Here is a 57,671-nt window from a genome sequence, read left to right as displayed (position 1 = left end):
CATGGTCGTCCCGGTGATCTCGAATCGGTCGCAGTACTCCAGGTGCACACCGTCGTGCGGGATGTCCCGGAAGTGCCCGCGTCGCACGGCGATCCCGTGCAGCGGAGCACCGTGAAGCCCCATCACCGCGATCCCGTGGCCGAGGGCCCCGCTGTCGGCACCGGCGCCCGTGATCACGGCGTCCACGATCTCGACGTCGGACACCTGCACCAGGAGGGCACTCGACCCCGTCGTCATGTGGAGGGCACCGGTGCCGGTGAACCGCAACCGCAGTGGACGCCGGACGACGAGGCTCCGCGAACGCGTCCAGGCCCGGTCGATCACGTACTCCCCTCCGGAGGGCACCGCGTCCAGTGCCGTCTGCAGGTCGTCGTCAGCGTCGCCCACCGCTTCGGTGGATCCGGGGCGTTGCCCCAGGACCACGGCCGCCGCCAGCCCGAGTCCGCCGACCACGGCAGCGACCAGCACACGACGCCGACTCCGTTCCTCTGGCCGCACCCGATCGTCCATCCTTGCCCCTGTCGTCGAGCCGATCACCCGGCCTTGCGCCGCAACACTACGGCGCGCCAGGCGCCGTGTCGAGACGTCGGAATTTCAGAATACGGAAGGCATTCTGTATCTCGCGTTGCCGCATAGTCGATGGGTTTTCAGCTCTGATATGTTGCGTTCCGATCAGGTCACACGGACCCGATCGGTACCGCCCATCCACCCTCAGAGACGAGAGAGACATCGATGACGAGACACCCCCGCAGGACCACCGCTCGCACGGCAATCGGCCTGACGGTCCTGACGATCGCCGCGACCGCCGGGCTGTCCCCGGCCGCCGCCGCTGAGCTCGACGAGTCGGAGCTGACCATGGTCGGCCCGCTCGTCACCGAGACCTCGGCGTTCGCCGGCGACCCGTCCACCCCGCGGTACAGCGCCCCCTCGGCGGCGGCGGCGGCCGGCGCAGAGATCCCGGCGAACCGAGCGAGCACCCTGGCTGCCGCTCGGGCTGCAGCCGTGCGGTGGTCCGTCCCGGCCCCGGGAGCGGTCACCACCGTGCGGCCCCTCTCCGCCCCTGATCTCTGCCTGACGGCCGGGACCGCGTCGATCACGAGCTACTCGCCCGTCACCCTCGAGACGTGCGTCGACGGTGACGCCAAGCAGCGGTTCCGCACCGCGGCGAACACCGGCTCGAACAACCCGATCGGCACCGGCCTGCAGTCGACCTACAACCGCGGGTTCCTCGGGCTGTTCAACACCGACCGGGTGATGCGCCTGCAGTCCCAGAACGTCGCCGACCGACTGCCGAACACCGAGGACTTCACGCCCTCGTTCACCGCACGGGTCGACTCCACGGACGTCACGACGCGGAGCGCCCAGGTCTCCGGCACGGGGACCCCCGACGCGACGGTCCTCATCGACGGTCGGAACCCGCAGGTCGTCGGGCCCGACGGTCGCTGGACGGCCCGCGTCACGAACCTGCCCCTCGGCACCAGCACCCTCGAGCTCGAGCAGTACGAGGGAACCGAACGCACCGGCGCCGCAGAGCTCGAGATCACGCTGACGGTGGCACCGCTCACGTTCGAGACGACCTTCGCCGACGCCCTGTCCGATCCGGTGACGGCCAGTGGGAGCGCGCAGCCCGAGGCCGCGGTCCGCCTCTACGACTCCGCGGGGAACCAGCTCGGCGACACGGTCACGGCAGGTCCGGACGGAGCGTGGGAGACGACGATCCCCGCACCCGATGCCGGCGGTGTCCTGCGGGTCACTGCCGCACAGTTCGTCGACGGCGTCCGCGACACCGCGAACGAGGTGACCCGCAACGTCGACTACGGGGCCGCGGTGAGCATCGCCACCCCGGCCGAGGGCGCCGCCCACGCTGGCGGTTCGGTCTCGATGTCGGGTAGTGGCGAACCGGGGTCCACCATCGAGGTGGTCGAGGTGACCGCCGACGGCGAGCGCACGGTCGGACGCAGCACCGAGGGGGTCCTGCCCAGCGGCCGCTGGTTCGTCGACACCGACTCGCTGGACCGAGCCGAGCACGTCCTCCGCGTGGTCCAGGGCTCGAAGGGCGACAACACGACCACCGCACAGGTCACGATCAACCCCGGCGAGACCGGCCGCCTGACCGAGGTCCGACTCTCGGGGCCGGCGACCGTCACCCCCGGGGTGTCGAACCGGATCTCCGGGACCGGCGAACCCGGCGCGAGCTACCGCGTCCTGAACGTCTCGGGCACGCAGATCGTGCCCAGCACGCACCAGGTCGACGACGAGGGCAAGTGGTCCTTCGACCGGGTGGTGACGAGCGGTTCCGCGAGCTTCCAGTTCGTCATCGAGCAGACGAAGGGCGAACAGGGACCAGAGCCGTCCGAGCTCTTCACGATCGCTGCCAACGAAGGCTTCGCGCCGGTCGAGATCACCACACGCGCCGTCGACCCCGGCGTCCTGAACACCTTCGAGGGCACCGGACCGGCCGGGGCGACGATGGTCGTGCTCAACGCATCGGGCACACAGATCGTGCGCGGCACCGTCACGGTCGACCCCGAGGGCAACTGGAGCTTCGAGCGGGTCGTCTCCCGCGGCGCCACGAAGTTCCAGTTCATGTTCCGGGTGTCGATCTCGGGGACCACCTACGAGACGGCGCTGACTGAAATCTTCGCGAACACCCGGTGACCGCCTGTTGAGAGAGGGGCGCGCGGCTCTGCCCGGGCGCCCCTTTTGTATTTCACATTGATACACATATGCTGGAGAGATGAACAAGCTCAAGCATGCTCGGCCCCTCCGCGGCCTGTCCATCATCCTCGCCGCCATCGCAGCGATCACCCTCGTCCCCACGGCGGCACACGCCGCCACCGGCGACGCGCCCGACACCACGGAACGCATCCCTCTTGTGGTGGAACGGCAGGCCGACGTCTACATGCCGTTCGACCTCCGATCGGACGGCGCGGTGGTCGCGTCGGCAGGCATCCTCACCTCGTTCGAGGGCGCCGCATCGCGCGCGGCGACGGTCACCGCTCCCGCCGTCGGCAAGACAGGTCAGGTGACGTTCGAGAACGGGAAGTGCCTACAGGCCTTCGGTCCGAACGGCAACGGGTGGACCATCGTCTCGAACTCGTGCGACTCCGCGCGCACACTATGGACTCGAACCGATTCGGGGGCCCTGCGGATCACGGGGACTCCCGCTCGAGCACTCGAGTACTTCGGCAACGCGAACACGATCACGGCTCGGGCCGTCACCGGCTTCGAGTACCCGGTCGGCGTCGCTCCCACTCGCTGAGAACTCCCACGAACGGACAGCGGACGCCTCCGAGCAGGAGGCGTCCGCGCTGTCCGCCGTCGGCACGAACACCCGTGTCAGCGCGGTCCGCGGTACAGCACGATCTGAGTGTTCCGCTGCGGCCGCGACCCCGCCTTGAGCGAGATCGCCGCACCGCTGGCGGTGGCGGCGAAGACCCGCGCGCCTGGCCGGTTGATGAGCTGGTCGGCCAGCGCCGACTCGAGTTCGCGCACCCGGTCGCGCAGCGCCTTGTTCTCGTTCTCCAGGTCGAGCACCCGCCGGATCCCCTCCAGCGACACTCCCTCGGAGCCGAGCCGCGCGATCTCGCGCAGCTGCGCGACGTCACGCATCGAGTACCGCCGCGATCCACCCCGGGTGCGGCCCGGTACGACCAGGCCGAGCCGGTCGTACTGCCGCAGCGTCTGCGGGTGCATCTCGGCGAGCTCCGCAGCGACCGCGATCGCGAAGACGGGCGAGTTCTCGTCCATGTCGGTCATGGCGCGTTCCTTTCCGTAGTCCGCGTGGGGTGGAAACCAGCCTGGAGGCTCGGTGCGGCTTCCTGACGGAGCCGCGCCGGGCCTCCAGACCGGTCTACTGCTGTGGTTGCGCGACGCTAGTCACGCGCCTTGGCGAGGAGGTCCTCGCGGGGGTTCTCGTCGGGCAGCGCAGCCGCGAGTGCCTCGACGGCCTCGCGCTGCTTGTCCGACAGGTGTGACGGCACCGCGACCTGGACGGTCGCGAGCAGGTCGCCCGTGCCGTTCTTCGTCGTGACGCCGCGGCCCTTGACGCGCAGGACACGACCCGACGGTGTGCCGGGGGCGACCTTGAGCTTCACGGGCGAACCGCCGAGCGTCGGGACCTCGATCGTCGCGCCGAGCGCTGCCTCGGTGAACGTCACGGGGACGTCCACGCGCAGGTTGAGCCCGTCGCGCTCGAACACCGGGTGCTTCCGCACCGACACGGCGACCACGAGGTCACCTGCCTCACCACCGTCGGGCGAGGGCTCGCCGCGGCCGCGCAGACGGATCTTCTGACCGTCGGCGACACCCGCGGGGATGCGGACGTTCACCGGTCGACCGTTGCCCTGCGACAGCTTGACGGTGTCACCGGCGATGGCCGTCGTGAAGTCGAGGGTCGTCGACGCCGTGACGTCGCGGCCCTTCGTCGGCCCACCGAAGCCGCGGTAGCCGCCGGAGGTCTGGCCGAAGCCGCCACCCCCGCCGAACATCCCGCCGAGGATGTCCTCGAAACCGCCGGCACCGCCGGGGCCGCCCTGGCCGAAGCGGACGCGCTGTCCGCCACCGCCCTGCTGCCCGAACATCCCGCCGAAGACGTCCTCGAACCCGCCCTGGCCCCCGCCGCCCGCCGTGAAGCGAGCGCCGGAGCCCATGGCGCGCACCTGGTCGTACTCCTGGCGCTGCTCCTTGTCGGAGAGCACCGAGTACGCCTCGCTGATCTCCTTGAAGCGGTTCTCGGCGGCGGCGTCACCCGGGTTGGAGTCCGGGTGGAACTGCCGCGCGAGCTTCCGGTACGTCTTCTTCAGCTCGGCGTCGGAGGCGTCCTTGGACACGCCGAGGACCTTGTAGAAGTCCTTGTCGAACCAATCCTGACTGGCCATGGATCACCTGCCTTCTTCTGTCGTCACCGTGGGGACCCGGCTCAGGCCGGGACCGCCACCGCGACCTTGGCCGCGCGGAGGACCCGCTCACCGAGCTTGTAGCCCGGCTCGACGACGTCCGCGACGGTCTGTCCGGTGGCACCCGGGGTGGGGAGCTGGACGATCGCCTCGTGGATGTTCGGGTCGAACGCCTCGCCCTTCTCGCCGATCTGCACGAGCTTGAACTTCTCGAAGCCCCCGCGGATCTTCTGGCCGATGACCTGCATCGGGCCCTCGGCGAGGTCACCGTGGGCCTCGGCCCGGGTGAGGTCGTCGAGCGCCGGCAGCAGGGCCCGCACCACTTCGGCGATGGCGACCTCGCGGTTGGCCTCACGGTCACGCTCGACGCGCTTCCGGAAGTTCACCAGCTCGGCCTGCGCTCGGAGCATGTCCGCACGCATCTCGGCGACGAGGTCGCGGTCCTCGGTGCTCAGCTTGTCCTCGGCGATGCCTCGGGCGGCGTCGGCGAGCAGCGCTTCGTCCTCCGGGGAGAGGTCGTTCGCTGCATCGGCCGCCGGGCCCCCGGCGGCGGGGCCGTCCGTCGGTACTTCGACGTCGGGCCCCTCCGCCTCGATGAGGTCCTCGGGCTCGGCAGCGTTCGTGGCGTCGCCCTCGACCTGGGGCTCGTCCTCGTGGGGCGCGTTGTCCTTGGGATCCGTCATCGTTACTTCTTGTCCTTGTCGTCCTCGTCGTCCACGACCTCGGCGTCGACGATGTCCTCGTCGTCGGCCGGCTGCTCACCCGCGGGCTGCTCGCCACCGGCGGTGCCGGCTGCTGCGTCCTGCTGGCTGTAGATGGCCTGGCCGAGCTTGCCCTGCGACTCGTTGAGCTTGTCGAAGGCGGACTTCACGGCGTCGTCGTCCTCGCCCGCGAGTGCGGACTTGAGCGCGTCGACGTCGGCCTGCACCTCGGACTTGACGTCCGCGGGGAGCTTCTCGTCGTTCTCCTTGATCAGCTTCTCGATCGAGTAGACGAGCTGCTCGGCCTGGTTGCGACGCTCGTTGGCCTCGCGACGGGCCTTGTCCTCGGCGGCGTGCTCCTCGGCCTCGCGGACCATGCGCTCGATGTCCTCCTTCGGCAGCGACGAACCGCCGGAGATGACCATCGACTGCTCCTTGCCGGTGCCCTTGTCCTTCGCGGACACGTGCACGATGCCGTTGGCGTCGATGTCGAAGGTGACCTCGACCTGCGGGACGCCACGGGGAGCCGGTGCGATGCCGGTGAGCTCGAAGGTACCGAGCGGCTTGTTGTCGCGGGTGAACTCGCGCTCGCCCTGGAAGACCTGGATGGCGACCGACGGCTGGTTGTCGTCAGCGGTCGTGAAGGTCTCGCTCCGCTTGGTCGGGATCGCGGTGTTGCGGTCGATGAGCTTCGTCATCAGGCCGCCCTTGGTCTCGATGCCGAGCGACAGCGGCGTGACGTCGATGAGCAGGACGTCCTTGCGCTCGCCCTTCAGGACACCGGCCTGCAGTGCGGCGCCGACGGCGACGACCTCGTCCGGGTTGACGCCCTGGTTCGGGGACTTGCCACCGGTCAGCGACTTGACGACCTCGGCCACGGCGGGCATGCGGGTCGAGCCGCCGACGAGCACCACGTGGGCGATGTCGTTGACCGAGACACCGGCTTCCTTGATGACGTCGTTGAACGGCTTCTTGGTGCGGTCGAGCAGGTCGGAGGTCATCTGCTCGAACTGTGCGCGCGAGATGGTCTCGTCCAGGTTCAGCGGGCCCTCGGCGGTGAGCGTCAGGTACGGGAGCTGGATGTTCGCCGACATCTGCGACGACAGCTCCTTCTTGGCCTGCTCAGCCGCTTCCTTCAGACGCTGCTTGGCGATCTTGTCCGTGGACAGGTCGACGCCGTGCTCGTCCTTGAACTTCTTGACCAGGTAGTCGACGATGCGCTGGTCCCAGTCGTCGCCACCGAGGCGGTTGTCACCGGAGGTCGCGCGGACCTGGATCGTCGAGAAGTCGTCGTCCTTGCCCACCTCGAGCAGGGAGACGTCGAACGTGCCACCGCCGAGGTCGAAGACCAGGATGAGCTCGTCTTCCTTGCCCTTGTCGAGGCCGTAGGCCAGTGCGGCCGCGGTCGGCTCGTTGATGATGCGGAGGACGTTGAGGCCGGCGATCTCACCGGCGTCCTTCGTGGCCTGACGCTCGGCGTCGTTGAAGTACGCCGGAACGGTGATGACCGCGTCCGTGACGTCCTCGCCGAGGTACTGCTCGGCGTCACGCTTGAGCTTGCCGAGGGTGCGGGCCGAGATCTCCTGCGGCGTGTACTTCTTGCCGTCGATCTCGGTGGTCCAGTCAGTGCCGACGTGACGCTTGACCGACGCGATGGTGCGGTCGACGTTCGTCACGGCCTGGCGCTTGGCGGTCTCGCCGACCAGGACCTCGCCGTCCTTGGTGAACGCCACGATCGAGGGCGTCGTGCGCATGCCCTCGGCGTTGGCGATGACGGTGGGCTCGCCACCTTCGAGAACTGCGACGACGGAGTTGGTGGTTCCGAGGTCGATGCCTACTGCACGTCCCATGTGTTGCTCCTCTTGCTTGGGGTAAGTCGTTGGACTTGCGTCCGATGGGCTCAATTCTACTCCTGAGTCGACTGGAGTCAACTTCAGGGAGAGCGAACCTGCGTCAGTCCCACTCAACTCCCAGCCCGGCTTGACGCTCGAGCGAGGCCGTATGTTGGTATTTCACATGATATTCTGGATGTACATGCGCCGTTGGAGTACCTCGACGGGCGTGTCCCTTCCCGCACAGCCGCCGTCGCGCGGCCTGTCCTGAAAGATGCACATGTCTCACAAGAAGAGGGCTTCCTTCGCTCTCAAGTCCATGGGTGCCGCCGGCCTGGTCGCAGCCACCATCGTCAGCGGCCTTTCCTTCGGCGCCACCGCATCCTCCGCTACCACGTCCTCCCCCATGGAGACGCCGGTGAACATCGGAACTGTCGCCAACTACTACAAGAGCGGATCGGGCTTCGCAGCTCTCGTATCTTCCACATATGGCGGCTTCTACGGGACACCCCAGACCTACAGCACCGAGGCGCAGGCGATCGCTTCCGCTTCGAAGGTCACGATCTACCGGTGGGCCGACGGTACGCTGAACTTCAAGAGCGCCTCGAGCAACTGTGTATTCATTGCTCAGTGGGACGACTCTTACTCGTTCGGTGCCGGGTACGGCTTCTCTCGATCCAACCCGACGTCCGGAACCTGCACACACGAGTCAGGGCGCTTCCGCCTCGACTCGAGCGGGCGCTTGATCCAGGTGCAACGGAACACCGTGCTCGGGTCCACGCGTGGATCGAATGCCGGTGGCACGGGACGCCTCATGTTTCTCGGAGGGTCAGGCTTCCAGTTCGCCGGAATCGCGGAACAGGTCAGGAAGTCTGAGCAGCACGACCTCGTCGCGGCAGTGAAGGCCGTGAACAACATCGCGAAGAGTGCGGTCGTCTCCGGGACAGCGACGCCGGGCGCGAAGGTGTCGATTGGCGGCCAAGAGGTCGAGGCCGACAAGACCACCGGCGCATGGTCGATGACGGTTACTGAACTTGCCGCGGGCATGAACGACCTGGTCGTGATCCAGAAGATCGACGGCACGGAGTTCGACCGGAAGCCCGTCTCAGTCACGATCGTCGAGGGCGGCGGCCTCTTCGCCGTCGACCAGGGCCCGGTCGAACTCGAGCGCGGCGAGACCACGAAGGTCCCGTTCGTCGTCGAGAACCGCGTCTCGCGCACGGACACCAAGGGCACCGTGGTGCTGACCGCTCCGGATGGTGCGACCTTCTCCGAGCAGGACACCGTCCAGGGCTCGTGGCGTCGCGTCGGCAACACCGCGTGGAACGCCTCCACGTCGATCCCGCTCACCAACGGCCGCCTGTCGAACGACAACACCACCCTGACGTTCGACGCGGACTGGGCCAGCGAGCGTCCGGCCGACCAGCAGTACCGCTTCATGGTCGACGTCACCGCTGCGGCAGATGCGCCCGAGGCGCCGAGCGCGATGGAATTCGACTTCAGCGGAACGAGCAGCACGAACGACTTCCGTGCACAGGGCTCGACGTCCACCACGATCGGGACCTCCGTCGTGGACCTGACCGCCGAGGTCGCGTCGGTCGACAACGAGGCCCGCTCGGCCGTGGTGACCGGTACCGCCACCCCCGGTGCCGACATCTCGATCGGCGACGAGACCGCCAAGGCCGACGCCACCACCGGCGCCTGGTCCATCACGGTCGACGACCTCGAGGTCGGCGACAACGCCCTCGTCGTGGTCCAGAAGATCAACGACCGCGAGATCGACCGCAAGACCGTCACCGCGACGGTCGAGGGTCGCACGGAGCTGGCCCCGATCACGCTGTCCGGTCCGGCCTCGGTCACCCCGGGTCGCTCGAACACCTTCACCGGTACGGCCGAGCCCGGCGCCACCTTCCGCGTGCTCAACGTCTCCGGCACCCAGATCGTCCCTGGGACCTTCGAGGTCGGCGCCGATGGCCGCTGGAGCTTCGACCGCGTCGTCTCCAACGGCGCGTCGAACTTCCGCTTCGTGATCGAGCAGACCAAGAACGGCCAGGTCGCCAAGTCCGAGCTGTTCACGGTGAACGCGTCGGCCCTCGCACCGGTGACCGTCACCACGCCGGCCGCCGTCCGTCCGGGGCTCTCGAACACCTTCACCGGCACGGCGGAGCCCGGCGCCACGTTCCGCGTCCTCAACGTTTCCGGCACCCAGATCGTCCCCGGCACGTTCGAGGTCGACGCGCAGGGCAACTGGACGTTCGACCGGGTCGTCTCCGCTGGTGCGTCGAACTTCCGCTTCGTGATCGAGCAGACCAAGAACGGCCAGGTCGAGAAGTCCGAGCTGTTCACGATCAACGCCGCGGCACTCGCCCCGGTGACCGTCACCACGCCGGAGCGCGTCACCCCGGGCCGCTCGAACACCTTCACCGGGACCGGTGAGCCCGGCGCGACGTTCCGCGTCCTGAACATCTCGGGCACGCAGATCGTCCCCGGCACCCACGACGTCGACGCCCAGGGCAACTGGACGTTCGACCGCGTCGTCTCCAACGGTGCGTCGAACTTCCGCTTCGTGATCGAGCAGACCAAGAACGGCCAGGTCGAGAAGTCCGAGCTGTTCACGATCAACGCCGCAGACTTCGCTCCGGTCACCGTCGCCAACCGTTCCGTCACTCCCGGTGCCGTGAACACCTTCACCGGTACCGGTGAGCCCGGCGCGAGCTACCGCGTGCTGAACATCACCGGCACGCAGATCGTCCCCGGCACCTTCGAGGTCGACGCCGAGGGCAACTGGACCTTCGACCGTGCGGTCTCGCGCGGCGCGACCGAGTTCCGGTTCGCCCTCGAGCAGACCAAGAACGGCAAGGTCGAGCTCAGCGAGCTCTTCACCCTGCCGGCCGACACCAAGTAGCACCCTGGCCCCTCCCGTCCACGCGACGGGAGGGGCCTCCCCTTCTTCCGCACGGCGCCACCGCCGAACGAACTCCTCGGAGAGGAAACCCGATGAACACCACGATCCGCCGCGGTCTCGCCGCCGCATCCATCGCCCTCGTCGCCGCACTCGGCGTCACGGCGTGCAGCTCGTCCGACGCGAAGGACCCCGCCCCGACCGCCTCGAGCACCACGAAGGCGGCCCAGACCACCTACAACGAGTGCATCGACGGGGCCGTGCAGCTCTGGGATGACGACGAGGACTCCGACAAGACGATCACGACCGAGGACTGCGCAGCGGCGAACCTCATCAGTTCCGACCGCACCTACGACCTCGGCACGATCGACACCATCACCGTCGAGGCGAGCAACGCCACGATCTCGGTCTCCTCGACGAAGAAGGTCTACTTCAGCGGGTCGAACAACACGCTCACCTACAAGGGGGAAGCGCCCAAGGTCGACGACCAGGGCAGGGGGAACACCATCACGGCAGCCGGCTGAGTCCGACCGCCGACGGAGTCAGGAGGGGACGGGAGCATCACTTCCGTCCCCTTCTGCGCGCCGTATTGTTCTTTCAGATGTGATGTTTTACACTGGTCCAGCAACCCGACCGGAGGCTCCTCTTGAACTACCTCGCCGTCATCCGCGCCCTCCTCTCAGGCTGGTGGATCATCGCCGGTGCAACGCTCCTCGGAGCCGGTGCATCCCTCGTCATCACGAGCGTCACCCCACCCACCTACGAGGCGTCGACCTCGTACTACGTCTCGGTCGCCGGCGACACCTCGGCGACCGCGGGCGAGATCGCACAGGGGTCGACCGCCGCGCAGCAGAAGATCAAGTCGTACATGCAACTCGCGACCTCTCCCCGCGTGCTGCAGGGCGTGATCGACGAGCTCGACCTCGACACCACCCCCGCGGCACTCGCCTCCCAGGTCACCACCTCGGTCGACGCCGGCACCGTGATCATCAAGATCGCCGTGCAGGACGGGTCCGCCAAGGCAGCGGCCACGATCGCCGAGCAGATCGGCAAGAGCCTCGCCACGGTCGTGCAGGAGATCGAGCCCGCCGGCGCCGACCAAGCGCCGTCCGTCAGGCTCGAAGAGGTCACACCCGCGTCCCGACCGCTGAGTCCCATCGCCCCGCGCAAGGCCGCCGACCTCGCACTCGGTCTGCTCGGCGGTCTCGCAGCGGGCGCGGCACTCGCGCTGCTCCGCGCTGCGGTCGACACGCGCGTCCGCTCCAGTGAGGACCTGGACGGCGACGTCCCCGTGGTCGGCGACATCGCGTTCGACGCCGACGCTGCCCGGCACCCGCTGATCATCCGCGACGAGGTGAACTCGGCGCGGTCCGAGGCCTTCCGCAGCCTCCGCACGAACATCCAGTTCCTCCGGACCAGCGGCGCACCGACCATCGCCGTGACCAGCGCCAGGCCGTCCGAGGGCAAGACGACCACCACCGCCAACCTCGGGATCGCCCTGAGCAAGAGCGGCATGCGGACCGTCATCATCGACGCCGACCTCCGTCGCCCGAACGTCGCCGCCGTGATGAGCCTCGAAGGCGCCGGCGGGCTCACCGATCTGCTCGTCGGCCGCGTCGAACTCGACGACGTCCTGCAGGACTGGGGCCTGGACGGCCTCTCGGTCCTGCCCGCCGGCACGATCCCCCCGAACCCCAGCGAGCTGATCGGGTCCGAGGCGATGGCACGGGTCCTCGCCGAGCTGGCCGCCAACTACGACGTCGTCCTGGTCGACACACCGCCGGTCCTCGCGGTCACCGACTCGGCGCTCGTCAGCACGCTCGTGTCGACGACCCTGCTGGTCACCGCCGCCAACCAGACGAAGCGTTCCGACGTCCGACTCGCGATCGAGGCACTGGCCCGCGTCGGCCAGCAGGTCGCCGGCATCGTCCTGACCAAGACCAAGCACAAGGCCTCCCGGAGCGCGTACTACCGCTCTGAGTACAAGAGCGCTCGCCCTTCTGACCGATGACAAGGACACGTCCCATGCAGTCCCCCCGCCGCACGCGCACGCTCCGCGCCAAGCGCTGCTCCGACATCGTCGGCGCCTCCCTCGCGCTCGTCGCACTCGCTCCGGTGCTCGCCGTCGTCGCCGTCCTGGTCGCGGCTCGGCTCGGTCGTCCCGTGCTGTTCCGGCAGCCCCGCCCCGGGCTCCACGGCAAGACGTTCACCATCCTGAAGTTCCGCACGATGCTCGAGCCGGACCCCGCGGCCGGACTGGTGAGCGACAGCGACCGCCTCACGCCGTTCGGTTCGTTCCTGCGGTCGACGAGCCTGGACGAACTCCCCAGCCTGTGGAACATCCTGCGGGGCGACATGAGCTTCGTCGGGCCCCGCCCGACCCTCTGCCGGTACCTCGACCTCTACACCGCCGAGGAGTCCCGCCGACACGACGTCCTGCCCGGTCTGACCGGTCTCGCTCAGGTCCGTGGCCGCAACGCGCTCCCGTGGCCCGAGCGGCTCCGGTCGGACGTCGAGTACGTCGACACCGTTTCGCTCGGTCTCGACCTCCGCATCCTGCTCCGCACGGTCGTCGTCGTGCTCCGACGCGAGGGCATCGCCGCGCCGGGCCACGTCAGTTCCGACGTCTTCGAGGGGACCGCGGCGATGACGGGTGGATCACGGTGAGGACCGTCTGGATCGTCAACCACTACGCGCACCACCGCGAGCGGGACGGCCGCGCGACCCGGCACCAGCACCTCGCCGCGGGTCTGACCGAGCACGGGTGGCGCACGGTGGTCATCGCTGCCGGCACGGACCACCCGTCCGGCCGCTCCCACCTGCACGGGAGGACCCTGCGCGAGCGCTGGACGGGCGACGGGTACGAGTTCTGCTGGCTCCGCGGAGTCGACCACCGTGGTGCGGGCGCCCGCCGGGCGATCCGTCGCATCGCCGACATCGGCCTGTTCACCGCGCTGCTGCTCCGACCGGGCTCGCTCCGAGGGCTCCCCCGACCGGACGTCGTGATCGGCGGGTCCTTCCATCCCCTGGCCGCGTGGGGCGCCTCGGTGCTCGCTCGACGGATGGGCGTGCCGTTCGTCTTCGAGCCGCGCGACCTCTGGCCGGAGTCAGCCCTCGGGCTGGCGGGCATGACCGAACGGCACCCGGTGGTCCGGCTGCTCCGACGGCTGGAACGGACCGTCGTCCGTCGGGCAGCGCACATCGTCTCCCCGCTCGAGGGTGTCGGCCGGTACTATGCCGTCCGCGGCCAACCCACGCCCTTCACCTGGGTCCCGAACGGTGTCGCGCTCGACGAGCAAGCCGGCGAGCCCGATGAGCCCTCGGACGAGCCCGACGCACCCGACGCTGGCAAGAACGAGCCCGCTGACGACCGCTTCACGGTCACCTACATCGGCTCGATGGGGCCGGCGAACGCGCTCGAAGCCGTCCTCGACGGCTTCGACCTCGCCGCCCGCCGGGCAGCCGCGAGCGGCGGCCGGCGTCTGGTGCTCCGCATGGTCGGGGACGGATCGGACGTCAGCGCGCTCCGGGAACGCGCGTCGCGCCTCCAGGCCGGCGTGGACGTGATCTGGGACGGACGGGTGCCGCAGGACGACGCCCGCCGCATCGGACGCCGAGCGGACTGCCTGGTCGTCAACATGCACGACCTGCCGCTCTACCGACACGGCGTCTCGATGAACAAGCAGTACGAGTACATGCTGCTCGGCCGCCCGCTGCTCGTCGGAGCACCCGTCACGCTCGAACCGGTGGTCGCTTCGGCCAGCGGCCTGCACGTCCGGCCGGACGACCCCGAGGCGATCGCCGAGGGCATCCTCGCGCTCGCGGCGATGCCCGCCGCCGAACGCGAGGCCATGGGTGCCCGCGGCCGCGACCACGTCGTCCGCGAGCACGACTACCGCCGGCTGGCCGGCGTCCTGGCCGGCGTCCTCGACGACACCGTCGCCGCCTGACCCTCCCCTGTCCCGTCCCGTCCCGTCCCGTCCCGTCCCGTCCGAGGAAACCCGAGCATGCTCCCCGACATCGTCCACGTCTCCAGCGCCCACCCCTGGGTCGACAACCGCGTCCACCTGCGGGAAGCCGCGGCAGCCGCCGACGCCGGCTACCGCGTCCGCCTCATCGCGGTCGAGTCCGACCTCGGCGCCCCACCCACGGCCGTCGAGGTGGTGCGGATCCCACGGCGAGCGCGTGTCCGACGCATGGTCGTGTCGACGACGCAGGCACTCGCCCTCGCGCTGCGGTCGCGTGCCCGGGTGGTGCACCTGCACGATCCCGAGCTCATCTGGACCATCCCGGTGCTCCGGCTTGCCGGTCGCACCGTCGTCTACGACGCGCACGAGGACCTGCCCGACCAGGTCTGGGGCAAGGACTACCTGACCCACCGGCAGCGTGCCGTGTTCGCGTGGCTCTCGCACGGGCTGCTCCGCGTGGCCGGGACCGCGAACCGGGTGGTCACCGCGACCGAGTGGACCGGACGCCGGTTCCCGGCACCGCGCCGGATCGCGATCCACAACTTCCCCTTCGCGCGTCCGGAAGACGACGCCCAGGTCGGCCTGGAGGCGCGGCCCGCCCTGGTCGCGCACGTCGGCGTCCTGAGTCACGACCGTGGCATCGACGTGCTCGCGTCCGTCGTCGAGGAACCGTCGTTCCCGGCCGGATGGCGGGTCGAGATGGTCGGCTCGATCGACCGGGCGACGTCGACGGAGCGGTTGCGTGCCGCCGAGGCCACCGGCCGTGCTTTGCACGGCGGCGTCGTCGGTCCGATGGAGGCGCGCGACCTGCTCCTCCGCGCCCGGATCGGCGTGGTCCCCTTCCGTCGGACGCCCGTCACCGACCAGATCTTCCCGACGAAGCTGTTCGAGTACCTCGCGGCCGGACTCGCCGTCATCGCCACCGACATCCCCCTGTGGCGGCACCTGTTGCGCGGGGTCGAGTGCGTGACCTTCGTCCCCGCTGACGACCCCACGGCCATCGCCGAGGCGATCCGCCGGTACGCGGACGACCCCGCGCTCCTCGAGCGGCACGGTGCCGAGGCCCGGCGGGCGGCCGCGCGGTTCACCTGGGCTCCGGAGGCCGAGCGGTTGGTCGAGATGTACGACGAACTCCTGCCCGGCGTCCGCGCAGCGCGACCGACGCCGACGGCCACCCGGTGACGCGGGCGACGATCGACCGGGCCGAGCTCGCACGTCCGGTCGGACGGGTGACGGGCGTGTTCGTCGCGGTCGGGCTCCTCGGCCTCACGATGAACTGGATCTCGGCGAACCTCGTCGCACCGATCTTCTCGTACCTGGGGTACGGCTACGTCCCCGCACCCTGGCAGGCACTGCTCGTCGTCATCGTGCTGACGACCGGGGTGGCACTGACGCTCCCCCGGGTGCTCGTCCGGCCGTCGCACGTCGTGCTCTGGACGATCTTCGTGGTGTGCGTGAGCCCGACGATGATCATGAGCATCTCGACCGGGTACGTGTCCACCGCCACGGCGATCGCGCTGAGTGCCGCGGTCGGGACGGCGTTCGCACTGGTCAGCCTGGCCACGCCGAGCGTCGCGACTGCTCCGGCAGCCCGGGTCGAGCCGGCGGACGACGTGCTGGCCATCGGCGCGCGGCGGATCGACCGTGGCACGCTCACCTGGCTGGTGTGCGGCCTCTACTCCCTCGTCACCTACGGCCTGATGGCGGCCACGGTCGGCATCCACATCCGGTTCCTAGCGCTCGACGACATCTACGAGGTGCGTGCCGACTACTCGGCCGACGTCGGGACCGGCGGGGCCCTCGGGTACCTGTTGACCGGTCAGGCGTACGTGATCAACCCGCTGGTCCTTGCGCGCGGCATCTTCCGTCGCCGCCCGTCCCTGGTGGTCCTCGCCCTGGCCGGGCAGTTCCTGCTGTACTCGAGCACCGGGTTCAAGGCGGTCCTGTTCTCGTTCATCGCCGTCCTCGGGATGGCGGTGCTGTTCCGGGGCGCGAAGCCGGCGCGGTCGCTCGCATTCCTCGGCGCGCCCCTCGCGATCATGATCGTTTCCGCGGTCGCCGACGAGGTGCAGGGCGGCATCACCTGGACGTCGGTGTTCACCCGTCGCTTCATGCTGACGCCGGGGCTGCTGTCATCGGTCTACGTCGACTACTTCTCCGACAATCCCGTCGCCCGGTACGGGTACTCGTTCCTCAGCCCCTGGATCGAGTACCCGTACGATCTGCCGCCGCCGAAACGGATCTCCGACTACCTGGTGCCCGGGTCGGTGGGCTACGCGAACGCCAACCTGTTCGCCGACGGCTTCGCGAACCTGGGGTGGATCGGGATCTTCGTCGCGGCGGCCGCGCTGTTCGTCTGGCTGCGGTTCCTCGACGGCGCGAGCCGGGGACTCCCGATGCGGGTCGCGGCGATGGCAGTGGTGATGCCGAGCATCATGCTGTCCAACACCTCCATCTTCACGGCGATGCTCTCGCACGGGCTGCTGATGGGGACGCTGATCCTGCTGATCGCTCCGCGCAGCGGCTGGGAGCGGGCCTCGCCCAGACGGCGGCCCACCGCTCCGGGCGACGATCGGCTGCGAGCACGGTCCCGGGGCGGACGCCGTTCGGCACTCGTGGGCGGAGCACCCGCGCCCGCGCTGACACAGGCAGCGGCACCGGCACCGGCACCGGCACCGGCACCGATGCTGCTCCGCGCGGCGCCGGTGCAGGGTGCTGGGCGCCGCGATGCTGCAGCACGTGCGCGGACCGCTGGCCGGACCGACCGGCGGAAGGTGCCCGGCCGTCGGGCAGCTCAGCCCTCGCGGACCCGGAGCACCGCGCCGGCACCGGCCACGACCGCGGTCGTCGCCGCGGCCCAGTCGTTGTCCACGAGCACCAGGTCGTTGGCCGTCTGGCGGCACAGCACCCCGTAGACGGCACCGCTCTCGACGCTGCCCTCGTACCGGTTGCCCACCAGGTGCCCGCGGTTCTCGGTGGCGCGGACGTCGATCGCGACCGACGTCGCCGTGCCCTGTCGCCGCAGCCCCGCGATCCGGTTGCCGACGAGCGTGATGCCGTCGTTCGAGTGGTACAGGGAGAGCCCGCGACGGACTCCGCCCGGGCAGTGGTTGTGCGCGACGATCAGGTGCCGCGTCAGGTAGACGAGGACGGCCCCGTCGCGGTCGCCGTCCCCGTACCCCGTCACGGTGTTGCGGAGGACGATGCCGTTCGCCCGTTCGGCGGGGTCACCGACGGTCTCGCCCGCGCCGCGGATGACGATGCCGGACCCGGGGCCGGACGTCGTGCGGCGGACGACGTTGTCGATGACCGAGCAGTCGAGGGGCGCGTACTTCGTGGCGCCGGCGTTCGCCTCGTCCTTCGAGGGGACGATGGCGATCCCGACCCGGCAGTTCTCGACGAGGTTGCGGAGGATCGCGATGGACTGCCCGCCGTGGGTGTCGATGCCTTCCCACGCGGGGACGTCGGAGACGTGGTTGTCCGCGATGACGATCCGGGCCGAACGTGGTGCGCCGAGGAGCCCGGTGGTGGTCACGCGGACCGCCTCGATGCCGTACGAGTTCAGGTACGGCGCAGGCTGGGTCACCCGGGCGATGCGGTTGCCGCGCACCGTGCCGTCGATGCAAGAGAACATGAGCACCCCGGCGTAGCCGACGTCGGCGATGACGCAGTCCGCGACGGTGAACGCCGCGCAGTGGTCGAGCAGGACACCGTCGTGGGAGAAGTCGCGGATGTCGGCGCCGAGGATCCGGACGTCGCGGAACGGCCGGGTGACGGTGCCGACGACGTGGACACCCCGACCGAGCCCGGAGTGGTCCGCCCCGGAACCCCGGAGGACCGCGTCGATGATGGTGACGTCCGACGCGGCGACGACGACCAGGTCGATGTCGCGCGTGGTGGAGAGCGATCCGCCGACGAACCGGATCGTCATCGCGCGGTCGATCCGCAGCGGCTCGGACAGCGCCCAGTGCCGGGTCACGACGAGCACGGCACCGGCGTCGGTGGCCGCGACGGCGTCCTGCAACCGGGCGACCCCGGCGTCGGTCACCGTCCGGGCCGTGTCCGCCGGCGCGGGACTCGAGCGCCCGGACGCGGCGGCCGGCCGGGTCCCGGTGGCGAGCAGCGCTGCGGGGATCGCTCCGGCCGCGCCGAACAGCGCACCCCGTCGGCTCACGACCGACCGGGGTGTCCGGAGCGGCGTCACCGCCCGACGGCTTCCGGCATCGGCGAGGCGCCGGACAGCGAGCGGTACAGGTCGAGCAGGACGTGCTCTTCGTGGTCCCACCGGAAGCGTTCGAGCACCAGGGCGCGGCCGGCTTCGGCGTGCCGTCGCAGCAGCTCAGGATCGCCGTCGTACCGGCGGAGTGCGGCCACGACGGCTTCGGGGTCGCCCGGTGGCACCCACGTCGCGCAGTCGGCGCCGTCGAGCAGCTCCCGCCAGAGCGGGACGTCGGTGGCGACGACCGCCAGTCCGGCCGCCAGGTACTCGAAGAGCTTCGTGGGGATCGACGCCGCGTAGGCCGGCGTCGGCAGGAGTGGGAGGAGCCCGACGCGAGCCGTCACCAACAGGTCGCGGGCAGCGTGCGGTGCCAGGACGCCCCGGTGGTCGATGCGCCCGGTGTCGACCAGTGCGTCGAACGCACCGCGGTCGACCGCCGAGTCGATCGGACCGGCGGTGACCACACGCCAGCCGTCCGGGAGCCCGGGTGAGGCCGCGACGCCGGTCAGGACGTCGATCCCCCGGTCGCGGCTCATCGACCCGAGGTAGACGGCCACCTGACCACGAGCAGCGGCCGGCGGGGCGTCGGTGTCCTGGGCACGGAGCCGTGGGACGTTCCGGACCAGGACGGTCCGGTCGGCGCGGAAGCGGCGCGCGATGGTGGGCGTCGCGGCCACCACGGTGCGTGACCGGCGTGCGAGGGCCACTGCCGCGTGCGCCGCCACCGTGCTGCCACGGCGGGCGACGGGGCCGAGGTACTCCTTGCCCCGCACCTGCTCCGGCAGGTCTTCGTGGGCGTCGTACACCACCGTCCGGTGCAGCACGCGCAGGAGCGGGAGCGCCCACAACAGTTCGGGGTCGTGCAGGTGCACGATCGGCGCCCGGGACGACAGTGCCGCCCCGATGACCTGGACCGAGGACACCAGGACCCGTCGCCCGCGACGCCGAGCCGGGATGCGTCGGACGTACACCCCCGTCTCGGGATCGGGCAGGTGCCAGTCCGGATCGGCACCGACGCCTGCGGCAGCGACGGCGACCAACGCCGTGCGGTACCCGGCACGCGCTGCGCTCGCCGCAGCACGGAGGTGCACTCGGTTGTCGGTCCATGGGTGCGCACTCGAGACGTGGACGATGTCGAACGGACGCGGTCGAGAAGCCATGCACCGAAACTATGGGCCCGTTCACCCTCGACGCGAGTTATCTACATGTCATATTTTCGTCGGCGTCTGGTAGTCCGTCGACCGCTTGCGCCACGGTCGTGGATCCGGGCGGCCCGGAGGACCATGAGGAGCACCGCCGCGTACGAGATCGCCATCGCCGAGGCGAGCGACAGGAGCACGACGGGCATCGGCGCACCGAGCAGCGACGGCACGAGCACTGCCGAAGCGGACAGCGCGAGCCGTGCTCCGTCCCAGGCCAGTTGTGCTCCCTGCCGCTGCAGCATCGACAGCACCTGCGTGACCGGCGACACCGCGACCTGGATCGCGAAGGCCGGGACGAGCACCTGTGCGTACGTCCCCGAGACGGCCCACTCCGGGCCGAACACCGTCGAGAACACCGCCGGGCCGAGGAGCACCACCACCACCGCGGCCACCGCCCCGGCGAGCGCCAACCGCACGACGAGGCGGACCAGCAGCCCGCGGACCGGATCGGCCGAGCGGATGCGGAGTCCGAACGCCCCGGCGGCGTACTGCGCGGTCGCGTCGGCGACCATGCCGACGGGCGCACCGAGCACCCGCATCGTGAGGGCGACGAAGCCCGCGGCGACGCTGCCGTGCAGCGCCGCGATGAGCAGACCCGGAGCCTGCTGGCCGACGACGTTCAGCATCGAGGACCACGGCGTGATGACGAGGAACCGCCGGTGGTGACGGGCGGCGGCCGAGAGCGACCGAGGGGTGATCCGCCCGCCGTCACCCCGCCGGAACCGAACCATCCCGAGCACGGCCGCGATCCGGCCGACCGCCAGGCCACCCACCAGCCCGACCGGACCGGCCGCGGCCATCGCCAGGTTCCAGACGGACTGGCCGATGCCCTGGCAGGCGTTGCGCACGGCGATGGACCGGTGCTGCTGCCGCCGCGCGAGCACGGCGGAGGCGATTCGTTGCGCCCCCACCGCGACGACCGTCACGGGGACGGTCCACCACAGGTCTTCGAGGGCCGGTGCGGTGAACCACCGTGCCGCGTGTCCGCGGAGGACCCAAGCGACCCCGGCGGTGCCGACGCCGACGACCAGCGTCGAGAGCAGACCGAGTGCGACCAGCGCGCTGCTCGTCGCCCGGTCGTGTGCGACGACCAGCGCACGGTCGGTGCCGAGCGTCGCACCGGCTCCGAGGATGCTCGCGACCGCCGTGACGACCGCGAGCGTACCGAAGTCCGCCGGGGTGTACAGCCGCGTCAGCAGCGGCGAGATCGCCACGACGAGCCCCTGCCCGAGGACCGTGCCGACGAGGATCGTCGCGATCGCCGGGAGGCGCCGTCGGGGCGAGGACCGCACGGTGTCAGGCCACGGGGACCACGGGCGGAGCACCGATCGCGGTCACCGTGGTGGACGCCCACCGTTCGACGTCGAGGACCCGTCGGCCGTCGACGACCGTGCGGACGCCGGGGACCCGGGACTCGTCCCACGTCGCGTACTCGGCGTGGTCGGCCTGCACGACCGCGGCGTCGACGGGCTCGCCGTCGGTGTGGGGCTCGAAGCCGAGACGGCGGAGTTCGTCGTCGGAGTAGAGCGGGTCGGAGACCGTCACGAGCGCGCCGTGCGCCAGGAGTGCGTCGACCGTGCCGAACACTCCGGAGAAGGCGGTCTCCTTCACGCCGCCACGGTAGGCGGCACCGAGGACCACGACCCGCTGCCCCCGCAGGTCCCCGTGCAGGCGCTCGAGGAGGTCGACCGCGTGGGCCGGCATCGCGGCGTTCCTGGCACGTGCGGCACGGACGACCGTGGCCTCCGGGTCGTTCCAGAGGTACAGCCTCGGGTACACCGGGATGCAGTGACCGCCGACCGCGATCCCGGGGCGGTGGATGTGGCTGTACGGCTGGGAGTTGCAGGCGTCGATGACCGCGGCGATGTCGATGGACTGCCGTTCGGCGAACCGGGCGAACTCGTTCGCCAGCGCGATGTTGACGTCGCGGTAGGTGGTCTCGGCGAGCTTCGCGAGCTCGGCGGCCTCGGCGGTACGGAGGTCCCAGACGCCGTTCGGACGACCGAGGTCGTCGCGCTCGTCGAACTGCAGCACCGCTTCGTAGAAGGCCCGGCCGCGCGCCGAGCCCTGGTCGGAGAGACCACCGACGAGCTTCGGGTAGCGCCGGAGGTCGGCGAACACCCGGCCGGTCAGGACCCGCTCCGGCGAGAAGACGACATGGAAGTCCTGCCCCTCGACGAGTCCGGAGCGGGCCTCGAGCCGGGGCGCCCAGCGGCCACGGGTCGTCCCGACCGGCAGCGTCGTCTCGTACGCGACCAGGGTGCCGGGTCGCAGGTGGTCGCCGATCGTGTCGGTGGCGGCGTCCATCCAGCCGAAGTCGGGGATGCCGTCAGCATCGACGAAGAGCGGCACGACGACCACGACGACGTCGGCGTCGGGGATCGCTGCCGCGGCGTCCGTGGTCGCGCGGAGCAGCCCCGCGGGGACGACCTCACGCAGGCCGTCGGCGAGCCCGTGCTCGCCGGGGAATGGCTCGGTCGCAGCGTTCACGGCGTCGACCACCCCGCTCGCGACGTCGAGGCCGGTGACGTGTGCACCGGATCGTGCGTACTGGACGGCCAGCGGGAGCCCGATCTTGCCGAGACCGACGACGACGACGTTCATGCTGCTGCTCCTTCGGCGTCCGTGCCGAGCTGCACGGTCTGCTGGATCCGCGAGGACTCGAGGACGGCCTCGGCGACGAGCACCGTCCGGAGGCCGTCGCGGAGGGTGACGATGTCCGACGGCCGCCCGAGCACGGCGTCGCGGAACGCCTCGTGCTCGACCAGGAGCGGCTCGCGCTTGGTGATGGCGAACCGGGTGCTGGCCCCCTCGGACACACCCCGGAACGCGGCGACCTGGTCCCACTCGGTCTGGACGGTGCCGTTCTCGTGGAAGGTCAGGTCGGCGGTCAGGGTGTCGGCGACGAACGTGCCGCGGTCACCGGTGACGACCAACAGGCGCTCCTTGTACGGGGTGAGCCAGTTCACGAGGTGCGAGGTCAGGGTGCCGTCGGCCAGGCGTCCGGTGACGGTGACGAGGTCCTCGTGGGGACGCCCGCTCTTGGTGCCCGCGAGCGCTCCGACGTGGACGAACGGTGACCGGGCGATCCACGAAGTCGAATCGATGTCATGCGTGGCGAGGTCCTTCACCACACCGACGTCGGCGATCCGTGCGGGGAAGGGCCCCTGGCGACGCGTGACGATCTGGTACACGTCGCCAAGCTCACCGGCGTCGAGCCGCTGTCGCAGCGCCTGCAACGCCGGGTTGTAGCGCTCGATGTGGCCCACCGCGCCGACGAGTCCGGCGCGGTCGAAGGCGGCCACGAGGCGCGCGGCAGCCGGACCGTCGACCGCGACGGGCTTCTCGATCAGGGCGTGCACCCCCGCCGCGGCGAGTTCCAGACCGACGGTTTCGTGGTGCGCCGTGGGGACCGCGACGACCGCGGTGTCGAGGCCGAGTGCGACGAGCTCACCGACGGACCGGACGACCGGCACGCCCTGGGCGACGTCGTGCGGGTCACCGAGGGCATCGGCGACGCCGATGAGCTCGACCCCCTCGAGCGACCGGAGGACCCGGGCGTGGTGCCGCCCCATCATCCCGAGGCCGATGACCCCGGCCCGCAGCACGCCGCTCATCGTCCGGCCCCGGCGAGGGTGTTGACGGCCTCGACGACGCGGTCGAGCTGCGAGAGCGTCAGGGTCGGGTAGACGGGGAGCGCGAGGACCTCGGACGCGGCACGCTCGGTCTCGGGCAGGTCGAGGTCGTGTGCGAACGACGGGAGGCGGTGGACGGGCGTCGGGTAGTAGACCCCGGTCCCGATGCCGAACTCGGAGCGCAGTGCGGCCGCGAAGCCGTCGCGGTCGGACGGCACCCGCACGACGTACTGGTGGAAGACGTGCTCGGCTCGGGGGTCGGTCGTCGGTGTCACCACCCCGTCGAGTTCACGGCTGAAGTAGGCCGCGTTCGCCTGCCGCTGTGCGGTCCACCCGAGCACCTTGCGGAGCTGCACACGCCCGATCGCGGCGTGGATGTCGGTCATCCGCGCGTTGAAGCCGATGACCTCGTTCGCGTAGCGCTGCTCCATGCCCTGGTTCCGCAGCAGCCGGAGCATGCGGTCCACCGCGGCGTCGCGGGTCGAGACCATGCCCCCTTCGCCCGCGGTCATGTTCTTGGTGGGGTAGAGGCTGAACGCCGCGGCGTCGGACGAGCTGCCGACGCGCGTGCCGGCCCACCGGGCACCGTGCGCCTGCGCAGCGTCCTCGACGACGAGCAGGTCGTGCTCCTCGGCGATCCGGGCGATCGCGGTCATGTCGGCCGGGTGCCCGTAGAGGTGCACCGGCATGACCGCGCGGGTCGCCGGGGTGACGGCGGCCCGGACAGCCGCCGGGTCCACGCAGTAGGTCAGGGGATCGATGTCGACGAACACCGGCTCGGCGCCGACGAGTCGGACCGCGTTCGCCGTGGCCGCGAAGGTGAACGAGGGGACGATGACCTCGTCACCAGGACCGATGCCGAGCGCGACGAGCGCCAGGTGCAGTGCAGCGGTGCCGCTGTTGACCGCGGTGACCGAGGCTCCGGCGACGAGGACGTCGCCGAACTCGCGCTCGAAGGCGGCGACCTCGGGGCCCTGCGCAAGACCACCCCCCTCGAGGACGGCATCGACGGCGCGGCGTTCCTCGAGGCCGATGAGGGGCTTCGCCGCGGGGATGAGTTCGAGTGTGGTGGTCAACGGATCGCCTCGATCGTGTCGGTGGTCTCGGAGTGGAGGAAGCGGTCGCCGGTCTCGGTGCAGACCAGCGTTCGGTCGTCGACCTGCGCCAGCCGTCGGCCGGTCCGGCTCACCCAGCCGATGCGGCGGGCGGGGACCCGGCGACGAGCGCGTGGTCCGGGACGTCGTGGACGACGACGGCGCCGGCCGCGACCATCGCCCACCGGCCGATGCGGATGGGGGCGACGCAGAGCGCCCCGGCGCCGATCGACGCGCCGTGCTCGACGACGACGGCCGTGGGCCTCCAGTCGTCGGCGTCCTGCACGGAGCCGTCCGGGTTGATCGCCCGCGGCGTGTTGTCGTTGGTGAGGACGGCACCGGGGCCGATGAAGACTCCGTCGCCGACGACCGCCGGTCCGTAGACGAGGGCGCCGTTCTGGATCTTGCAGCGTGCACCGATCTGGACGCCGGCGCCGATCGTGACGCCGCGGCCGACGAGGGTCTCGCTGCCGACGGACGCGTGCGCCTCGACGTGGGAGTCGTCCCAGATGCGGACCCCGGGAGCGACGGCCGCCGAGGGCGACACGACGGCTGCCGGGGCGATGAACGCCGTCGGGAGGGTGGGACTGGGGGTCATGGGTGCGCTTCCGGATCAGGCGCGGCGGGACCTCCGCTGCCGCATCACCATACGATATACCGGTACGACATATCAAGTGTGATGATCGCGAGTGCGATGGGTTCTCACCGCAGCCCCGCCGCCGGACGCCGGTAGTGTCGTCCCGTGCGATGGAGTCGAGTGAACTGGCCCTCCGTTGGCTACGTCTCCCTCGAGGACTTCGACGGCCAGCGCGAACACGTGACCCGGTTGCTCGAGGACGCCCCACCCACGGTCGCCGCGCTCCTGACCGTCAAGTGGACCGACTCGAGGATCGAACGCTGGGTCGTGGAGTCCGCCGACGCCGTCGTCGACCCGGACGCCGACGAGGACGACGTGACGACCCCCGTCGACCTGCCGGGACACGGTGTGCCCGACCCGGTCGTCGTGCACGCCGACATCGTGGTGCGCAACGACGAGGTCCTCGACACCCCGAGCGGCCTGTGGCGCCGCTGGAACCACGCCAGGGTGTCGCTCCGGCTCCGGGACGCCGTCATCGACCCGCCGGGTGTCGATCCCGCAGCACTGCTCGCCGGTGACGCCCACGTCGCCCGGGGCGAACTCGAGTACCTGAACGAGCACGACGCCTGGGAACTCCGCCTGCTGATCTCCCCCGTCGGCGAGGTCGCGATCCGGTTCCGGGGCGTCCGGGTGGCGATCCGGAGCGTCGCCGAGAGCGTGTACGCCGACCTCGAGGCGCGCCCGGCACGCGGCTGGCACGGCCCGGTGCCGGACGGCTGGGTCGAGTGGACGACCGAGGTGGTGCGGGCAGCGGCCTACGGCGACCTCGGCGGACTGCACCTGGCCGACGACGCGAGCGACGTCGACGACGTCGACCCCCGCTGGGGCTTCGCCCCGCTGCACGCCGCCGCGTGGTTCGACCACCCCGAGATGCTCGAGGAACTCCTGCGCCGCGGCGCGACCCTGCAGCTGGAGGACACCGAGGGGCGGACGCCGCTGACGCTGGCGATCGACCGCGACGCGCGACGGGCGGTCGACGTGCTGGTCGGAGCGGGTGCCGACCTGGAGGCCCGTGACGGCGACGGCAACACCCCGATCGTCCGCGCTGCGTGGGGTGGGCACGCCGCGATCGTGCGTGCGCTCGCCACCGCGGGTGCGGACACCAGGGCGCGCGGGTCACGGGGCGCGACGCTGCTGATCGCGGCCGTCGACTCCGGCGACCTCGACACGGTCCGGGTCGTGCTGTCGCTCGACGTCGACCGGGACGCCGTCGACGACGAGGGCTCGAGCGCCGCGGACAGGGCGGAACTGCTCCGCGAGACGGCCGTCGCCGACCTGCTCGCCGCCGCCTGAGCGCTGTCCGCACCACGGCCCGTGGGCCGACCCGTGCCGGACGTGACGAAGCGCGGCGGACGGGAGCAGGGCCTCCCGTCCGCCGCGCGCCTGCGGGGTCGACCGTCCTAGACGGTGACCGACTCGAGGGCGTTCGCCTGCGCGACCCGCCCGTACCAGCGGGCGGAGTCCTTCGGCGTGCGCTCGAAGGTCTCGCGGTCCCACGCGACCAACCCGAACGTCGGGCGGAAGCCGGAGGCCCACTCGTAGTTGTCCAGGAGCGACCAGTGCTGGTAGCCCAGGACCTCGATGCCGTCCTCGATGCAGCGGTGGATGCCCTCGAGGGCGCCCTGCGTGTACGCCTGCCGGCGGGAGTCGTCGGCGGTGGCGATGCCGTTCTCGGTGATCATCAGCGGGACGCCGCCGGAGAGCTCCCACGCGCTGCGGAGCCCGTCGGCCGAGGCCTCGGGGTAGAACTCCCAGCCGGTGAGGGTCGTCTCGACGTCGTCCGTCACTGGCAGGGGCCCGTCCGGACCGATGAACGTGCGGGTGTAGGCCTGCACGCCCAGGAAGTCGTCGCCGGCGGCCTGCTCGAGGTACCAGTCGTCGCGCGGGTACCCGTACTCGCGGAGCATGGCGTCCGCCCCGGGCTCGCCGGACGACTTGAAGGCCTGGGTCGCGATGGTCCACCCCGATTGGAGGCCCGACACCTGTGACAGGACCTCGCGCGACCGCTTGTGGCTGGCCAGCAGGGCGTCGGCGACCCCCAGGTCCGGGTTCGGCAGACCGAAGGCCACCAGGTTGGCCGCGTCCTCGCCGCCGGCGAGCATCGCCGCGATGTTCGGCTCGTTGATCGTGCAGACGTAGCGGACGCCGTCCTGCACCACGGGGAGCGCGGCCTCGGTGTAGCGGGCGAACAGGTCGGCGGCGTCGGGTGCCCGCCAGAAGCCGTCGCGTTCGAACCAGCGCGGCACCGTGAAGTGCATGAGGGTGACGATCGGCTCGATGCCGAACTCGTGGCAGGCGTCGACCATGCGGCGGTAGTGGTCGACCTCGGCACGGCTGACGAACCCGCGCTCGGGCTCGATGCGGGCCCACTCGATGCTGAACCGGTAGGAGTTCAGCCCGAGCTCGGCCGCGATGCGGATGTCCTCGCGGTACCGGTGGTAGCTGTCCGCCGCGTCGCCCGAGGGCTCGACGATGGTGGTGTCCGGCTCGTGCTCGTGCACCCACCAGTTGCTGTTGACGTTGTTGCCCTCGATCTGGTGGGCGGCGGTGGCGGCACCCCAGAGGAAGCCGTCGGGGAACTGCAGCGTGGAGATGATGGTGCCTTTCAGTGCTTGTTCGAGTCAGTGCTGGCTCAGGAATGCGTCGAAGACGGCGACCGTCCCGAGCGGGTTCTCGACCTGGGGGCCGTGGTAGCTCGCGGGAATGACGACGTACTCGGCGCCGGTCTGCTCGGCCATCGCCCGCTGCCACGGGATCGGCCAGGCGTTGTCCCACTCGCCGTGGGCGACGAGGACCGGCAGGCCGGTGGCGCGCAGGGCGTCGGAGGCGTCGGTGTGGTCCTCGAGGATGTGACCACCGGCGACGACGCTGAGCGGGCTCGTCGCGTCGAAGCGGTCGCGCACCATCCGGACGTCGTCGGGCAGCTCCTCGTCGGGCCGGTACGCCCAGAGCGGGTTCGTCGAGTCGAACAGCTGCCGGAGGTTCCCGCCGGTGTCGTGCAGGATCGTCAGCTCGGCGACCTTGCGGTACGGCCACCCGTGCGGCCCGGAGCAGAACTGCACGACGTCGCGGAACGCCGTCGGGTCCTGGAGCGCGGCGGCCCGGACGATCACCCCGCCGAGCGAGTGCCCGACCAGGTGCACGGGGGCACCGTCGTCGAGCAGGCGCGCGACCCGGACGACGTCGGCGGCTTCTTCGTCGAGGGAGTAGTCACGGGGTTCGGTCGGTGCTGCCGAGTCGGCCTGACCACGCCGGCTGATCGCGACCGCGGTCCACCCGGCGTCGCGGAGGACGGGCAGGAAGGTCCGCCAGTCCTCCTTCGAGCCGGTGTACCCGGGGACGATCAGCACGGTGCCCTTCGACACGCCCTCGGGCACGATCCGGTAGGCCGTGAGCCGCCCGACCGGGACGTCGATCCCGACGACGTCGACGCCGTCCGGGGTGGGCAGGTGTCCGAAGGGCGGGACCGTCGGGAAGTCGTGCAGGTTCGTCATGCGCGCAGGGTCCTCCGCGGGTTGGGAACAGCGTCGAGGAGGGCGATCGTGTACGGGTCCTGCGGGTCCTGCAGCACCTGGGCCGTGTGACCCCGCTCGACCACGGCGCCCTCGTGGAGCACCATGATGTCGTCCGTGATGAGCCGCGCACTCAGCAGGTCGTGCGTGATGTAGAGGAGCGAGACGCCCCACTGCTCGCGGAGGTCCTCGAGCAGTGCGAGCACACCGGCGCGCAGCGTCACGTCGAGCATCGAGACCGGCTCGTCGGCGATGATCACCTGCGGGTCGCTCGCGAGCGCCCGGGCGATCACCACGCGCTGCCGCTGCCCGCCGGAGAGCTGGTGCGGGAGCTTCTGCGCGAACTGCTCGACGGGGGTGAGCCCGACCGTCTCGAGCAGCTCGAGCACCCGGCGCCGGGCATCGCGGCCGGTGAGCCCGGTGTAGTTCGCGATCGGCCGGGACAGCGTGTACTCGACCGTGTGCAGCGGGTTGAGCGCCGAGTACGGGTCCTGGAACACCATCTGGACCTCGGAGCGGAGGTCCCGCAGGCCGCGCTTGCCGAGGCGGGCGACGTCGAGGTCCCCGAACCGGACCGTGCCGGTGGTCGGCTTCTCGACGCCGGTGAGCAGCTTCGCGATGGTCGACTTGCCCGAACCGGACTGGCCGACCAGGGCGAGCGACTGCCCGGGCTCGAGGGTGAACGACACGTCGCGCACGGCCTGCACCGGCTGCTCACCGCGTCGGGGAGCCGGGTAGGTCTTCACGATGTGGTCGACGACGATCGGGTTGCGGGCGGCACTGCGCTCGCGGGACCCGACGGTGCTGAACGACGAGGTCGTCTCCTGCCGCTTCTCGCCGGCCTCGGCACGGAGCGAGCGGTCCGGGAAGCCCGGCAGCGACACCACCTCGGCGCGGGGGTCGGCGTAGTGCGACAGGAGCATCTGCGTGTACTCGTCCTGCGGGTCGCGGAGGATCTCGCGGGAGCCGCCGTCCTCGACGATCCGGCCCTCGTGCATGACGAGGACGCGCTCGGTGGCCTCGAGGACGATGCCGAGGTCGTGGCTGATCAGGATCGCGGTGAAGCCCTCGGTGCGCTGCAGCTCGATGATGGTGTCCATCACGGCGTGCTGCACGAGGACGTCGAGCGCCGTCGTCGGCTCGTCGAACACCATGAGCTGCGGCTCGAGCGAGAGTGCCAGGGCGATGGAGACGCGCTGCCGCATGCCGCCGGAGAGCTCCCCGGGGAACCGGGCGAGCATCGACGTCGGCAGCTTCACCTTCTCGATGAGCTCCTTCATCCGGGCGTCCCAGCGGTCGCGCGACACGTGGCCGTGCGCCTTGAAGACGTCGATGAAGTGGTTCCGGATGGTGCGCACCGGGTTGAGCGCGTTCATGCCGGACTGCAGCACCATGGCGAAGCCGCCCTGCCGCTGCTGGCGCAGGGCTTCGTCGTCGAGGTCGCGGATGTCCTTGCCCGCGAAGACGATGCTGCCGCCGTTCGTGCGCGCCGGCGGCTTCTGCAGCCGGGTCAGCGCGTAGCCGAGCGTCGACTTGCCGGAACCGGACTCGCCGACCAGGCCGACGAACTCGCCCTTCTTGAGCTGGAACGACACGTGGTCGACGGCTTGGACGGCCGTCTGGCCGGCCGATTCGTAGACGACCGACAGGTCGCGGACGTCGAGCAGGACGGAGGCGTCGCCCTGGTCGTGACGGGCGTCGGACTGGAGGCCCGTGGCGGCGCCGGTGGGCGCCTCCAGGCCGTCTGCCGGGTGCGTTTCTGGCAAGCCGCTCATGCGCGCTTCTCCTTACGGGGCCGTGCGCCGTCGCGCAGCCGCGGGTTGGACACGGCGTCGACGCCGAAGTTGATCAGGGTGAGGCTCATCGCGAGCAGCGCGATGCAGAGACCCGGCGCGAAGAGCAGGATCCACTGCCCGGTGAGGAGCGCGTTCGAGTTCTGCGCCCAGTACAGGATCGTGCCCCAGCTGACGATCGACGAGTCGCCGAGTCCGAGGAACTCGAGGCCCGCCTCGGCGAGGATGGCGCTGGTGGCGGCCCCGAAGAAGCTGCCGACGATGAGGCTCGTCATGTTCGGCAGGATCTCGCGGAACACGATGCGGGTCGCGCCCTCACCGGAGAACTGGGCGGCGGTGACGAAGTCCCGACCGCGCAGCGACTGCGTCTGCGAGCGGAGCACGCGAGCGCCCCACGCCCAACCGGTCACGACGATGACCGCGATGATCACCGCGATGCCGCCGTTCTGCAGGTAGGCGGCGATGACGATCATCAGGGGCAGGCCCGGGATGACGAGGAACAGGTTCACGATGAACCCGATGACCTCGGCGATCCAGCCGCGGACGTAGCCCCAGCTGAGGCCGATCGCGACGGCGACGAGCGTGGACAGGATGCCCGCGACCGCGCCGACCATGACCGAGATGCGGGCGCCGTAGATGATCTGGGACAGGACGTCCTCGCCGGCGGCGGTGGTGCCCATCCAGTGGTCGGGCGTCGCGTCGGCGGACCGGGCGAAGCCGTTCTGGCTGGCGCCGTACGGGGCCAGGAGCGGGGCGAAGATCGCGACGAACACGAAGACGCCGAGGATGATGATGCCGATCCGGGCCTTCTTGTTCGACCAGACGACGCCGAACTGGCGGGCGGCGGCGCGCCACTTGGACGGCGCCTGGGCTGCTTCTTCTTGCGTGCGGACTGCGACTGTGGCGTCCGGGGTGGTGGTGTTGGTCATCGACGCGTCCTCGGGTCCAGGACGCCGTACATGACGTCCACGATGAAGTTGGCGATGAGCACCGACACGGTGATCATCAGGAAGAGGGCCTGCATGAGCGGGTAGTCCTGCCCGATGACGGCGTTGAACAGCAGGTAGCCGATGCCCGGGTAGCCGAAGACCTGCTCGACCAGGACGGAACCGCCGACCACACCACCGAGCGCCAGACCGAAGCCGGTCAGGTTCGGCAGGATCGCGTTGCGGGCCGCGTAGCGGATGGCGACGGTGCGTCCGCGGAGGCCGTTGGCCTCGGCGAAGGTCACGTAGTCGTCACCGAGGGTGTTGATCATCGCGTTGCGCATGCCGATGATCCAGCCGCCGAGGCTCGTCACCAGGATCGTGACCGCCGGCAGCACCGCGTGCTGCAGTGCGTCGCCGAAGAAGGCACCGTTCAGGCCCGGCGTCGTCGTGGCCGAGTAGGCGCCCGTGGTCGGGAACCAGTGCAGCACGTAACCGAGGAAGAACAGCAGCAGCAGGGCGGTCCAGAAGTACGGGAACGTCGACATGAAGCTGCCCGACAGGGTGGGCAGTGAGTCGAGCCAGGTGCCGCGCTTCCACGCCGCCGCGACACCGATCAGGGTGCCGAGGACGAACGCCAGGATCGTGACGACCCCGACGAGGATCAGCGTGTAGGGCAGGGCCTTCGACACGAGGTCACCGACGGGCTGCGGGTAGAACGTGTAGCTCGTGCCGAAGTCGAGGGTGATGACCTGGTGCAGGTAGCTGACGTACTGGTCCCAGAGGTTGCCGGTCGGCACCCCGAGCTGGGCCTCGATCGCCTTCTTGGTGGCGTCGGTGACCGGACCGTTCTGGCTGAGCTTCGCGAGTGCGGCGTCGGCCGGGCTGCCGGGCATCAGGCGCGGGAGCACGAAGTTCAGCGTGACCGCGGCCCAGAGGGTCAGGACGAAGAGGACGAGTTTCTGGAGGATGTACTTCACTTCTGGTCCTCCTGCTCCGCGGCGTCCTGCTCCTGCAGGATCTGCTTGCCGGCGGCGCTGTCGCGGAGCCGGAGCTTCGTGAAGATGAGCAGCGGTGCCGAGTCGTAGTTCTGCGGTGCCATGTAGGGGTCCTTCGCGCTCGGCCAGCCGACGAACTTGCCGGTGTTGAACAGGCCCCAGAGCCCGCCGTAGTACATGCCGATGACGGGGAGCTCGTCGTAGACGGTCTGCTGCAGCTGGTCGAGGATCTCCTGCTGCTTCGCGGTGTCCGTCGTCGCCTTGTACTCGTCGAGGAGCTTCTGGGTGTCGGCGTTCTTGTACCGCTCGTAGTTGTTGACCGTCGACTTGCCGACGGGCTGGTAGAACTCGCTGCTGAGCAGGGAGTTGAACGCCTGGTAGACGTCACCGTTGCCCATGCCGCCCATCGCCATGTCGAACGTGCCGTTGTTGATGTTCTGCTGGTACCCGGCGGGCTGCGGCGCCTGGATCGTCACCTTGATGCCGATGGCCGTCAGTTCGCGGCGGACCTCCTGCGCGGCGCGGAGCCAGTCGGAGTAGCCGTTCGCGGTCATGATCGTGATGGCGAGCTGCTTGCCGTCCTTGACGACCTTGCCACCCTGCACGGTGTAGCCGGACTTCTCGAGGCTGGCGAGCGCCGCCTTCGTGTCCTGCGTGATCATGCCCTTGTCGGGGATGTCCGGGTTGAGGTAGCGCTCCTGGTTCGGCAGGATCAGGCCGGTCTGGCCCGCCGCCGACAGGTTGCCCTCGGACGCGGTCTCGGCGATGGCGTCACGGTCCAGCGCGAGCGAGATGCCCCGGCGGACGTTGACGTCGTTGTACGGCGCCTTCGTGAGGTTCGGGATGAGGCCGATCACACCGCCGGCCGGGAACCACCACTCGTTCGTCTTCGACGCGGCGCCCCAGGTGCCCTTGACGTCGGAGATGAACGAGTACGCCCAGTCGTAGCCGCGGGTGACGGTGTCGAGCTGCGTGTTCGTCGCCGGCAGGATGAGGTGCTTGATGGCGATCTTGTCGGCCTGCCAGTACTTCGGGTTCTTGTTCATCGAGTACTGCTGGTCGGTGTAGTTGCCGAGGACGAACGGCCCGGTGCCGACCGGGTTCGGGTCGCGCCAGGTCGTCGGGTCCTTCACGCCGCCCCAGTGGTCCTCACCGAGGATGTACGTCTGCCCGATGATCGTCAGGCTCGGGACGTCCTCGCTCTTGAGGTGGAAGACGACGTGGTCGCCGTCCTGCTCGATGCTCTTGATGTGCTGCCAGGCGCCCTTGACGTCCATGGCGGGGAACTTCTTGAGCAGGTCGAAGGTGAAGACGACGTCCTTCGCGCTGAACGGCGACCCGTCGGACCACTCGACACCCGAGCGGATCGTCATGTCGATCGTCTTCGCGTCGGGCTGGCTCCACGCGCTGGCGAGCCACGGGTTGCGCTTGCCGTCGAGGGGGTTCACCTCGATGAGGGGCTCGTACATCCACTTGGAGGCCGTGCGGGCGTTCGCGATGTACGGGTTGAAGTTGCGGTCGAACAGCGGGTTGCCGCGGTCCGCGTTGATGAGCATCGTGTCCTTGCCGATGGTGGGATCGGGTTCGGATCGGACCTGGATGCTGCAGCCGGTGGCCACGAGGGCCACTGCGGCGAGGCCGGCGATGGCCGCGACGAGGCGGCCTCGGCGGCGGGGGCCTGGGTCACGCGTGCCGCGCGTGCGCTGTGGGGGAAGCGTCATTGCTCGGTCGACCTCCATGTCGATTCGGTACGTGCTCAATGTATGCGCTTACATCGTGGCGTGCAACTGCGGGGGTTGTTTCGCGGGGCGGCACGGTGCGAGGTGCGCCGACTGGTGCGAGGTTGCCCGCTCTGTGCGCTGCTACGGACTCGCACGGGGCGCGGAAGGTCACACGGGATGCGGAAGGCCGCACGGTGCGGCCTCGCGACGGCACGCACGCCTACAGCGCGGGCGGGCAGCTCTCGCGCAGCAGCACCTCGACGGGCAGGCGCACGGCGCGCGGCGGCCCCTCGCGACGTTCGAGCCGGTCGACGATCGCCAGGACGGCGGCACGCCCGAGCGCCCCCATCGGCTGGTGCACCGTCGTCAGGCGCGGCGACGAGAACCGACCGGCGTCGATGCCGTCGAACCCGGTCACGACGAGGTCCTCGGGCACCCGGAGCCCCCGGGCAGCGGCGGCGTCGAGCACCCCGAGCGCAGACTGGTCGTTCGAGCAGACCACGGCGCGCGGGACGTCGTCGGCCAGCAGCGACACCGCGAGCTCCCGCGCCCGGGCCCGCCCGAAGTCGCCGTGCACGGTGCGCACCGCCGAGGCCGGCACGCCGTGGTCGGCCAGCGCCGCGCGGAACCCCGCCGAGCGCTCCATGTCGTCGGGCGAGTCGATCGGCCCCGCCACGTACGCGAGGGACCGGATCCCCAGGCGCCCGATGACGTGCGACGCCAGGGTCCGCATGCCCGCGGCGTTGTCCACGCTCACCGAGTCGAACCCGTGCGAGCGCCGGTCGTCGGCGAGCACCACGACGGGGATGCGGCGGGCGACGTGCTCGAGCAGGTCGTCGGGCACGGTCTGCGCCAGCACGGCGAGCCCGTCGACCCGGCCGGCGACGTCGTTCACGATGACGTCGCGCGACGAGCCCCGCCCGGCGGCGACCATGAGCGCGAGCCCCCGCTGCCAGGCCTCGGTCTCGGCACCGCGCAGGACCTCGTCGAAGTACAGGTTGGACGAGAACGGCTGCGTCACGTGGCGCCGGTCGTCGACCACGCGGACGCCGCCGTCGGTGACCAGGTCCGGCCGCTCGTCGGGTGCCACGTCGAACCCGGGCAGCAGCAGTCCGACGACGCCGGTGCGCTTGCCGGCGAGGGCACGGGCGTTGCCGGACGGGACGTAGCCGAGGCTCCGGATCGCCGCCTGCACGCGGTCCCGGGTGCCCTCGCGGACGGCGTCGGGCGTGCGGAGCACGCGCGAGACGGTGGCGATGGAGACGCCGGCCGCAGAGGCGACGTCGTAGACCGTGGGAGGTGCGGTGCGCTGGTCGGCCAACCCGTGCCTCCCCTTCGACGTCCGCTGGTGCCGCGCCTCGCGCTGTGCGGCCGGACCATCCTAGGCATGCCGTGTGCCGGGAGTTCTCCACACGGTGCCGGAAACGCTTGCGGGACAGCGGGGGTCGCGCGACACTGTTCCGACCTCAGTACGTCCCGTGAGGAAGCGCACCAGCGGGCCGCGTGCCCGCACCGATCAGGTTGCCCACGCACAGGGGAAGGACACGACATGTCACAGTCGACACGTTCCGGGAGCAAGCTCGCACTCCGCGCGAGCCACGACGAGGCCGAGGTGCGCGACGCGCTGCTCGAACGCACGGATTCGATCCGCACGTTCGACGACCTCGACGCACCGCAGGAGACGACGGACCTGCGCTAGCGGCTCGCGCCCGGCCTCCCCCCGGACACGGCCAGGAGGCCCGGGCAGGCGCCCGCAGACCGCTCACGTCCGCGCGCACTCAGCGCTCGGTCGCGCCCACGATCGTCATGCCTGCCCCGCGCAGGCGTCGGCGCTCCTGCGCGATCCAGCTGAGGAGCCGGTCGTTCGTGCCGGCGACGTGGGCGGCGACGAGGTCCGCTGCGCGGTCCGCGTCGCCGTCGCGCACGGCGTCGATGATGGCGCTGTGCTCGTCCCAGGCGGCGTCGCGCGCCTCGGGCGTGCGGACCTCGATCCAGCGCGTGCGCTCGAGCCGCGTCAGGGCGTCGGCGATGGCGTCGGTGACGAACCGGTTGCCACCGAGCGCGGCGAGGTCCAGGTGGAACGTCGACCCCATGCGGATGCCGGCCTGCTGGTCGGGGGTGGGCTGGAGCGCGTCGAGGTGCCCGCGGACCTCGGCCAGCTGTTCGGGGGTGGCACGCTGGACGGCCAACCGGACGGCAGCGGGCTCGAGGATGCCGCGGAGCTCGGCGAGCGAGGCGATCTCGTCGAGGTCGATCGGGGTGACCGTCCACGAACGACCCTCGTGCAGGATGAGTCCCTCGCGCTCGAGCCGCGACAGTGCGGCGCGGACCGGTGTGCGCGAGGCGTGGAACCGTGCCTCGAGCCCCCGCTCCGAGATGCGCTCCCCCGGTGCGATGTCGAGGGTCAGGATGGCCGCGCGCAGGTTGTCGTAGAGCTGGGCCGTCTGCGACACGGGCGCGGCGTCGGTCGTGTCGGTCACGGCGGACAAGCCTAGCGGCGCGACGGCGAGAATGGTATACCGTTCTGGTATACCAATCCGTTCCGCGATGGAACGACGACGAACGGCCGAGACGACCCATGCCCACGACCGACGCCCCGCAGCGATCCACCACGACGCCGCCGGTCTCCGCCCGCGCCTGGACGATGCTCGCCCTCGGGGTCGCGGCCCAGGCGGCGGGGACACTCGTCGTGTCCGCGCCGGCGCTCCTCATCCCCCACCTGCTCAGTAGCGGCACGTCCCTGCCGGCCGCCGGGCTGCTCGCCGCCGCCCCGACCTTCGGCATGGTCCTGACGCTCATCGCCTGGGGTGCGATCACCGACCGGTTCGGCGAGCGCGTCGTCATCGCCGGCGGACTCGTACTCACCACGCTGGCGGTTGTCGGCGCCTGGCTCGCTGCGGGCGACCCGGTGCTGCTCGGGTTGGCGTTCCTGGCCGGCGGCATGACGAGCGCCTCGACGAACGCCGCGAGCGGTCGGGTCGTGGTGGGGTGGTTCCCGAAGGAGCGCCGGGGGCTCGCGATGGGCATCCGGCAGATGTCGCAGCCGCTCGGCGTGACACTCGCGGCGGTCACGGTGCCGCAGCTCGCCGAGGGCTCCGGGATCCGCGCGGCCCTGGTCCTGCCGATCGTGCTGTGCGCGGTGCTCGCCGTCTGCTGCGCGATCGGGATCACCGACCCGCCACGCCCTGCCCGGACCACGGTGGCGACGACGGCGACCGCGAACCCCTACCGCTCGAGCGGCTTCCTGTGGCGGGTGCACGCGGTGTCGGTCCTCCTCGTGGTGCCGCAGTTCACCCTGTCGACGTACGGGCTCGTCTGGCTCGTCGGCCTCGGCTGGTCGACACCGGCGGCCGGGCTGCTCGTCGGCGCCGCGCAGTTCGTCGGGGCGATCGGCCGGATCCTGGTCGGTGGCTGGAGCGACCGGGCCGGATCGCGCGTCGGCCCCCTGCGCATCGTCGCGGTGAGCGCCGCGGTGGTGATGGCGGTGCTCGCGGTCGTCGATGCGACGCACCTGGCCGGGGCCGCGGTGTTCCTGGTGCTCGCGACGAGCGTGACGGTCGCCGACAACGGGCTGGCGTACACGTCGGTCGCCGAGGCGGCGGGGCCGTTCTGGTCCGGCCGGGCGCTCGGGGCGCAGAACACCGGGCAGTTCATCGCGGCGAGCGCCGTGGGTCCGGGCATCGGGGCGCTGGTCGGTGCGCTCGGGTTCGCGGCGTCGTTCGGCATCGTGGCGGTGCTCCCGCTGCTCGCGGTCCCGCTGGTGCCCCGACGCGACCGTTCGCACGACTGACCGTCCGCACGACTGACTGCGAACGGCCCCGTCGGTCCGCTCCGCCCGTCGCGCCCGTCACCCCTGTTCGTGGTCCGCACGCTCGGGGTCGTCCTGGGATTCCCGGCGGCGGTCCTGCATGAGCTCCTTCGTCCGGAGCAGGCGCAGGGCCGTCACGAGCACCAGCCCACCGAGGACGTTGAACAGCAGCGTGTACCCGAACCAGCCGAGCCACTGCCCGGAGGTGATGTCCGCGCCCGACTGGATCGCCCCGAAGACGAGCAGCGAGTCGAGGATCGAGTGGAAGAGCTGCAGCCCGGCGAGCAGGAAGCCTCCGGCGACGGCGGCGACGAGCTTCGCGGGGTCCGAGTCGGTGCCCTGCTGCATCCGCGTCATCAGGGTGATGGTGCTGCCGCCCAGGACCGCCAGCACGATGCTCTGCAGTCCGAACGGCGCGTCGACGTAGTGGTGCGCCGACTCCGAGAGCGTGGCGTGCCACTGCGGGAACGCCTGGACGACGAGCCACATGAACACCCATCCCCCGGCCAGGTTCGCCACGAGGGTGCCGCCCCACAGTCGCACGAGCTGCAGCACGGTCCCCTCGCGGGCGACCACGGCCGCGACCGGCATCAGGAAGTTCTCGGTGAAGAGTTCGCTGTGCGCCAGGTGCAGCGCGATGAACCCGATGCCGAAGGCCAGCCCGGCGAGCAGGTGGCTGTCGGTCTCGGTGAGCACCGCGAGGTACGCCATCACCCCGAGACCGACCTCGAGGCCGCCGAAGAACCCCGTGACGAGGACGGCCCGGGTCGTCCGTTGCAGCCGCTCCGCGCCCTCCTCGATGGTCGCGTCGAAGGACTCCGCGAGTTCGTCCTCCACGGGTGCGTCACTGGTGCCGAGTTCACGTCGGCGGTCGTCGGTCATGGCCGGGACGCTATACGCGGCCGTCGTGGCGGCCCGCAGGATCGCGCCGAGACGGACGGGAGGCCCGGTACCAGCCGGCACCGGGCCTCCCGTCCGTCGTCCGGTCACCGCTCAGGCGGCCGGCACCGCCGGTCCCACCGGCCACCGCAGCAACGCCGCGGCGGGCGCGCCGTTCGGGAGCGACGCGGCGTTCACGAGCAGCAGCTCCGCGTCGGTGAGGGCGACCGCCCGGACGATCGCGCACACGGCCGGGACCGGTCCGATGACCGGTGCGCCCGCCGCCTGCTCGGGTGCCGTGGCGATCCACGGCACCGCTCCCAGCGCGAGCAGGGTGCGGTCGCCGATCGCGGCGGCGTCGATCGCGACGACCGAGGCCTGCGCCTGCTGCAGCGCCTCGACGACGGACCCGAGGCCGGTGACCGTCTGGTTGTCCCCGCGGCCGACGTGGGTGCGGAGCAGGTCCTCGAAGTCGTGCCGGCGGGTCGCGATGACCCGGGCGAGCGCGATGTCGACGTGCTCGACGAGCGCGGTCTCCGACGCATCCGAAGCCCGGGTGTCGACCGGGACCTCGGAGACGACGGCGCGCGCCTCGGTGGACAACTGGTCGAGCAGGAGCCCCCGTGCGCGGATGTCCCCTGCGACCACGATGAGCTTCGGCTGCAGCCGCCGGAAGGCCTCGTCGACGGACGTGGCGACCTCGTTCTGGTTGTCGCGCCAGATCTCCTCGGTGTGGTGCTGCCACCGCAGGTGCGACCAGCCGCCGCCCTGGAACTTGTGGAGCGTGTCGGTGCGGCCCTGCACGCGCTGCTCGTCGCGACGGTCCGGCACGTCGGCGTGGCCCAGGCGGTAGGCGCGGTAGCCACCACCTTCGCGACCGACCTCGACGATCAGGAACGGCAGGTCGAGCGGCCGGTGCGCCAGGAGCGGCAGCAGGTCGGGCACGGGGTCGTGGCCGATCGACGTCGGGGCGTGCATCGCCCCGGGCAGGACCTCGCTGAGCACGAGTTCGCCGTCGTGCACGAGCACGTACCGGCTGACGGGTGCCGGCACACCGGGTGTCTCCTCGAGCTCGGCCATCACCGTGTCGATGACCTCGGCGTCCGCCCCGGCCGACCGCAGCACGTCCTCGGCCTTCCGGCGCTGCAGGGCGGCGAGGTGCTGCGGGTCCTCACGGTCACCGGACGCGTCGACGTAGGCCCACGTCCACGTGCCCCCGCGCTTCAGGCGTTCGGCGATCCCGGACTGCAGGTGCGGGGCGTCATTCTGCGTCAGAGCCATCGGTGCTGCCCTCCCCGGTCTCGGTGCGGTACACGGTCGCGTCGGCTCCGTCGCCGTCGCCGGTGGGCAACGGGTCGGCCCGGTCGGCGTCGTCCTCGGGGAGCACGTCGGTGGTGTCGTCCTGCAGCTCGCCCTCGAGCTCGCCGTCGTAGCCCGACGCGGCGAGGGTCTCCGGGCTGTCGGTGTCGTCGGGGACCGGCTCGGACTGCCGGAACTCCTCGACGTGGGCGTTGCTGCCGTGCCCCTGGACGATGCTCTGCGCCTCGTGCGCGAGCTGCTCGTCGAGTTCGGGGCGATGGGTGGTGTTCCCGCGTTCGGTCATCGCTTCTCCTCCCGGTCGTGCCACCGGCGGCCTTCGCCGTCCGGGGCGTCGGTGTCTGCTCTGTGACCCCACGGTCCGCGCCCGGGCCTGGGGCCGTTCCAAGGTGCGCAGGGAACGCGCAGTGTCGGTACGGTCACGAAACCACAACGGCGTTCGGTTCTGTGATTGGGTGTCGACAACCCCGATCAACGACGAACGGAGTGCGGCAATGGCGCCACGACCACGACCCATCACGAGACGACACCTGTTGGGCTTCGGCCTCGGCACCGCGGCGGCGGGACTCCTCGCCGGCTGTGCGGTCCCGGGCTCGACCAACGTCAACAAGGCGGCCCTCGTGCCCGCCGCGGCCTCGGGTGAGACCGTCCAGCTCACCTACTGGGCCTGGCTCAAGGACCTGCAGAAGGTCTGCGACGTCTGGAACAGGACACATCCGGACATCCAGGTGTCGGCGAACTGGATCCCCGGCGGCAACAGCGGCGGGTACCAGAAGATGTACTCCGCGCTCGCGGCTGGCGGGGGCCCGGACATCGGGCAGGTCGAGCTCCGGCAGATCCCCGAGTTCATGCTCGCGAACGGCCTGGTCGACCTGGCCCGGTACGGCGCGAAGGACTTCGAGTCGAAGTACGACGAGGCCGCGTGGGCGCAGGTGTCGTTCGTCGACGGCATCTACGGCATCCCGCAGGACACCGGCCCGATGGGGTTCTACTACCAGACCGCGATCCTCGAGCAGGCCGGCGGCGAACCCCCGACGACGTGGGACGAGTGGCGTGACCTGGCCGACAAGGTCCGGAGCACCGGGAAGCAGAACTACCTCGAGGTGTTCCCGGTCGCCGACGCGTCGCCGTTCGCCGCGTACGCACAGCAGGCCGGCGCGCGCTGGTTCAAGGTCGACGGCGACGAGTGGGTCGTCGACATGACCGACGACAAGACCCTGATGGTCGCGGACTTCTTCGACGGGGTCATCGACGACGAGCTCGTCGACACCAGTGCCGGTGCGTACTCCCCCGGGTGGTACGCCGCGGCCGCGAGCGGCAAGATCGCCGCGGTCACGAGCGCGAGCTGGGGTGACGCCCTGATCGAGTCGGTGCAGGGCGGCGAGGGCAAGTGGAAGGTCGCCCCGATGCAGAAGTGGGGCGCCGACGGCTTCGGCTCGAGCGCCATCGGCGGTTCGACGGCCGCGGTGCTGGCGAACGCGAAGCACCCGAAGGAGGCGCTCGAGTTCATCACGTGGATGACCACCTCGAAGGAGGGGATCGACGCGATGATCAAGCACTGCGGCATCGGCTGGTCGCCCGCCGTCGACTACATCGGGGCGCAGCGCGAGAAGCCGTCGAAGTGGTTCTCCGGCCAGAACTACAACGAGGACGTCTTCGTGCCGGCCTCGAAGGAACAGAACATCGACTGGTCGTGGTCCCCGGTGACCCAGTCGGCCTTCACCAGCCTGCAGAACCAGTTCCGCCGCAAGCTCACCTCGGGCCTGAAGCTCAGTGACGCCGTGGAGCTCGCACAGCGGGAGATCGTCCAGTCCTTCAAGGACAAGGGCCTCAGCGTCAGGACGGCACGATGACCCAGCAGACCACCACCCCACGGTCCACCGGCCGACCGGCCGGCGGGACGCCCGCGTTCCGCACGAGCACGAAGGCCACGAGCGCGCAGAAGCGTGCCCCGTGGATCCTGCTCGCCCCGTTCCTTGCCCTGTTCCTGCTGACGTTCGTCATCCCGATCATCAGCGCCCTGTTCCAGTCGTTCACCACCGTCGACCGTGAGGGCCTGTTCGGTGAGGACGGTGTGGTCGGCCGGTTCGCCGGGTTCGACAACTACGCGATCGCCCTGCAGGACAGCGGGTTCGTCGCCTCGATCGGCCGCATGCTGCTGTTCGGCATCGTCCAGGTCCCGGTGATGATCATCGCCTGCACGATCCTCGCGCTGCTGCTCGAGTCGGCGAGCGCCCGCTGGCCGGGCTTCTTCCGGGCGATCTACTTCATGCCCTACGGCGTCCCGGGCGTCATCGCCACGATCCTGTGGTCGTTCCTGTACGTGCCCGGCCTGTCGCCGATCGTGTCGCTGCTGCAGTCGATGGGGCTGCAGCCGGACTTCCTCGGAGCCAACAGTGTGCTGTGGTCGATCGCGAACATCGTCACGTGGACCTACACCGGCTACAACATGCTCATCATCGTGGCGCAGCTGAAGTCCATCCCCGGCGAGGTCTACGAGGCCGCCAAGGTCGACGGCGCGAACGCGTTCCAGGTCGCGTGGCGGATCCAGATCCCGCTCATCGCACCGGCCCTGGTGCTCACGACGGTGTTCTCGATCATCGGCACCCTGCAGCTCTTCGCGGAGCCGCAGATCCTGTCGACCGTCGCCCCGGCGATCGACACCGAGTACACGCCGAACTACGCCGCCTACACGAACGCGTTCGCGTTCAACGAGTACGGCGTCGCGAGTGCGCAGGCGGTCATCATCGCGCTGGCCGCGTTCATCCTGTCGTTCACGTTCCTCGCGCTGACGAACCGACCACCCAAGGACGAACGCGACCGCCGCAAGCGCGCACGGCGCGACGGCCGGGAGGCCCGCACCGCGCTCCAGACGCGCGCTGCGGCGGGCAGCACGGTCACCACCCAAGCCGCACCGGGCCTCCAGGCCAAGTCCGGTCTGCAGAACGGAACGAAGGGGGCCGACGCATGACCAGCGAAGCCATCGAAGCGCCGGCCACGGCGAAGACCGCCGTCCCCGTGGACACCACGTCGATCTCGGCGCACCAGCGACGGAAGCTCGACCGGTCGCCGCGCTCGCAGATCGTCGTCACGGGGATCCTCGTCGTCGTCGCGCTGTACTTCATCGTCCCGCTGTACTGGGTCGTCATCGCCGCGACGAAGACCACGGGCGCGCTGTTCTCGACCAACGGGTTCTGGTTCGGCGGCGAGTTCGCGCTCTGGAGCAACCTGCAGCAGGTGTTCACCTACGACGGCGGCATCTTCGTCCGGTGGATCGCGAACAGCATCCTGTACTCCGGCGTCGGTGCTGTCCTGGCGACCTACTTCGCCGCGGCCGGCGGGTACGCGCTGGCGAAGTACGACTTCCGGGGGCGCCAGTTCGTGTTCGGCACGATCCTCGGCGGCGTGCTCGTGCCGGGGACCGCGACCGCACTGCCGCTGTTCCTGCTGTTCTCGTCGATGGGCCTGACCGACACGTACTGGAGCGTGCTCATCCCGAGCCTGGTGTCACCGTTCGGGCTGTTCCTGTGCCGGGTGTACGCCGCCGCGTCGGTGGACACCACCCTGCTCGAACAGGCACGCATCGACGGGGCCGGTGAACTGCGGATCTTCCACACCGTGGTGCTCCGGCAGATGACCCCGGCGCTCGTCACCGTGTTCCTGTTCCAGGTGGTCGGGATCTGGAACAACTTCTTCCTGCCGCTCATCATGCTGGCAGACCAGAAGCTGTACCCGATAACACTGGGTCTGAACAACTGGCGCTCGCAGGTCGACCGCCTGCCGGAGTTCTACCAGCTCACCACCGGCGGGGTGCTCGTCTCGGTCATCCCGCTCGTCATCGCCATCATCGTCCTCCAGCGCTTCTGGCGTGGAGGCCTCACGGAAGGATCGGTCAAGGGTTGACCCACTCCGCACTCTCGTCCACCGCACCCGGCTCCGACTCGCGGCTGGCACCCCGTGCCTGGCTGCACACCGACGCCCCGTCCCTGTCGCTGAACGGGGACTGGCGGTTCCGGTGGTCGCCCGTCGCCTCGGTCTCCGAGGACTTCGCAACCGAGGGTGGGGAGGACGACGACCCGGCCTGGGGCGAGCTCCCGGTGCCGTCGCACTGGGTGCTGCACGGCCACGGCGCTCCGAGCTACACGAACCTGCAGTACCCGTTCCCGATCGACCCGCCGCACCCGCCGGAGGAGAACCCGACCGGTGACCACCGCCGCACGTTCGAGCTGCCGTCGTCGTTCGACGGTGCCGGCCGGGTGCTGCTGCGGTTCGACGGGGTCGAGTCGCACTTCCGGGTGTGGCTGAACGGGACGCTCGTGGGGTGGTCGACGGGCTCGCGCCTGGCGACCGAGTTCGACGTCACCGAACTGGTGCGCCCGGGGGCGAACGAACTCGCGGTCCGGGTGCACCAGTGGTCGGCGGCGTCCTACCTGGAGGACCAGGACCAGTGGTGGCTACCGGGCATCTTCCGCGACGTCACCCTGCTCGCCCGGCCCACGGCACCGATCGACGACGTGTTCGTGCGTGCCGGTTGGCGAGCGACGCTCGGCACGGCTGCGTCGGCGGGCACCGCGGCGTCGGGACGGCCGGAGACGGGGACCGGCACGATCACGTTCCCGACGCTCGACGCGGTGTTCCCGGTGCGGTTCTCGGTGCCCGACCTGGGCGTGGACGTGACCTGGGCCACGGCGGACGACGTCGCGCCGATCGAGGTCGAGGGTGTCGAGCCGTGGAGTGCCGAGCTGCCGAAGCTGTACGACGCGACGCTGTCGACCGGTTCCGCTGCGGGCGGCTCGGGCGGTGGCGCCGGTGGCGAGACCGTCTCACTCCGGCTCGGGTTCCGCACCGTGTCGATCGTCGGCGACCGGTTCCTGGTGAACGGTGAGCGTGTGGTGTTCCACGGCGTGAACCGGCACGAGACCCACCCCGTGCGCGGCCGGGTGTTCGACGAGGAGCACGCCCGCGCCGACATGGCGCTGATGAAGCGGAACAACGTCAACGCCATCCGCACCTCGCACTACCCGCCGCACCCCCGCGTGCTCGACCTGGCCGACGAGCTCGGGTTCTGGGTGATCCTGGAGTGCGACCTGGAGACCCACGGGTTCCTGTTCACCGACTGGGTCGGCAACCCCTCCGACGACCCGGCGTGGGCCGAGGCCTACCTCGACCGCATCGCCCGCACCGTCGAGCGCGACAAGAACCACGCGTCGATCGTGATGTGGTCGCTCGGCAACGAGTCGGGCACCGGCCGGAACCTCGCGGCGATGTCGCAGTGGGTGCACGACCGCGACGCCGAGCGCCCCGTGCACTACGAGGGCGACTACACGGGCGAGTACACCGACGTCTACTCGCGGATGTACCCGACGCTGCAGGAGACCGAGTCGATCGGCGGCGGCACCCCGACGCCCCTGCTCGGCTGCGGCCCGGCCGAGGCCGCACGGCAGCGGTCGAAGCCCTTCATCCACTGCGAGTACGTGCACGCGATGGGCAACGGCCCCGGGCAGATCGCCGAGTACGAGGCCCTGGTCGACCGGTACCCGCGGCTGCACGGCGGGTTCGTGTGGGAGTGGCGGGACCACGGCCTGCTCGCGAAGACGCCCGCCGGCGAGGACTACTACGCGTACGGCGGGGACTTCGGCGAGGTCGTGCACGACGGCAACTTCGTGATGGACGGCCTGGTGCTGCCCGACGACACCCCGACACCGGGGCTCGCCGAGTTCGCGGCCGTCGTGGCCCCGATCCGGCTCGCGGTCTCGGACACCACGGTGCTGGTCGAGAACCGGTACCACTCGGCATCGACCGCCGGGCTCCGGCTGTGCTGGACCCTGTCGCGGAACGGCGTCGTCGAGGCCTCGGGGCGCCTGTCCACGGGCATCGTCGCCGCCCGTGAGTCGGCGACGGTCCCGGTGCCCTCCGAGGTGCTCGACGCAGCCACGTCCGAACTCGCACCCGGCGACGAGCTCTGGTTCGACCTGACCGTGGAACTGGCGGGGCCGACCGCGTGGGCGGACACCGGCCACGTCGTCGCACGCACCCAGCGGCTCGTCGCAGCGCGCGCGGCGGACGCACCACGGGCCTCCCGACAGGGGTGGGACGGCGACCACCTGGGTGACGGCACGTTCAACGCCCGTGGCGACCTGGTGTCGTGGAAGGGCCACGAGGTCGCCGGGCCCCGCCTGGAGCTCTGGCGTGCACCGACGGACAACGACAGCCTGGCGTCACAGGGCGGCTACGAGACCGCGGACCCGGTGCTCACGCACGGGGTCGGCGACCCGACCGCTCCCCCGTCTGCGACGCGCTGGCGCGACCGAGGGCTGGACCGGCTGACGCACCGGCTGGTGTCGGTGTCGCGCACCGACTCCGGTCTGGAGCAGCGTGTCCGCGTCGCGGCGGCGAACAGCGGGTGGGGGCTCGAGGTCACGCACCGCTGGACCCTGACGTCCGACGGGCTCGTGCTGCAGACCGACGCCGTGCCGTTCGGCGCCTGGGACGTCACATGGCCGCGGATCGGGGTGCGGTTCGACCTGCCGGCGTCGCTGGCGGATGCGGACGCGACCTGGTTCGGGACCGGACCGCTGGAGTCGTACGCGGATTCCTCGCACGCTGCCCGTGTCGGCCGGTTCACCGCGCCGGTGCGCTCGCTCGGGGCGGAGTACTCGCGGCCGCAGGAGACCGGGCACCGACCCGACCTGCGGGAGCTGTCCGTCGGGCCGTTCACGGTGTCGACGGTCGGGTCGCACCGTGCGGGGTTCACCCTGTCGCCGTGGACCGCGCAGCAGATCGACCGCGCCGAGCACCCGTACGAGCTGCCGACGTCGGACCACCTGTACCTGTACCTCGACGCCGCGCAGCACGGGCTCGGCAGCCGGGCGTGCGGGCTCGACGTGCTGCCGGAGCACCAGCTCTGGCCGCAGGCGTTCAGTTGGAGCGTGCTGCTGGGCTAGGCGGTCACGCGCAAAACACCGGTGTTCGCACGTTGCACACCCGCACCCCGCGGCGTGCAGTGCGAACACCGGTGTTTTGCGTGCGGGAGCTACGCGCCGGCGGACAGGGCGCGCAGGGCCTCGGGGTCGCTCGCGTTCAGGAAGTCGGTCAGGCGCTCGGCCTCACCCGGCTCGTCGATCGCCTCGGCGGCACGGCGCAGGGCGAACAGCGCCCGCAGCACGCCACGGTTGGGCTCGTGCGACCACGGCACCGGACCGACACCGCGCCAGCCGGCCTTGCGCAGGGCATCGAGCCCACGGTGGTACCCGACACGGGCGTACGCGTAGGACTCGAGGGTCGCGCCGCGCGCCCACGCCTCGTCGGCGAGCAGCGCCCACGCCAGGCTCGACGACGGGTAGGACACCACCACGCTGGCGACGGGGGCCTCCGCCTCGATCGCGGCGGTCACCTCCGGCTCGGCGGGCAGCAGGGTCTCGGGGTTCGACGACGGGGTCGGCAACAGGTTCTCCGGCATGCCCCCAGCCTGTCATCCCTTGCGGGTGCCCGTGTCACGGGATTACCGTGGAGGTCACCTCGTCGTCATCGCGGGGCCGCCGGGGCGGGAGACCGACCGGCGGAACGGATGGCGGACACGGGGGTCCCCCGACGGAAGCAGACGGATTGCTGTCGATCACCGGTACCGCTCAGCCCACGCGCTGACACCGTGATCGCGCGCCCCGTCGGGCGCTCCACCGCAACGCGGTGGCCTCGGTGTCGTGCGCCCAGCATCGACACCGGGAGACACCCCCATGCCCACCAGTCCGTCCGTCGTCCTGCACGACGTCACCTTCGCCTGGCCCGACGGCACCGTCGCGCTCGACCACCTCACCGCCGCCTTCGGACGTGGCCGGACCGGCCTGGTCGGGAGGAACGGGGCCGGCAAGTCCACGCTGGTCCGGCTCGCGACCGGCCGGCTCCACCCCACGTCGGGCAGCATCGCGACGTCGGGTCCCGTCGACCACCTGCCGCAACGCCTCTCCCCACCGGCACGGCCTGATCGCCGCTGGCGCGTCGATCAGGAACCGGCGGCGTGGGCCCACGCAGGCGAGGACGACACCGTCGCCGACCTGCTCGGCATCCGGTCGACCCTCACCGCGCTCCGGGCCGTCCTGGCCGGCGACGCCACGCCAGCACAGCTCGAGGCGGTCGGTGACGACTGGGACCTGGAGGAACGGGCCGCCGCGGTGCTCGACCGGGTCGGGCTCGACGGCACCGACCTCGACCGGCCGGTGTCGACGCTGTCCGGCGGGCAGTCGGTGCTCGTCGCCGTCGCCGGGGTTCGGTTGCGCGCTCGGCCGATCGTGTTCCTGGACGAGCCGACGAACAACCTGGACCGCCGGGCCCGCGGGCTGCTCCTCGACCTGGTCGACGACTGGCGCGGCACCCTGGTGCTCGTCAGCCACGACCGGGAACTCCTGGAGCACGTCGACGAGACCGTGGAGCTCCGCGCCGGGGCGATGACGGTCTTCGGTGGGACGTTCAGCGCGTTCGAGGAGCACCTGGCCGTGCAGCAGGCGGCCGTCGAGCGCGAGGTCCGCGTCGCCGATCAGCGGCACCGCACCGAGAAGCGGCAGCGCATCGAGGCGGAGACCAAGATCGCGCGTCGTGCCAAGGCCGGTGAGAAGGCGGGCCGCTCGATGCCGAAGATCCTGGCGAACGAGCAGCGGAAGAGGGCGCAGGAGACCGCCGGCCGGCTCCGCGTCGGGTACGCGGACGACGAAGCCGCCGCACTCGCCACCAAGCGCGAGGCTGAACTCCGTCTGCGCGACGACGAGTCGATCCACGTCACCCTGCCCGACCCGGACGTGCCGGCCTCGCGTCGGATCGCCACCGTGACCGTCCGCGGACGGGACGTCATCGTGCAGGGGCCGGAACGGATCGCCGTCACCGGGGACAACGGCGTCGGCAAGTCCACCCTGCTCGAGCAGCTCGTCGGCGACCCCGCGGCCCGGGAGCACCCGCTGCCCGAGACCACGGCCGTCGCCCACGTCGACCGGATCGCGTACCTGCCGCAGCGGAAGGACAGCCTGGACGACACCGCGACGGTGCTCGACAACGTGCGCCGGGACGCCCCGCACGTGCCCGTCGCCGAGGTCCGCAACCGGCTGGCGAAGTTCCTGGTGCGCGGGGACACCGTCGACCGCCCGGCCGGGGACCTGTCCGGCGGCGAGCGGTTCCGGGTGGCGCTGGCGGCCCTGGTGCTCGCCGACCCGCCGCCGCAGCTGCTCGTGCTCGACGAGCCGACGAACGACCTCGACCTGACGAGCGTCGACCAGCTCGTCGACGCGCTGCGGGCCTACCGGGGAGCACTCGTCGTGGTGAGCCACGACGAGACGTTCCTGGAACGGCTCGAGCTCGACGAACGGATCGAGCTGCGGTGACCCGTCGAGGGACGGACGTCAGCGCCGTCGGGTCGGCCGGATCGCGAGCGACTCGACGGTGCCGCGCTCGGGCAGGTCGACGACGGTGCGGACCGCGGCGGCCACGTCTTCGGGTGCCAGGTAGTAGTCGGTGTCGTAGGACTCCCCGAGCTTCGCCACGAGCTGCCGCTGCATGTCCGAGTCGGTCCGGCCCGGGTGCACGCTCGACACCCGCACGCCGTTCGCCCGCTCCTCTTCGCGCAGGGCGTCGGCGAAGGCCCGCAGCGCGAACTTCGACGCCGCGTACACCCCACCACCGGGGCCCGAGTGGAACCCGGAGCCGCTGTTGATCGGTACGACGATGCCCCGGGCTGCCCGCAGTGCCGGCAGCGCCAGCCGGGTGAGCTCGGCGACCGCGAACACGTTCGTCGCGAAGACCTGCTCCCACACCGCGCGCGGGGTGTCGGCGACGGTGGTGCCCTGCTCGACACCGGCCGAGTGCACGAGGACGTCGAGCCGATCCGGCAGCGCGGGGACCTCGCCCGCGCCCAGGTCACCGACGAACGGCGCCGCGCTCGGCAGCTCCTGGACGAGGGCGTCCACGGCGTCGGCGGACCGGCCGCCCACGAGCACGTGGTGGGTGCGGCCGAGGTCGGCGGCGATCGCGCGGCCGATGCCGCGGGTGGCTCCGGTCACCAGGGCGACCGGACGGTTCTGGAGCTGGTCTGTCGTCACGGAGGCCAGCCTACGGAAGCCGGGCCGGGCCTCCTGTGCGGTCGCGACGACGGCGCAGGACCGTCAGCGCGACACCGGCGACGACCACCAGGCCCACGAGCGCCGCGATGCCCCACGGCGAGCCGGCGAGCGCCGCGACGACCGCCCAGAACACGGCGAGCCCGACCGTCGCGTACAGGAACGCCCATGCCACGCATCCCGGCACCATCGCGATCGTGTACCGCCACCAGGCGACCCGTGCCAGCCCCGCTGCGGCGTTCATCACCGTCTGCAGGCCGACCACGACGAAGCTCACCGTCACGATCGGCAATCCCCAGCGATCCAGCAGCGCCGACCCGCGGCGGACCGCCGGTGACCGCAGCCAGCCGCCCCACCGTGATCGGGACGCACCCGTCACCGCGAGCCGCGCCACCCAGTACGTGGCCTGCGCACGGCAGAACACGATCAGGAAGAGCGCGAGGACGAGCCACCGGAACGGGAGCCCCTCGAGGAAGGACGGCACGCTCGCACCGTAGCGTCCCGACCCGGAGAGCGCCCGTCAGCGCCGATCGGACGAACGACCCTCAGTCGTTGTCGACGCCCTGGCGGATGCGGATGCCCTCGAGCACGTCCTGCGCCCGCTTCTCGTCCTGCTTCTCGATCTGGCGGGTGTCGCGCTCGGGGAGCTGGATGTCCTCCTCCGCACGGATGCCGGCCTGCAGCTCGCGACCCCGCTCGATCTCGGCGTCGAACTCGGCACCGAAGAGCAGGGCATTGTTCGTGATCCAGATCCACAGCAGGAACACGATGACCCCACCGAGGGAGCCGTACGTGGCGTTGTAGTTCGAGAAGTTCCCGACGTAGAACCCGAAGCCGACACTGGCGATGATCCAGATGAGGAGCGCCAGGATCGAGCCGCCGCTGACCCAGGTGAACTTCGGCTGCTTGACGTTCGGCGACCAGTAGTAGAGCACCGCGACGACGATGATCGCGATGACGAGCAGGATCGGCCACTGCACGATGAGCAGCACGGTCGCGGCCACGTCACCGAGCCCGATGACGTCGCCGAAGCTGCGGGCGAGCGGTCCGCTCACCAGCACCAGCAGTCCGACCACGAGCAGGACGACGGTGGTCACCGTGACGCCGAGCATCGTCGGGCGGAGCTTCCAGATCGGGCGGCCCTCGCGGACGTTGTAGATCCGGTTCATGGCACGGCCGAAGGCGCCGACGTACCCGGAGGCCGACCAGAGGGCGCCGAGCAGACCGACGATGAACGTCACCGGCGCAGCGGGCGAGCGGACCAGGCCGTTCACCGGCTCCTTCAGCAGGCTCGCGACGTCACCGCCGCCGACGTTGCGGATCACCTGGAGCAGGGTCTCGATGGTCTTCGCCGGGTCCGACACCAGGCCCAGGATCGACACGACCGCCAGCAGCCCGGGGAACAGCGCGAGCACGGAGTAGTACGTCAGGCTCGCCGCCAGGTCGGTGCACTGGTCGCTCGTGAACTCGCGCAGCGTCTTCTTCAGCGTGTAGACGAGCGTCGGCTTCTTGAGGTCGGTGGGGTTGTCGGGCTTCCGGGCGTCGTCCGGGTCCGGCTTGTGCTCTTCGTGCGCCATGTGACTACCCTCTCGCCTTCACGGCCTGCTTCGACCGCTTGACCGCCTGCTTGCGGTTCTTGTTCGCCCGTCGCTGCACCGCCGCGATGCCGACCTGCTGCTTCACGCGGGCGCGGTGCGCCGGGTCCTGCTCCAGGGCTTCCTCCGCCGCCTTGGCCCGCGCCTTCCGGCCCTTGCGACCTGCCTGCGCCTGCTCCTTCGCCGAGGGGGCGTCGCCACGCGCGCCGAACGGCAGCAACGCGGTGAAGGCCGAGTTCGCCGGCGGCTGGGCCAGGTGCCCGGCGGGGCGGTTCCGCAGCGCGATGCCGAGGACGATCGCCGCGACACCGGTCAGTCCCGTGATGCCCATCGCCACCAGCGGCGTGGGATCCCGGTGCCACCGCTGCTTCGTCTTGGCGACCGCGAGCCGCGTGCGGGCGGGCAGGTCCGCGCGTCGCTTCAGCTCCGTCACGGTGTCCGTGATGCCCTCACGGGTGCGCACGTTGGCGAGTTCGAGCTCGGGCAGACTGTCCTTGGCCATTCCCCATTTCGTACACGTCCCACCCGGGATCGTGCCCAGCAGGCCGCGTCTACCGTGCCGCACATGCTCTTCCGGGACGCCGCCGCGGGGATCCACCGCCTCGAGATCGCACACACCAACACGTACCTCGTCGAGACCGGCGATCGGTTGCTCGTCGTCGACGCGGGGTTGCCCGCCGCGTGGCCGCACCTGCAGCTCGCCGTGCACGACCTGGGCTACACGCCCGACCAGGTCGAGGGGCTCCTGCTCACGCACGGCCACTTCGACCACGTCGGCACCGCCGCACGGATGCACCGCGACTGGGGTACGCCCGTGTTCGTCCACCCGGGCGACCGGCACCTCGCCGCGCACCCGTACTCGTACCGGCCGCAGACGAACCGCTTCGGGTTCGTGGCGCTCCACCCGGGTGGTCTGCGCCCCCTGGGCCGGATGCTGCTGGCCGGTGCGGTCACGGTCGACGGCATCGCGGACACCGAACCGCTGGAGAGCCGCGCCGACGTGCCGGGCAACCCGTGGATCATCGAGACCCCGGGGCACACCGACGGCCACGTGGCCCTGCACTTCGCCGACCGTGACGCCGTGATCGCCGGGGACGCGCTCGTCACCTTCGACCCGTACACGGGCGGGATCGGACCGCGGATCGTCGCACCCGCCGCGACCTCCGACGTCGACACGGCGGTCGCGTCGCTCGACCGGCTCGCGGACACCGAGGCGAAGCACGTGCTGCCCGGCCACGGGCCGGGCTGGTCGCTCGGCGTGCGCCGGGCCGTCGCGCAGGCGCGGCGGGCGGCCGGCGCCGCCTGACGCGGCGACCAGCTCGCGAGTCCACGCGCTCAGCGACACCTCACGGGCGCTCCGACGCGTGGACTGTCGGTGAGCGCGAAACGTCGCAGAAGGGGCGTGCGCGAAAGGTCGCCGACGCGGTGGGCGCGACCAGGGCCGGCCTGGAGGCGCGGTGCGGGCCCGCCCCGCGCCTCCAGGCCGTGGGTGGGTGCGGTCAGGACGGGACGACGACGTCCTCGGGCAGGCCGGACGCCGCGGAGCGGCCGGCGGCTTCCATCAGCGCGAGGCTCCGCAGGTTGTCACGACCGCTCGTCTCGGGGGCGGGGCCGCCCTGCACCGATCGGGCGAACGCCTGCAGCCCGCCCTGGCGGTCGGTGTGCGCGAGCACGGGGAGCTCGACCAGCTCGGCGACGTCGTCCTGCGTGCGGCGGACGGTGACCCGGTCGCCGTCGACCGCGTTCGGTTCACCATCGCGGCTCGTGAACCAGAGCTCGCCGTCCTCGCCCTCGATGCTCCACTCCCCGGCCCAGGCGGTGCGCGGGCCACGGCTCAGCCAGCTGCCGCGGTAGTTGACGACCGTGCCGCCGTCGAGCTCGATGATCATCGAGGCGACCGCTTCGTCCTGGTACTTGCTGTACGCGGGGTAGCTGGCCTTGGCGAAAACCCGGACGGCCTCTTGCCCGGTGATCATCCGGAGCAGGTCGAAGTGGTGGATCGCCATGTCGTTGATCATCGCGTGCGGGAACCGGTAGTGCGGGTACGTCTCGGCGGGCTGGTCGTTGTCCCACTGCCGGAAGTCGACGTTGATCGCGGAGACCTCGCCGACGACGTCCGCCTCGAGCATCTCCTGCACGACCCGCGGTGCCGGGTACCAGCGGTAGTTCTGGCTGACCTGCAGCACCAGACCGAGCTCCTCGGCGCGACGGACCGCGGTGACGGCCTCGTCGGTGGTGTTGGCGAACGGCTTCTCGACCAGGACGTGCTTGCCGGCGTCGAGGGCCTCGAGCGCGAGCGGCACGTGCGTCACGGCCGGGGCGGTGATGACGACGGCGTCGGCCTCCACCGCGGCGAGCGCCTCGGTCAGGGACCCGAACGCCGCGGAGGCCGGGAGCCCGAGGTCGGTCCGCACGGCCTCGAGCGTCGGTGCCGACGGGTCGACGATCCCGACCACCTGCACTTCCGACACCTCTGGGATGGCGGTGCGGGCCCAGTTGCCGCCCCACCCTCCGAGACCGACGTGGATGATCCGGACGCTCATGCGCGCACTCCTTCGTGACTGCCGTCGTGACTGGTGACGCACCACGGACGCCGCGGTGCGTGCGTCCAGTCTGTCAGTGCGTGAAGGCGTACGCGATGAGTGCCATCGTGACGATGAAGCCCGCCAGGTAGTTGATCCAGAGGAAGCGCTTCCACCCGGCGTTCGCGGCCTCGGCGCCCTGGTCGGTGATGTTCCACCACGGCAGCACGTTGAGCGCGTACGGGATGACCACGATCGCGGCGATCGGCCCGGGGAACGCCGAGAACAGCAGCGCGACGCCGGCGACCAGGTAGGCGACGAAGGCCAGGCGGACGGTGGCCCGGGCGCCGATCACGGTCGCGACGGAGCCGATGCCGCCGGCACGGTCGGCCAGGACGTCCTGCACGGCACCGAACGCGTGCGAGGCCACACCCCACAGGAAGAACGCGATGCACACGGCGACGAGCTCGCCGGTCCAGTGCGGGCCCGCCAGGGCGAGGCCGTAGATCGCCGGCGAGACGAAGTGGGTGCTCGACGTCAGCGAGTCGAGGAACGGCTTCTCCTTGAACCGCAGCCCCGGTGCCGAGTACGCGATGACCGCGAACACGCTGATCGCCAGGACGAGCCACGACCACGGCCCGTTGCCGCTGACCGCGCCGAGCACCACGAGCGCGACGAGGAAGGGGACGTTCGTGACGACGACGGCCCACAGCGTGGTGCGGTGGACGCTCTTGTCGAGCAGGGCGCCCTCGACGCCGCCCTTGCGCGGGTTGCGCAGGTCGGACTCGTAGTCGAAGACGTCGTTGATGCCGTACATCGCCAGGTTGTAGGGCACCAGGAAGTACACGACACCGACCAGGAACGCGACGAGCGAGAACCCGCCGCCGCCCTCGACGCCGACCCCGCTGCCGAGCAGGTACGCGGCGCCGAACGGGTAGGCGGTGTTCACCCAGCTGATCGGGCGCGACGACACGAACAGGGCGCGCAGGGTCGACGGCCTGGAGGCGGTGCTGGCGTTCACTTCATGTCCTCTGCTGGTGCTGTGGTCGGGCCGAGCGCGGGGCGCGCGCCCGTCCGGTCGCGTGCGCCGGTCCGGTCGCGTGCGCCCGTCCGGTCGAACAGGACCCACAGGCTGGGCAGCAGCACGATGGCGGACATCGCGTAGGCGAGGTCCTCGACCGGGATCGCACCGATCTTCGCACCGCTGATGAGCGAGGGGTCGTAGGCGACGATCCGCAGCGTGACGATGACGTTGTCGAACACCATCGTCATCACCAGCAACGCGACGCCCGCGATCACGGACGTGAGCACCGCGACCCGGCGCCCGACCGCGGGCCGTCGACCCGCCGCACGGGCCCGGCGGGCGGCGACGACGCCGGCGACCACGGCCACAACGGCCGTGACGCCGAAGAACGGCAGGGCCAGGAGCGCGTACGCCCCGGTGCCGTTCACGCCCGCCGCCGATCGGTCGCCCGCTGCACCAGGGGCCGGACGAAGCCGACCAGGTCCATCGTCGAGTAGCAGAGCAGCAGCAGGAAGAAGAGCTCCTCGAGCGGGACCTCGGGCGCCAGGAGCACCCCGGTGAGCAGGTTCTGCGGCCCGATGAAGAAGATGCCGGCAGCGACACCGGCGACGTCCCACACCATGAAGAACGCGACTCCGACGACCATCACGGCCGCCGCCCGCCACGGTGCCCGCCAGAAGAACAACCGGAAGCGGGCGTCCAGCACGGTCATGCCGACCAGGGACACCACCAGGCCGGCGAGGTAGACCCCGGGCATCAGGCGGTCTCGGTCCGGTCCCGCGGAGCCCCGAGGGGCGTCGGCAGCGGCTCGGTGCTCCGGTCGCCGTGGATGCGCTTGAGCAGGACCTCGGCGCTGATCAGGCACATCGGCAGACCGATGCCCGGGATCGTCGAGGCACCGACGTAGTACAGCCCCTCGACCTTCTTCGACGCGTTCTTCTCGCGGAAGAACGCGCTCTGCTTCAGGGTGTGCGCCGGGCCGAGCATCGAGCCGTTCCAGGCGTTCAGGTCGTCGGCGAAGTCGCGCGGTCCGATCGTCCGTCGGACCCGGATGCGGTCGCGCAGGTCCGGCACCCCGGCGCGCTCGGCCAGCACGTCGATGGCACGGTCGGCGATCTGCTCGACCTGGTAGTCACCGGCACCGTCGATGCCGCCCTTGCCGATCGACAGGTCGGCGGGCAGCGGCACCAGGATGAACAGGTTGCTGGTGCCGGGCGGGGAGACGCTCGGGTCGGTCTCGGACGGGGCGCAGACGTAGATCGAGGCGGGGTCCGGCACGTGCCGGTCGTCGCCGAAGATCGCGCCGAAGTTCGCCTTCCAGTCCGCGGTGAACATCAGGGTGTGGTGCAGCAGGCCCGGCGTCGGACCGTCGATGCCGAGGTACACGAGCACCGCGCTCGGCCCCGGGTCCCGCTTCTTCCAGTGGTCGGCGCCGTGGGTGCGGTGCTCACGCTCGAGCAGCTGCATCTCGGTGTGCTGCATGTCGGCAGCGCTGACCACGAGGTCGGCGGGCGCCGTGTGCTGCACACCGTCGCGGTCGCGGTGGACGACCCCGGTGGCGACGCCGTCCTCGACGACGATCCGTTCGACCTTCGCGCCGGCGATGATCTTCGCGCCCTCGGCCCGGGCGACCCGCTCGACGGCGGAGATCACCTCGGTGATGCCGCCCTTCGGGTAGAGGACGCCGTCGGCCAGGTCGAGGTGGCTCATCAGGTGGTACATGCTCGGCGCCGCGTACGGGCTCGTGCCGAGGAACACCGCCGGGTAGCCGAGGATCTGCCACAGGCGACGGTCGCGCACCGCGGTCTCGGCGAAGGTGGAGAGCGGCTCGAGCAGCAGGCGCGCGAGCTTGGGCAGACGACGCAGGACGTCGGGTGCGGCGAGCTTCGTGAGGTCCTGGAAGCTCGTGTAGAGGAACCGGCGCACGGCCATCGTGTAGGTGTCCTCGGCCGACGCGAGGTACTTCCGCATCCGCTCGCCGGCACCGGGCTCGATGGACTCGAACAGCGCGATGTTGGCCTCGGCGTCGGCGCGCAGGTCGATCGGCTCGTCGTGGCCCTCGCTGTAGACGCGGTAACCGGGGTCGAGCTTCACCAGGTCGAGTTCGGCCTCGGCCGACGTTCCCAGCAGCTGGAAGAAGTGGTCGAAGACCTCGGGCATGAGGTACCACGACGGCCCGGTGTCGAACCGGAACCCGTCCTGCTCCCACGAGCCGGCACGGCCGCCGAGCTGCGTGCGCTGCTCGAGCACCGTCACCGAGAAGCCGTCGCGTGCGAGCAGCGCGGCAGCCGCCAGGCCGCTGATGCCGCCGCCGATGACGACCGCGCGGCGTGCGGGCACCTTGCGCCGGGGGGTGGTGGCGACCGTCGTCGGTCGGGAGGCTGTCTCTTA

At 70.9% G+C, this 57,671-nt stretch carries 49 protein-coding genes and 1 pseudogene (1 of these 50 running past the window's edge); 17 read left to right on the top strand and 33 right to left on the bottom strand.

The features are described 5' to 3' along the window. Nucleotides 1-468, bottom strand: the 5' end (the start) of a protein-coding gene (locus DEJ05_RS11055) for a right-handed parallel beta-helix repeat-containing protein (RefSeq protein WP_181440708.1). It extends 846 nt beyond the left edge of the window; the window shows 468 of its 1,314 coding nt (coding positions 1-468); its start codon is at nucleotides 466-468; its stop codon lies beyond the left edge, outside the window. 264 nt (nucleotides 469-732) lie between these two features. Between DEJ05_RS11055 and DEJ05_RS11050 the strand changes: the two genes are divergently transcribed. Together DEJ05_RS11050 and DEJ05_RS11045 are read left to right on the top strand one after the other, a co-directional pair. Beyond that, nucleotides 733-2,658 carry a hypothetical protein gene (locus DEJ05_RS11050; protein ID WP_111029722.1) on the top strand — a complete coding sequence of 642 codons (1,926 nt, stop codon included), beginning with the start codon at nucleotides 733-735 and terminating at the stop codon, nucleotides 2,656-2,658. A 79-nt stretch (nucleotides 2,659-2,737) separates the two neighbouring features. Next, nucleotides 2,738-3,262 (top strand): hypothetical protein, encoded by a 525-nt coding sequence (locus DEJ05_RS11045; RefSeq protein ID WP_111029721.1) that lies wholly within the window; start codon nucleotides 2,738-2,740, stop codon nucleotides 3,260-3,262. Nucleotides 3,263-3,339: 77 nt separating this feature from the next. Here the strand turns inward: DEJ05_RS11045 and DEJ05_RS11040 are convergent, their stop codons facing one another. From DEJ05_RS11040 to dnaK, 4 genes are all read right to left on the bottom strand, one after another. After that, on the bottom strand, nucleotides 3,340-3,750 hold the full coding sequence (locus tag DEJ05_RS11040; protein ID WP_110865490.1) for a heat shock protein transcriptional repressor HspR: 411 nt from the start codon (nucleotides 3,748-3,750) through the stop codon (nucleotides 3,340-3,342). Nucleotides 3,751-3,875: 125 nt separating this feature from the next. After that, nucleotides 3,876-4,880, bottom strand: coding sequence for a DnaJ C-terminal domain-containing protein (locus tag DEJ05_RS11035; RefSeq protein ID WP_017886377.1), 1,005 nt, complete (start codon nucleotides 4,878-4,880; stop codon nucleotides 3,876-3,878). Between the two features lie 41 nt (nucleotides 4,881-4,921). Further along, nucleotides 4,922-5,581, bottom strand: a complete 660-nt coding sequence (locus DEJ05_RS11030; RefSeq protein WP_082046895.1) for a nucleotide exchange factor GrpE — start codon at nucleotides 5,579-5,581, stop codon at nucleotides 4,922-4,924. Between the two features lie 2 nt (nucleotides 5,582-5,583). Next, nucleotides 5,584-7,449, bottom strand: a complete 1,866-nt coding sequence (dnaK, locus tag DEJ05_RS11025) for a molecular chaperone DnaK (protein ID WP_071404963.1) — start codon at nucleotides 7,447-7,449, stop codon at nucleotides 5,584-5,586. Between the two features lie 400 nt (nucleotides 7,450-7,849). On the opposite strand from dnaK, the gene DEJ05_RS11020 reads away from it, so the two are divergent. The 6 genes from DEJ05_RS11020 (at nucleotide 7,850) to DEJ05_RS10995 (ending at nucleotide 15,483) form a co-directional block, all read left to right on the top strand. Continuing rightward, a complete protein-coding gene (locus DEJ05_RS11020; RefSeq protein ID WP_146245081.1) occupies nucleotides 7,850-10,336 on the top strand; it encodes a hypothetical protein in 2,487 nt (828 codons plus the stop codon). Nucleotides 10,337-10,428: 92 nt separating this feature from the next. Beyond that, nucleotides 10,429-10,857 (top strand): DUF3060 domain-containing protein, encoded by a 429-nt coding sequence (locus DEJ05_RS11015; protein ID WP_111029719.1) that lies wholly within the window; start codon nucleotides 10,429-10,431, stop codon nucleotides 10,855-10,857. Between the two features lie 122 nt (nucleotides 10,858-10,979). Next, nucleotides 10,980-12,344 (top strand): polysaccharide biosynthesis tyrosine autokinase, encoded by a 1,365-nt coding sequence (locus tag DEJ05_RS11010; protein WP_111029718.1) that lies wholly within the window; start codon nucleotides 10,980-10,982, stop codon nucleotides 12,342-12,344. Between the two features lie 14 nt (nucleotides 12,345-12,358). Further along, nucleotides 12,359-13,000, top strand: a complete 642-nt coding sequence (locus DEJ05_RS11005; protein ID WP_111029717.1) for a sugar transferase — start codon at nucleotides 12,359-12,361, stop codon at nucleotides 12,998-13,000. Next, on the top strand, nucleotides 12,997-14,283 hold the full coding sequence (locus DEJ05_RS11000; protein WP_181433162.1) for a glycosyltransferase family 4 protein: 1,287 nt from the start codon (nucleotides 12,997-12,999) through the stop codon (nucleotides 14,281-14,283). The genes DEJ05_RS11005 and DEJ05_RS11000 overlap by 4 nt, the downstream gene beginning before the upstream one ends. Before the next feature lie 57 nt (nucleotides 14,284-14,340). Then, complete coding sequence (locus tag DEJ05_RS10995; RefSeq protein WP_111029715.1) at nucleotides 14,341-15,483, top strand: glycosyltransferase; 1,143 nt, start codon at nucleotides 14,341-14,343, stop codon at nucleotides 15,481-15,483. A gap of 1,612 nt (nucleotides 15,484-17,095) precedes the next feature. Here the strand turns inward: DEJ05_RS10995 and DEJ05_RS10990 are convergent. From DEJ05_RS10990 to DEJ05_RS10960, 7 genes are all read right to left on the bottom strand, one after another. Then, a complete protein-coding gene (locus tag DEJ05_RS10990) occupies nucleotides 17,096-18,475 on the bottom strand; it encodes a right-handed parallel beta-helix repeat-containing protein (protein ID WP_146245080.1) in 1,380 nt (459 codons plus the stop codon). A 26-nt stretch (nucleotides 18,476-18,501) separates the two neighbouring features. Next, nucleotides 18,502-19,680 (bottom strand): glycosyltransferase, encoded by a 1,179-nt coding sequence (locus tag DEJ05_RS10985; RefSeq protein ID WP_111110427.1) that lies wholly within the window; start codon nucleotides 19,678-19,680, stop codon nucleotides 18,502-18,504. Nucleotides 19,681-19,721: 41 nt separating this feature from the next. Beyond that, nucleotides 19,722-21,014, bottom strand: a complete 1,293-nt coding sequence (locus DEJ05_RS10980; protein ID WP_181440707.1) for a lipopolysaccharide biosynthesis protein — start codon at nucleotides 21,012-21,014, stop codon at nucleotides 19,722-19,724. A 4-nt stretch (nucleotides 21,015-21,018) separates the two neighbouring features. Beyond that, nucleotides 21,019-22,326 carry a nucleotide sugar dehydrogenase gene (locus tag DEJ05_RS10975; RefSeq protein WP_111029711.1) on the bottom strand — a complete coding sequence of 436 codons (1,308 nt, stop codon included), beginning with the start codon at nucleotides 22,324-22,326 and terminating at the stop codon, nucleotides 21,019-21,021. Then, nucleotides 22,323-23,339, bottom strand: a complete 1,017-nt coding sequence (locus tag DEJ05_RS10970; RefSeq protein ID WP_111029710.1) for a Gfo/Idh/MocA family protein — start codon at nucleotides 23,337-23,339, stop codon at nucleotides 22,323-22,325. Before DEJ05_RS10970 ends, DEJ05_RS10975 begins: the two co-directional genes overlap by 4 nt. Continuing rightward, nucleotides 23,336-24,433 (bottom strand): DegT/DnrJ/EryC1/StrS aminotransferase family protein, encoded by a 1,098-nt coding sequence (locus DEJ05_RS10965; RefSeq protein ID WP_111110425.1) that lies wholly within the window; start codon nucleotides 24,431-24,433, stop codon nucleotides 23,336-23,338. The genes DEJ05_RS10970 and DEJ05_RS10965 overlap by 4 nt, the downstream gene beginning before the upstream one ends. Nucleotides 24,434-24,542: 109 nt before the next feature. Continuing rightward, nucleotides 24,543-25,049, bottom strand: coding sequence for an acyltransferase (locus DEJ05_RS10960; RefSeq protein ID WP_258376137.1), 507 nt, complete (start codon nucleotides 25,047-25,049; stop codon nucleotides 24,543-24,545). 144 nt (nucleotides 25,050-25,193) lie between these two features. Here DEJ05_RS10960 and DEJ05_RS10955 point away from each other — a divergent pair, with 144 nt between their 5' ends. Then, nucleotides 25,194-26,381: an ankyrin repeat domain-containing protein gene (locus DEJ05_RS10955; protein WP_146245079.1), complete on the top strand. Its 1,188-nt coding sequence runs from the start codon at nucleotides 25,194-25,196 to the stop codon at nucleotides 26,379-26,381. Nucleotides 26,382-26,488: 107 nt separating this feature from the next. Here the strand turns inward: DEJ05_RS10955 and DEJ05_RS10950 are convergent, their stop codons facing one another. From DEJ05_RS10950 to DEJ05_RS10920, 7 genes are all read right to left on the bottom strand, one after another. Then, complete coding sequence (locus DEJ05_RS10950; protein ID WP_111029706.1) at nucleotides 26,489-27,685, bottom strand: glycoside hydrolase family 1 protein; 1,197 nt, start codon at nucleotides 27,683-27,685, stop codon at nucleotides 26,489-26,491. Nucleotides 27,686-27,709: 24 nt separating this feature from the next. Further along, complete coding sequence (locus DEJ05_RS10945; protein ID WP_111088474.1) at nucleotides 27,710-28,582, bottom strand: alpha/beta fold hydrolase; 873 nt, start codon at nucleotides 28,580-28,582, stop codon at nucleotides 27,710-27,712. Further along, nucleotides 28,579-30,375 (bottom strand): ABC transporter ATP-binding protein, encoded by a 1,797-nt coding sequence (locus DEJ05_RS10940; RefSeq protein WP_111053883.1) that lies wholly within the window; start codon nucleotides 30,373-30,375, stop codon nucleotides 28,579-28,581. Before DEJ05_RS10940 ends, DEJ05_RS10945 begins: the two co-directional genes overlap by 4 nt. Continuing rightward, nucleotides 30,372-31,322, bottom strand: a complete 951-nt coding sequence (locus DEJ05_RS10935) for an ABC transporter permease (protein ID WP_111022713.1) — start codon at nucleotides 31,320-31,322, stop codon at nucleotides 30,372-30,374. The genes DEJ05_RS10940 and DEJ05_RS10935 overlap by 4 nt, the downstream gene beginning before the upstream one ends. Next, on the bottom strand, nucleotides 31,319-32,299 hold the full coding sequence (locus DEJ05_RS10930; protein WP_017886395.1) for an ABC transporter permease: 981 nt from the start codon (nucleotides 32,297-32,299) through the stop codon (nucleotides 31,319-31,321). The genes DEJ05_RS10935 and DEJ05_RS10930 overlap by 4 nt, the downstream gene beginning before the upstream one ends. Next, complete coding sequence (locus DEJ05_RS10925) at nucleotides 32,296-34,038, bottom strand: ABC transporter substrate-binding protein (RefSeq protein ID WP_258376136.1); 1,743 nt, start codon at nucleotides 34,036-34,038, stop codon at nucleotides 32,296-32,298. Before DEJ05_RS10925 ends, DEJ05_RS10930 begins: the two co-directional genes overlap by 4 nt. 220 nt (nucleotides 34,039-34,258) lie before the next feature. Next, nucleotides 34,259-35,359, bottom strand: coding sequence for a LacI family DNA-binding transcriptional regulator (locus DEJ05_RS10920; protein ID WP_111110423.1), 1,101 nt, complete (start codon nucleotides 35,357-35,359; stop codon nucleotides 34,259-34,261). A gap of 228 nt (nucleotides 35,360-35,587) precedes the next feature. Here DEJ05_RS10920 and DEJ05_RS18110 point away from each other — a divergent pair, with 228 nt between their 5' ends. Continuing rightward, a complete protein-coding gene (locus DEJ05_RS18110; RefSeq protein ID WP_155896754.1) occupies nucleotides 35,588-35,737 on the top strand; it encodes a hypothetical protein in 150 nt (49 codons plus the stop codon). Nucleotides 35,738-35,816: 79 nt separating this feature from the next. On the opposite strand, the gene DEJ05_RS10915 is transcribed toward DEJ05_RS18110, so the two are convergent. Next, nucleotides 35,817-36,518, bottom strand: a complete 702-nt coding sequence (locus DEJ05_RS10915; protein ID WP_239001395.1) for a GntR family transcriptional regulator — start codon at nucleotides 36,516-36,518, stop codon at nucleotides 35,817-35,819. Nucleotides 36,519-36,616: 98 nt separating this feature from the next. Between DEJ05_RS10915 and DEJ05_RS10910 the strand changes: the two genes are divergently transcribed. Further along, nucleotides 36,617-37,828, top strand: a complete 1,212-nt coding sequence (locus tag DEJ05_RS10910) for an MFS transporter (protein WP_111110422.1) — start codon at nucleotides 36,617-36,619, stop codon at nucleotides 37,826-37,828. Nucleotides 37,829-37,885: 57 nt separating this feature from the next. On the opposite strand, the gene DEJ05_RS10905 is transcribed toward DEJ05_RS10910, so the two are convergent. The 3 genes from DEJ05_RS10905 to DEJ05_RS10895 all read right to left on the bottom strand — a co-directional run bounded on the left by DEJ05_RS10905 (nucleotide 37,886) and on the right by DEJ05_RS10895 (nucleotide 40,328). Then, nucleotides 37,886-38,728, bottom strand: a complete 843-nt coding sequence (locus DEJ05_RS10905; RefSeq protein ID WP_111110421.1) for a formate/nitrite transporter family protein — start codon at nucleotides 38,726-38,728, stop codon at nucleotides 37,886-37,888. A gap of 111 nt (nucleotides 38,729-38,839) precedes the next feature. Next, nucleotides 38,840-40,006: a Vms1/Ankzf1 family peptidyl-tRNA hydrolase gene (locus tag DEJ05_RS10900; RefSeq protein ID WP_111088482.1), complete on the bottom strand. Its 1,167-nt coding sequence runs from the start codon at nucleotides 40,004-40,006 to the stop codon at nucleotides 38,840-38,842. Continuing rightward, complete coding sequence (locus DEJ05_RS10895) at nucleotides 39,987-40,328, bottom strand: hypothetical protein (RefSeq protein ID WP_111029698.1); 342 nt, start codon at nucleotides 40,326-40,328, stop codon at nucleotides 39,987-39,989. Before DEJ05_RS10895 ends, DEJ05_RS10900 begins: the two co-directional genes overlap by 20 nt. A 208-nt stretch (nucleotides 40,329-40,536) precedes the next feature. On the opposite strand from DEJ05_RS10895, the gene DEJ05_RS10890 reads away from it, so the two are divergent. The 4 genes and pseudogenes from DEJ05_RS10890 (at nucleotide 40,537) to DEJ05_RS10875 (ending at nucleotide 46,986) form a co-directional block, all read left to right on the top strand. Then, nucleotides 40,537-41,895, top strand: coding sequence for an extracellular solute-binding protein (locus DEJ05_RS10890; RefSeq protein WP_111029697.1), 1,359 nt, complete (start codon nucleotides 40,537-40,539; stop codon nucleotides 41,893-41,895). After that, nucleotides 41,892-42,851 (top strand): annotated as a pseudogene (locus tag DEJ05_RS10885) (carbohydrate ABC transporter permease); the annotation flags it as partial. The gene DEJ05_RS10890 and the pseudogene DEJ05_RS10885, both read left to right, overlap by 4 nt. A gap of 158 nt (nucleotides 42,852-43,009) precedes the next feature. Next, a complete protein-coding gene (locus DEJ05_RS10880) occupies nucleotides 43,010-43,945 on the top strand; it encodes a carbohydrate ABC transporter permease (protein WP_027464914.1) in 936 nt (311 codons plus the stop codon). Then, a complete protein-coding gene (locus tag DEJ05_RS10875; RefSeq protein WP_111110419.1) occupies nucleotides 43,942-46,986 on the top strand; it encodes a glycoside hydrolase family 2 TIM barrel-domain containing protein in 3,045 nt (1,014 codons plus the stop codon). Before DEJ05_RS10880 ends, DEJ05_RS10875 begins: the two co-directional genes overlap by 4 nt. Before the next feature lie 89 nt (nucleotides 46,987-47,075). Here the strand turns inward: DEJ05_RS10875 and DEJ05_RS10870 are convergent, their stop codons facing one another. Continuing rightward, nucleotides 47,076-47,501 (bottom strand): DUF3151 domain-containing protein, encoded by a 426-nt coding sequence (locus DEJ05_RS10870; protein WP_111029694.1) that lies wholly within the window; start codon nucleotides 47,499-47,501, stop codon nucleotides 47,076-47,078. A 274-nt stretch (nucleotides 47,502-47,775) separates the two neighbouring features. Here DEJ05_RS10870 and DEJ05_RS10865 point away from each other — a divergent pair, with 274 nt between their 5' ends. Further along, entirely contained in the window at nucleotides 47,776-49,407 is a 1,632-nt protein-coding gene (locus tag DEJ05_RS10865; protein ID WP_111110418.1) for an ABC-F family ATP-binding cassette domain-containing protein, read from the top strand. Nucleotides 49,408-49,425: 18 nt separating this feature from the next. Here the strand turns inward: DEJ05_RS10865 and DEJ05_RS10860 are convergent, their stop codons facing one another. The 4 genes from DEJ05_RS10860 to DEJ05_RS10845 all read right to left on the bottom strand — a co-directional run bounded on the left by DEJ05_RS10860 (nucleotide 49,426) and on the right by DEJ05_RS10845 (nucleotide 52,236). Continuing rightward, complete coding sequence (locus DEJ05_RS10860) at nucleotides 49,426-50,121, bottom strand: SDR family oxidoreductase (protein WP_111104753.1); 696 nt, start codon at nucleotides 50,119-50,121, stop codon at nucleotides 49,426-49,428. 10 nt (nucleotides 50,122-50,131) lie between these two features. Beyond that, a complete protein-coding gene (locus tag DEJ05_RS10855) occupies nucleotides 50,132-50,623 on the bottom strand; it encodes a DedA family protein (RefSeq protein WP_111110417.1) in 492 nt (163 codons plus the stop codon). A gap of 61 nt (nucleotides 50,624-50,684) precedes the next feature. Next, the gene (locus tag DEJ05_RS10850; RefSeq protein ID WP_111110416.1) at nucleotides 50,685-51,716 is read right to left on the bottom strand and encodes a YihY/virulence factor BrkB family protein; all 1,032 of its coding nucleotides are present in this window, start codon (nucleotides 51,714-51,716) and stop codon (nucleotides 50,685-50,687) included. A gap of 4 nt (nucleotides 51,717-51,720) precedes the next feature. Next, nucleotides 51,721-52,236, bottom strand: coding sequence for a hypothetical protein (locus tag DEJ05_RS10845; protein WP_110864933.1), 516 nt, complete (start codon nucleotides 52,234-52,236; stop codon nucleotides 51,721-51,723). Between the two features lie 63 nt (nucleotides 52,237-52,299). On the opposite strand from DEJ05_RS10845, the gene DEJ05_RS10840 reads away from it, so the two are divergent. Beyond that, entirely contained in the window at nucleotides 52,300-53,040 is a 741-nt protein-coding gene (locus DEJ05_RS10840) for an MBL fold metallo-hydrolase (RefSeq protein WP_111110415.1), read from the top strand. Between the two features lie 193 nt (nucleotides 53,041-53,233). Here the strand turns inward: DEJ05_RS10840 and DEJ05_RS10835 are convergent, their stop codons facing one another. The 5 genes from DEJ05_RS10835 to crtI form a co-directional block, all read right to left on the bottom strand. Next, a complete protein-coding gene (locus tag DEJ05_RS10835; RefSeq protein ID WP_111110414.1) occupies nucleotides 53,234-54,277 on the bottom strand; it encodes a Gfo/Idh/MocA family protein in 1,044 nt (347 codons plus the stop codon). Nucleotides 54,278-54,350: 73 nt separating this feature from the next. After that, nucleotides 54,351-55,277: a prenyltransferase gene (locus DEJ05_RS10830; protein WP_071404934.1), complete on the bottom strand. Its 927-nt coding sequence runs from the start codon at nucleotides 55,275-55,277 to the stop codon at nucleotides 54,351-54,353. Beyond that, nucleotides 55,274-55,708, bottom strand: a complete 435-nt coding sequence (locus DEJ05_RS10825) for a lycopene cyclase domain-containing protein (RefSeq protein ID WP_181440706.1) — start codon at nucleotides 55,706-55,708, stop codon at nucleotides 55,274-55,276. The genes DEJ05_RS10830 and DEJ05_RS10825 overlap by 4 nt, the downstream gene beginning before the upstream one ends. Then, nucleotides 55,705-56,037: a lycopene cyclase domain-containing protein gene (locus DEJ05_RS10820; protein WP_027464925.1), complete on the bottom strand. Its 333-nt coding sequence runs from the start codon at nucleotides 56,035-56,037 to the stop codon at nucleotides 55,705-55,707. The genes DEJ05_RS10825 and DEJ05_RS10820 overlap by 4 nt, the downstream gene beginning before the upstream one ends. Next, nucleotides 56,037-57,620, bottom strand: a complete 1,584-nt coding sequence (gene crtI / locus DEJ05_RS10815; protein WP_071404984.1) for a phytoene desaturase family protein — start codon at nucleotides 57,618-57,620, stop codon at nucleotides 56,037-56,039. The genes DEJ05_RS10820 and crtI overlap by 1 nt, the downstream gene beginning before the upstream one ends. Between the last annotated feature and the right edge of the window lie 51 nt (nucleotides 57,621-57,671).

Origin of the sequence: Curtobacterium sp. MCLR17_045, from assembly GCF_003234405.1 — a bacterium.
Classification (GTDB): Bacteria; Actinomycetota; Actinomycetes; order Actinomycetales; family Microbacteriaceae; genus Curtobacterium; species Curtobacterium flaccumfaciens.
Note: the sequence above shows the minus strand (reverse complement) of the source record. Positions and strands in the feature narration are given on the sequence as shown.

Coding starts and splice junctions, on each gene's coding strand:
- DEJ05_RS11050 (WP_111029722.1), top strand. CDS start 733: ATGACGAGACACCCCCGCAGGACCACCGCTCGCACGGCAATCGGCCTG.
- DEJ05_RS11045 (WP_111029721.1), top strand. CDS start 2,738: ATGAACAAGCTCAAGCATGCTCGGCCCCTCCGCGGCCTGTCCATCATC.
- DEJ05_RS11040 (WP_110865490.1), bottom strand. CDS start 3,750: ATGGACGAGAACTCGCCCGTCTTCGCGATCGCGGTCGCTGCGGAGCTC.
- DEJ05_RS11035 (WP_017886377.1), bottom strand. CDS start 4,880: ATGGCCAGTCAGGATTGGTTCGACAAGGACTTCTACAAGGTCCTCGGC.
- DEJ05_RS11030 (WP_082046895.1), bottom strand. CDS start 5,581: ATGACGGATCCCAAGGACAACGCGCCCCACGAGGACGAGCCCCAGGTC.
- dnaK (WP_071404963.1), bottom strand. CDS start 7,449: ATGGGACGTGCAGTAGGCATCGACCTCGGAACCACCAACTCCGTCGTC.
- DEJ05_RS11015 (WP_111029719.1), top strand. CDS start 10,429: ATGAACACCACGATCCGCCGCGGTCTCGCCGCCGCATCCATCGCCCTC.
- DEJ05_RS11005 (WP_111029717.1), top strand. CDS start 12,359: ATGCAGTCCCCCCGCCGCACGCGCACGCTCCGCGCCAAGCGCTGCTCC.
- DEJ05_RS10995 (WP_111029715.1), top strand. CDS start 14,341: ATGCTCCCCGACATCGTCCACGTCTCCAGCGCCCACCCCTGGGTCGAC.
- DEJ05_RS10985 (WP_111110427.1), bottom strand. CDS start 19,680: ATGGCTTCTCGACCGCGTCCGTTCGACATCGTCCACGTCTCGAGTGCG.
- DEJ05_RS10975 (WP_111029711.1), bottom strand. CDS start 22,326: ATGAACGTCGTCGTCGTCGGTCTCGGCAAGATCGGGCTCCCGCTGGCC.
- DEJ05_RS10970 (WP_111029710.1), bottom strand. CDS start 23,339: ATGAGCGGCGTGCTGCGGGCCGGGGTCATCGGCCTCGGGATGATGGGG.
- DEJ05_RS10960 (WP_258376137.1), bottom strand. CDS start 25,049: ATGACCCCCAGTCCCACCCTCCCGACGGCGTTCATCGCCCCGGCAGCC.
- DEJ05_RS10945 (WP_111088474.1), bottom strand. CDS start 28,582: ATGACGAACCTGCACGACTTCCCGACGGTCCCGCCCTTCGGACACCTG.
- DEJ05_RS10940 (WP_111053883.1), bottom strand. CDS start 30,375: ATGAGCGGCTTGCCAGAAACGCACCCGGCAGACGGCCTGGAGGCGCCC.
- DEJ05_RS10935 (WP_111022713.1), bottom strand. CDS start 31,322: ATGACCAACACCACCACCCCGGACGCCACAGTCGCAGTCCGCACGCAA.
- DEJ05_RS10925 (WP_258376136.1), bottom strand. CDS start 34,038: ATGACGCTTCCCCCACAGCGCACGCGCGGCACGCGTGACCCAGGCCCC.
- DEJ05_RS18110 (WP_155896754.1), top strand. CDS start 35,588: ATGTCACAGTCGACACGTTCCGGGAGCAAGCTCGCACTCCGCGCGAGC.
- DEJ05_RS10910 (WP_111110422.1), top strand. CDS start 36,617: ATGCCCACGACCGACGCCCCGCAGCGATCCACCACGACGCCGCCGGTC.
- DEJ05_RS10905 (WP_111110421.1), bottom strand. CDS start 38,728: ATGACCGACGACCGCCGACGTGAACTCGGCACCAGTGACGCACCCGTG.
- DEJ05_RS10900 (WP_111088482.1), bottom strand. CDS start 40,006: ATGGCTCTGACGCAGAATGACGCCCCGCACCTGCAGTCCGGGATCGCC.
- DEJ05_RS10895 (WP_111029698.1), bottom strand. CDS start 40,328: ATGACCGAACGCGGGAACACCACCCATCGCCCCGAACTCGACGAGCAG.
- DEJ05_RS10890 (WP_111029697.1), top strand. CDS start 40,537: ATGGCGCCACGACCACGACCCATCACGAGACGACACCTGTTGGGCTTC.
- DEJ05_RS10880 (WP_027464914.1), top strand. CDS start 43,010: ATGACCAGCGAAGCCATCGAAGCGCCGGCCACGGCGAAGACCGCCGTC.
- DEJ05_RS10870 (WP_111029694.1), bottom strand. CDS start 47,501: ATGCCGGAGAACCTGTTGCCGACCCCGTCGTCGAACCCCGAGACCCTG.
- DEJ05_RS10865 (WP_111110418.1), top strand. CDS start 47,776: ATGCCCACCAGTCCGTCCGTCGTCCTGCACGACGTCACCTTCGCCTGG.
- DEJ05_RS10850 (WP_111110416.1), bottom strand. CDS start 51,716: ATGGCGCACGAAGAGCACAAGCCGGACCCGGACGACGCCCGGAAGCCC.
- DEJ05_RS10845 (WP_110864933.1), bottom strand. CDS start 52,236: ATGGCCAAGGACAGTCTGCCCGAGCTCGAACTCGCCAACGTGCGCACC.
- DEJ05_RS10840 (WP_111110415.1), top strand. CDS start 52,300: ATGCTCTTCCGGGACGCCGCCGCGGGGATCCACCGCCTCGAGATCGCA.
- DEJ05_RS10835 (WP_111110414.1), bottom strand. CDS start 54,277: ATGAGCGTCCGGATCATCCACGTCGGTCTCGGAGGGTGGGGCGGCAAC.
- DEJ05_RS10820 (WP_027464925.1), bottom strand. CDS start 56,037: ATGCCCGGGGTCTACCTCGCCGGCCTGGTGGTGTCCCTGGTCGGCATG.